The organism is Kribbella sp. NPDC055110 (genome assembly GCF_053607525.1).
Genome location: NZ_JBSGTS010000011.1, coordinates 135,932 through 193,602, shown reverse-complemented (window position 1 = coordinate 193,602; position 57,671 = coordinate 135,932). Strand labels below are relative to the sequence as shown.

The 57,671-nt window shown below is 69.0% G+C and carries 46 protein-coding genes (1 of these 46 cut by a window edge); 28 read left to right on the top strand and 18 right to left on the bottom strand.

From position 1 onward, the window contains the following. The 10 genes from ACWF0M_RS19735 to ACWF0M_RS19690 form a co-directional block, all read right to left on the bottom strand. Positions 1 to 439 carry the start of a right-handed parallel beta-helix repeat-containing protein gene (locus ACWF0M_RS19735; RefSeq protein WP_452237128.1) on the bottom strand. Its footprint begins 1,178 nt before the window's first position, so 439 of the gene's 1,617 nt are visible here — the first part of the coding sequence; its start codon is at positions 437 to 439; the stop codon falls past the left edge of the window. Beyond that, positions 436 to 1,644: a glycosyltransferase gene (locus ACWF0M_RS19730; protein ID WP_452237127.1), complete on the bottom strand. Its 1,209-nt coding sequence runs from the start codon at positions 1,642 to 1,644 to the stop codon at positions 436 to 438. Before ACWF0M_RS19730 ends, ACWF0M_RS19735 begins: the two co-directional genes overlap by 4 nt. Continuing rightward, positions 1,641 to 2,861 carry an O-antigen ligase family protein gene (locus ACWF0M_RS19725; RefSeq protein ID WP_452237126.1) on the bottom strand — a complete coding sequence of 407 codons (1,221 nt, stop codon included), beginning with the start codon at positions 2,859 to 2,861 and terminating at the stop codon, positions 1,641 to 1,643. Before ACWF0M_RS19725 ends, ACWF0M_RS19730 begins: the two co-directional genes overlap by 4 nt. Then, positions 2,858 to 4,513, bottom strand: a complete 1,656-nt coding sequence (locus ACWF0M_RS19720) for a YveK family protein (protein ID WP_452237125.1) — start codon at positions 4,511 to 4,513, stop codon at positions 2,858 to 2,860. The genes ACWF0M_RS19725 and ACWF0M_RS19720 overlap by 4 nt, the downstream gene beginning before the upstream one ends. Then, positions 4,510 to 5,760 (bottom strand): Wzz/FepE/Etk N-terminal domain-containing protein, encoded by a 1,251-nt coding sequence (locus tag ACWF0M_RS19715; protein ID WP_452237124.1) that lies wholly within the window; start codon positions 5,758 to 5,760, stop codon positions 4,510 to 4,512. The genes ACWF0M_RS19720 and ACWF0M_RS19715 overlap by 4 nt, the downstream gene beginning before the upstream one ends. A 72-nt stretch (positions 5,761 to 5,832) precedes the next feature. Continuing rightward, entirely contained in the window at positions 5,833 to 7,770 is a 1,938-nt protein-coding gene (locus tag ACWF0M_RS19710) for an alginate lyase family protein (RefSeq protein WP_452237123.1), read from the bottom strand. After that, on the bottom strand, positions 7,767 to 9,914 hold the full coding sequence (locus tag ACWF0M_RS19705) for a bi-domain-containing oxidoreductase (RefSeq protein WP_452237122.1): 2,148 nt from the start codon (positions 9,912 to 9,914) through the stop codon (positions 7,767 to 7,769). Before ACWF0M_RS19705 ends, ACWF0M_RS19710 begins: the two co-directional genes overlap by 4 nt. A 19-nt stretch (positions 9,915 to 9,933) precedes the next feature. Further along, on the bottom strand, positions 9,934 to 11,853 hold the full coding sequence (gene asnB / locus ACWF0M_RS19700; protein ID WP_452237121.1) for an asparagine synthase (glutamine-hydrolyzing): 1,920 nt from the start codon (positions 11,851 to 11,853) through the stop codon (positions 9,934 to 9,936). Positions 11,854 to 11,855: 2 nt separating this feature from the next. Continuing rightward, positions 11,856 to 13,094 (bottom strand): glycosyltransferase family 4 protein, encoded by a 1,239-nt coding sequence (locus ACWF0M_RS19695; RefSeq protein ID WP_452237120.1) that lies wholly within the window; start codon positions 13,092 to 13,094, stop codon positions 11,856 to 11,858. Beyond that, positions 13,091 to 14,413: a UDP-glucose dehydrogenase family protein gene (locus ACWF0M_RS19690; protein ID WP_452237119.1), complete on the bottom strand. Its 1,323-nt coding sequence runs from the start codon at positions 14,411 to 14,413 to the stop codon at positions 13,091 to 13,093. Before ACWF0M_RS19690 ends, ACWF0M_RS19695 begins: the two co-directional genes overlap by 4 nt. Positions 14,414 to 14,581: 168 nt before the next feature. Between ACWF0M_RS19690 and ACWF0M_RS19685 the strand changes: the two genes are divergently transcribed. The 18 genes from ACWF0M_RS19685 to ACWF0M_RS19600 all read left to right on the top strand — a co-directional run bounded on the left by ACWF0M_RS19685 (position 14,582) and on the right by ACWF0M_RS19600 (position 33,114). After that, entirely contained in the window at positions 14,582 to 14,938 is a 357-nt protein-coding gene (locus tag ACWF0M_RS19685) for a hypothetical protein (RefSeq protein WP_452237118.1), read from the top strand. Continuing rightward, on the top strand, positions 14,935 to 15,609 hold the full coding sequence (locus tag ACWF0M_RS19680) for a hypothetical protein (RefSeq protein ID WP_452237117.1): 675 nt from the start codon (positions 14,935 to 14,937) through the stop codon (positions 15,607 to 15,609). The genes ACWF0M_RS19685 and ACWF0M_RS19680 overlap by 4 nt, the downstream gene beginning before the upstream one ends. Before the next feature lie 304 nt (positions 15,610 to 15,913). Beyond that, on the top strand, positions 15,914 to 16,975 hold the full coding sequence (locus ACWF0M_RS19675) for an NAD-dependent epimerase/dehydratase family protein (RefSeq protein ID WP_452237116.1): 1,062 nt from the start codon (positions 15,914 to 15,916) through the stop codon (positions 16,973 to 16,975). Beyond that, complete coding sequence (locus ACWF0M_RS19670) at positions 16,975 to 18,207, top strand: class I SAM-dependent methyltransferase (protein WP_452237115.1); 1,233 nt, start codon at positions 16,975 to 16,977, stop codon at positions 18,205 to 18,207. Before ACWF0M_RS19675 ends, ACWF0M_RS19670 begins: the two co-directional genes overlap by 1 nt. Positions 18,208 to 18,232: 25 nt before the next feature. Further along, on the top strand, positions 18,233 to 19,087 hold the full coding sequence (locus tag ACWF0M_RS19665; protein ID WP_452237114.1) for a sugar phosphate nucleotidyltransferase: 855 nt from the start codon (positions 18,233 to 18,235) through the stop codon (positions 19,085 to 19,087). Then, positions 19,087 to 19,737, top strand: coding sequence for a PIG-L deacetylase family protein (locus ACWF0M_RS19660; RefSeq protein WP_452237113.1), 651 nt, complete (start codon positions 19,087 to 19,089; stop codon positions 19,735 to 19,737). Before ACWF0M_RS19665 ends, ACWF0M_RS19660 begins: the two co-directional genes overlap by 1 nt. Positions 19,738 to 19,751: 14 nt before the next feature. Further along, positions 19,752 to 20,873 (top strand): class I SAM-dependent methyltransferase, encoded by a 1,122-nt coding sequence (locus ACWF0M_RS19655; protein WP_452237112.1) that lies wholly within the window; start codon positions 19,752 to 19,754, stop codon positions 20,871 to 20,873. 2 nt (positions 20,874 to 20,875) lie between these two features. Beyond that, complete coding sequence (locus tag ACWF0M_RS19650) at positions 20,876 to 21,424, top strand: dTDP-4-dehydrorhamnose 3,5-epimerase family protein (protein WP_452237111.1); 549 nt, start codon at positions 20,876 to 20,878, stop codon at positions 21,422 to 21,424. Beyond that, a complete protein-coding gene (locus ACWF0M_RS19645) occupies positions 21,421 to 22,737 on the top strand; it encodes a glutamate-1-semialdehyde 2,1-aminomutase (protein ID WP_452237110.1) in 1,317 nt (438 codons plus the stop codon). The genes ACWF0M_RS19650 and ACWF0M_RS19645 overlap by 4 nt, the downstream gene beginning before the upstream one ends. A gap of 12 nt (positions 22,738 to 22,749) precedes the next feature. Continuing rightward, a complete protein-coding gene (locus ACWF0M_RS19640) occupies positions 22,750 to 23,727 on the top strand; it encodes a glycosyltransferase family 2 protein (RefSeq protein WP_452237109.1) in 978 nt (325 codons plus the stop codon). Beyond that, positions 23,724 to 24,968, top strand: coding sequence for a polysaccharide pyruvyl transferase family protein (locus tag ACWF0M_RS19635; RefSeq protein ID WP_452237108.1), 1,245 nt, complete (start codon positions 23,724 to 23,726; stop codon positions 24,966 to 24,968). Before ACWF0M_RS19640 ends, ACWF0M_RS19635 begins: the two co-directional genes overlap by 4 nt. Then, a complete protein-coding gene (locus tag ACWF0M_RS19630; RefSeq protein WP_452237107.1) occupies positions 24,965 to 26,284 on the top strand; it encodes a hypothetical protein in 1,320 nt (439 codons plus the stop codon). The genes ACWF0M_RS19635 and ACWF0M_RS19630 overlap by 4 nt, the downstream gene beginning before the upstream one ends. Further along, on the top strand, positions 26,281 to 27,483 hold the full coding sequence (locus ACWF0M_RS19625; RefSeq protein ID WP_452237106.1) for a glycosyltransferase family 4 protein: 1,203 nt from the start codon (positions 26,281 to 26,283) through the stop codon (positions 27,481 to 27,483). Before ACWF0M_RS19630 ends, ACWF0M_RS19625 begins: the two co-directional genes overlap by 4 nt. 170 nt (positions 27,484 to 27,653) lie before the next feature. Beyond that, a complete protein-coding gene (locus ACWF0M_RS19620; protein WP_452237105.1) occupies positions 27,654 to 29,141 on the top strand; it encodes a sugar transferase in 1,488 nt (495 codons plus the stop codon). Then, positions 29,142 to 30,071: a GDP-L-fucose synthase family protein gene (locus ACWF0M_RS19615; protein ID WP_452237104.1), complete on the top strand. Its 930-nt coding sequence runs from the start codon at positions 29,142 to 29,144 to the stop codon at positions 30,069 to 30,071. A gap of 8 nt (positions 30,072 to 30,079) precedes the next feature. Further along, positions 30,080 to 31,063: a GDP-mannose 4,6-dehydratase gene (gene gmd / locus ACWF0M_RS19610; RefSeq protein ID WP_452237189.1), complete on the top strand. Its 984-nt coding sequence runs from the start codon at positions 30,080 to 30,082 to the stop codon at positions 31,061 to 31,063. Continuing rightward, entirely contained in the window at positions 31,060 to 31,836 is a 777-nt protein-coding gene (locus tag ACWF0M_RS19605) for a WecB/TagA/CpsF family glycosyltransferase (RefSeq protein ID WP_452237103.1), read from the top strand. Before gmd ends, ACWF0M_RS19605 begins: the two co-directional genes overlap by 4 nt. Before the next feature lie 9 nt (positions 31,837 to 31,845). Next, positions 31,846 to 33,114, top strand: a complete 1,269-nt coding sequence (locus ACWF0M_RS19600; protein ID WP_452237102.1) for a hypothetical protein — start codon at positions 31,846 to 31,848, stop codon at positions 33,112 to 33,114. Here ACWF0M_RS19600 and ACWF0M_RS19595 read toward each other — a convergent pair. The 3 genes from ACWF0M_RS19595 to ACWF0M_RS19585 form a co-directional block, all read right to left on the bottom strand. After that, a complete protein-coding gene (locus ACWF0M_RS19595; RefSeq protein ID WP_452237101.1) occupies positions 33,101 to 34,603 on the bottom strand; it encodes a fibronectin type III domain-containing protein in 1,503 nt (500 codons plus the stop codon). The genes ACWF0M_RS19600 and ACWF0M_RS19595 overlap by 14 nt on opposite strands. A gap of 56 nt (positions 34,604 to 34,659) precedes the next feature. Next, positions 34,660 to 36,189 (bottom strand): fibronectin type III domain-containing protein, encoded by a 1,530-nt coding sequence (locus ACWF0M_RS19590; RefSeq protein WP_452237100.1) that lies wholly within the window; start codon positions 36,187 to 36,189, stop codon positions 34,660 to 34,662. A gap of 161 nt (positions 36,190 to 36,350) precedes the next feature. Continuing rightward, a complete protein-coding gene (locus tag ACWF0M_RS19585; protein WP_452237099.1) occupies positions 36,351 to 38,570 on the bottom strand; it encodes a LamG-like jellyroll fold domain-containing protein in 2,220 nt (739 codons plus the stop codon). A 196-nt stretch (positions 38,571 to 38,766) separates the two neighbouring features. Between ACWF0M_RS19585 and ACWF0M_RS19580 the strand changes: the two genes are divergently transcribed. After that, positions 38,767 to 40,392 (top strand): Wzz/FepE/Etk N-terminal domain-containing protein, encoded by a 1,626-nt coding sequence (locus tag ACWF0M_RS19580; protein ID WP_452237098.1) that lies wholly within the window; start codon positions 38,767 to 38,769, stop codon positions 40,390 to 40,392. Next, a complete protein-coding gene (locus ACWF0M_RS19575; RefSeq protein WP_452237097.1) occupies positions 40,392 to 41,669 on the top strand; it encodes an O-antigen ligase family protein in 1,278 nt (425 codons plus the stop codon). The genes ACWF0M_RS19580 and ACWF0M_RS19575 overlap by 1 nt, the downstream gene beginning before the upstream one ends. Here the strand turns inward: ACWF0M_RS19575 and ACWF0M_RS19570 are convergent. Together ACWF0M_RS19570 and uxaC are read right to left on the bottom strand one after the other, a co-directional pair. Beyond that, a complete protein-coding gene (locus ACWF0M_RS19570; RefSeq protein ID WP_452237096.1) occupies positions 41,655 to 43,172 on the bottom strand; it encodes a right-handed parallel beta-helix repeat-containing protein in 1,518 nt (505 codons plus the stop codon). The genes ACWF0M_RS19575 and ACWF0M_RS19570 overlap by 15 nt on opposite strands. 270 nt (positions 43,173 to 43,442) lie before the next feature. Further along, positions 43,443 to 44,864, bottom strand: a complete 1,422-nt coding sequence (gene uxaC / locus ACWF0M_RS19565; RefSeq protein WP_452237095.1) for a glucuronate isomerase — start codon at positions 44,862 to 44,864, stop codon at positions 43,443 to 43,445. A gap of 163 nt (positions 44,865 to 45,027) precedes the next feature. On the opposite strand from uxaC, the gene ACWF0M_RS19560 reads away from it, so the two are divergent. Next, positions 45,028 to 46,026: a LacI family DNA-binding transcriptional regulator gene (locus ACWF0M_RS19560; RefSeq protein WP_452237094.1), complete on the top strand. Its 999-nt coding sequence runs from the start codon at positions 45,028 to 45,030 to the stop codon at positions 46,024 to 46,026. Between the two features lie 34 nt (positions 46,027 to 46,060). Then, positions 46,061 to 47,437: a mannitol dehydrogenase family protein gene (locus tag ACWF0M_RS19555; protein ID WP_452237093.1), complete on the top strand. Its 1,377-nt coding sequence runs from the start codon at positions 46,061 to 46,063 to the stop codon at positions 47,435 to 47,437. Between the two features lie 685 nt (positions 47,438 to 48,122). Here the strand turns inward: ACWF0M_RS19555 and ACWF0M_RS19550 are convergent. Together ACWF0M_RS19550 and ACWF0M_RS19545 are read right to left on the bottom strand one after the other, a co-directional pair. Further along, positions 48,123 to 49,796: a right-handed parallel beta-helix repeat-containing protein gene (locus ACWF0M_RS19550; protein WP_452237092.1), complete on the bottom strand. Its 1,674-nt coding sequence runs from the start codon at positions 49,794 to 49,796 to the stop codon at positions 48,123 to 48,125. Positions 49,797 to 49,927: 131 nt separating this feature from the next. Then, positions 49,928 to 51,634, bottom strand: coding sequence for a right-handed parallel beta-helix repeat-containing protein (locus ACWF0M_RS19545; RefSeq protein ID WP_452237091.1), 1,707 nt, complete (start codon positions 51,632 to 51,634; stop codon positions 49,928 to 49,930). 60 nt (positions 51,635 to 51,694) lie between these two features. On the opposite strand from ACWF0M_RS19545, the gene ACWF0M_RS19540 reads away from it, so the two are divergent. The 6 genes from ACWF0M_RS19540 to ACWF0M_RS19515 all read left to right on the top strand — a co-directional run bounded on the left by ACWF0M_RS19540 (position 51,695) and on the right by ACWF0M_RS19515 (position 57,341). After that, positions 51,695 to 52,900, top strand: a complete 1,206-nt coding sequence (locus ACWF0M_RS19540) for a glycosyltransferase (RefSeq protein WP_452237090.1) — start codon at positions 51,695 to 51,697, stop codon at positions 52,898 to 52,900. 97 nt (positions 52,901 to 52,997) lie between these two features. Then, positions 52,998 to 53,408, top strand: coding sequence for an adenylyltransferase/cytidyltransferase family protein (locus tag ACWF0M_RS19535; protein ID WP_452237089.1), 411 nt, complete (start codon positions 52,998 to 53,000; stop codon positions 53,406 to 53,408). 20 nt (positions 53,409 to 53,428) lie between these two features. Continuing rightward, positions 53,429 to 54,160 (top strand): CDP-alcohol phosphatidyltransferase family protein, encoded by a 732-nt coding sequence (locus ACWF0M_RS19530; RefSeq protein ID WP_452237088.1) that lies wholly within the window; start codon positions 53,429 to 53,431, stop codon positions 54,158 to 54,160. Then, entirely contained in the window at positions 54,160 to 54,576 is a 417-nt protein-coding gene (locus ACWF0M_RS19525; protein WP_452237087.1) for an adenylyltransferase/cytidyltransferase family protein, read from the top strand. Before ACWF0M_RS19530 ends, ACWF0M_RS19525 begins: the two co-directional genes overlap by 1 nt. Further along, a complete protein-coding gene (locus tag ACWF0M_RS19520; RefSeq protein WP_452237086.1) occupies positions 54,576 to 55,763 on the top strand; it encodes a glycosyltransferase in 1,188 nt (395 codons plus the stop codon). Before ACWF0M_RS19525 ends, ACWF0M_RS19520 begins: the two co-directional genes overlap by 1 nt. 633 nt (positions 55,764 to 56,396) lie before the next feature. Then, positions 56,397 to 57,341: a type IV toxin-antitoxin system AbiEi family antitoxin domain-containing protein gene (locus ACWF0M_RS19515; RefSeq protein WP_452237085.1), complete on the top strand. Its 945-nt coding sequence runs from the start codon at positions 56,397 to 56,399 to the stop codon at positions 57,339 to 57,341. Positions 57,342 to 57,475: 134 nt separating this feature from the next. Here the strand turns inward: ACWF0M_RS19515 and ACWF0M_RS19510 are convergent. Next, on the bottom strand, positions 57,476 to 57,671 hold a 196-nt coding region (locus ACWF0M_RS19510), incomplete at its 5' end, for a hypothetical protein (protein ID WP_452237084.1).

Below are 57,671 nucleotides of genomic sequence, written 5' to 3'. Positions count from 1 at the left end.
ACGCGTACAGGTTCAGGTGCTGCCCGTCGATGATCGCTCCGGGCGCGCCGACGTACGTGTTGCCGGGCTTCGGCATCACCTGGTCGTACTGGCCGCTGCCCAGGGTGTGCACGCCGGGGAGGAGCCAGAATGTGGTGCCTGCGGGCTTGTCCTCGGTCAGTGTGACCAGGTTCTGCGACCGCTGCACGACGACAGCGCCCGCCGGCGGCCGCGCAGGACCGGCCGTTACGGACGGGTTGTCGCAGATGCGGGAGGGGGGAGACGCCGGCGCGGATGCGGACGGCGACGGCCCAGGGACCGCCGTGGGTGCTCCCGCGACGGCGACGCCGGCCGATGCCGGACTCCCGGAGGCACGGTCCCTGACGATCCATCCGGCGGTGACCAGGCCGGCGAGCAGCAGCACGGCACCGGAGCCGGCCAGCAGGCGCCGGGTGTTCATTGGCGTCGCACCGCAGGATGATCCACTGCGTACCGGTAGATCTCGAGCAGGTGCCCGATGTTCTGGGTCGGATGGAACCGGCTCTCGTACGTCGCCCTTGCCTGCATCCCGTACTTCTCGTAGCGCTCCGGGGACCGATCCACGTCCTGGAGCGCGGTCACCAGCTCGGAGGCGTCACCGGGCCGGAAGAGCGAGCCGTCCATACCGTCGGTGATCAGTTCGGGGAACGAACCGTGGGCCGCGGCGATCGACGGGACACCGGCAGCCATCGCCTCGACGAGCACGAGCCCGAACGTCTCCTGGACCTGCGACGGCAGCAGTACGGCGCGGGAGCGGGCGATCAGCTCGAAACACTCCTGTTTGCTGAGCATTCCGGTCACCTCGACCGACGTACGCCGCTCCGCCCAGCGCGAGACCTCCGCCTCGAGCGCTCCGCCGCCGGCGATCACCAGACGCAGCGCCTGATCGCCCGCCGTCGAGCGGTAGTCGTCCCAGGCGCGCATCAGGAACGGAAGGCCCTTGGCCTCGTCGAGGCGGCCGACGTACGCCACCTGGTGCCGGCGCGATTCGGGCCCCGACACAGGTCCGTCGTACGGCACGAGGTTCGGTTTGACGAAGACGCGCTCCGGATCGAAGTCCATCGCGGCCAGCAACGGGATCTGGGAAGCGGTCGGGAGGACGTACGCCGAGACCAGCGACCGCCACGCGTTCCGGTGCACCCGCCCGGCCACGACGACGGGTGCGGTCGCCAGCACCGAGCCGCGGTAGCAGCGGTGCCGGAGTGCGGCCGTGGAGCTGCCGTCGGCGCACTCCAGGCAGATCTTGCCTTCCCGGAAGAAGTCGCCGGTCGCGCAGACCAGCCGGTAGTTGTGCAGGGTCGCGACCACCGGTACGCCGGCGTCACGGCACGCGTACAGCACGGAGGAGCTCAGCAAGGGGAAGGTGTTGTGAACATGCACCACGTCCGGCTTGAACTGGCGGAGCACCTCACTCAGGTCCCGGTGCGAGCTGCGGCTCCAGACCACGGTCGCCGGCAGCGCAGCCTTCTGCAGCGGCGACCAGCTCTCGATGTCGTCGCTGCGCCGTTCGAAGTGTTCGACCTGGTGACCGAGAGCCTCCAGCGCCTGGCTTTCCTGGTCGACCACCCGGTTCTCCCCGCTGGGAGCCGCCGAGCGATAGCGGTTGTGCAGAACGAGGATTCTCATCGCGGGCCTCTGTTGAGGGTCGGCAGCAGCAGAGACGCGGCGAGGGCCAGCTCGAGCAAGGCGAGCGACGCGTCGCCGAGACCCGTCTCGGTGAAGCTGGAGACGATGGCGTAGCCAACCAGGTAGAGCGCGATCGCCCGGTGGACGCCGTGCGGGCGGAACGACGCGGCGACCAGCAGGAACAGCAGCATCGCGATGTTGAGCGCCACTCCGACCAGGCCGAGCTCGTAGTACGTGGAGATCCAGTTGCTGTCGATCGCCAGGCCGTTGAACGATTTGTTGGTCAGTCCAATGCCGAACAACAGCTCGAACCAGCCGCGCGGCTGGGCCAGTACCGCGTCCCAGACCACGGTGCGGCCGGTCAGGTTCGTCAGTTGCTGGGTGTCCTGGCCGCGGGCGATCCAGGTGGTCAGCACCGAGGACAGGCTGAGTGCGCCGACCGAGACGATGACCGCTCCCGTGGCGAACGCCCTGCGGACGCGGGCCCGGGTGCGGAAGAGACTGAGTCCGGCGATCAGGAGGCCGGCCGCCATCGACACCAGTGCGGTGCGGGTGTGGCTGAGCAGCAGGATCGGCATCGCGAGCGTGGCGGTGATCAGCGCCGTTCGCCGCTGGATCGTGCCGGACATCCACAGGATCGCGGTGAGTCCGATCGCGGTCGCGGCGTACCGGCCGACCTGCGTCGGGGGGATCGGCCAGATGGCGCCACCCAGCCGGCCCTCGGTGCCCATGGCGGCGCCCGGTGCGACGACGTACCCGATCAGAACGGAGCCCAGGACGATCCCGACGATGGTCAGATGCACCTTGACCAGGAACAGGTCGCGCCGGCCCCACCAGGGCGCCAGCAGCACCAGGGTCAGCAGGAACGCGATCAGGCGGCAGACCCGGTACAGGCTGCCGAAGATGAACTCGCTCCGCAGGCTGTCCATCAGGGCCACCCCGGCCATGACGGTCACCAGCAGGATGAAGGTGCTCCGGCGGATCGCTCCCCGGCGATTGATGCTCACCGCAAGGATCAGCGCGACGCCGAGGGATCCCTGGGTGATCGCCTTGCCGATGATCCCCGGGATCGGCAGCAGGTGTCCCGCGCCGGGATAGAACGGGATGACGTTGAGAACCAGCAGCCCCCAGCACAGGTAGATCCGCCGCCGGATCGTCCGCGGTCCAGCGACCGCACCGATGACCGGCCTGGCGCCCAGGAGCGGCGGAGCGGTCATGGAGCTACCATTCCGAAACTGGTTCCGGCAGCGGTCTGCCCAGACTGCCCAGAGTGCTCGGTCTCAGCTTTCTGCTCGGTCTCCGCTTCCCACTGACCGAGGCTGTCGTCGGTGCGGTCGGCCCGTAGCAGCACGGCTGTCTCGACCTCGAGTCCGGCGAGCCGGAGCATTTCGCCGGTGGCGTGCAGGGTCGTCGCGTTGGACCGGCCGGCCGTCGCCACGATTGCCACCCGGGAGGACCAGGCCCGGAGGTACTCGGCGCCCAGCGCGGGGGAGAGGGTCGCTTGGACCAGTACGACGTCTGCGGCGGCCCAGACCGTCTGCAAAGCCTTCTCGTCGTCGCTGTCTCCGCCCCAGTCCTCGTGCAGGCGAAGACCTTCGATCGCGCCAGTGCCCGATGCCGGGCGATGGACGTTCACCGGCAGGTCGGCCGACTTCACCTGGGTCTCGAACGTGCCTGGCTTCTTGACGCCGAGCGCGGCCGCGAGGTCACCGGTGTCGGTCAGGTCGGCCACCAGAACCCGTTGTCCGTGTTCGGCGAAGGACCGGGCGAGCGAGGCGACGATCTGCGCACCGTCCTTCGTCGTGTCGATGCTCACGACCGCGAGCGCCGGCGTGGTCCCGTCCTCGGCCGTGACGTTCCAGCCCAGGTGCCGGACGACCGGTCCCAGATCGAGCGCCGGTGCGCGGAGGCGGCGAAGTGTCGGCAGGCGACGGTGCCGCAGGCGTCCGATGCTCAACCGGATCGGTACGCCGAGTGCCTGGGCCATATCCTGCCGCCGCCAGAGGCGGTCGGAGAGCATTGCCCGGACGACGATGAACCCGATCCCGAGGAACAGGCCGACCATGAGTCCCGAGCCGGTGGCAACGATCTGGATGTGACGCCGGGACACCCGGATCGGCGACGCCTGGTCGAGGACGCGGCTGCTGGTCATCCGCGCGGCCGACACCTGCTGGTCGAGGAGCTGCTGCTCGATGTAGCGCTGCGTCTCCCGAGCCTGGCCGAGCCTGGCCGTCAGCGTGGTGGTGGGCGCGGACGCGTCGCTGGGATCGCCGCCCGCTGCGCGGACCGCCGCCTCGGCACGCTTCACCGCTGCAGCAGCTGCCGCGAGATCGGCCTGCAGAGGCGCCGCCTGCTCGGCGATCTGCTGGTTCCGGAACACCAGGTAGGAGCTGGCGATGGTGTCGGCCAGAGCAGTCGCCTCGGCGCTCGTCGGCGCCTTGGCATCGATCTGGAGAACGCGTTCGGTCAGCGCCGTCGCGGAGTACCGCTTCAGCAGCCCGTCCGGCGTGTCGGTGAGGCCGAGCTTTTGGATGGCTACCTGCGCCACGGCCCGCGTGGTCACAAGGCTGGCGTCGGTCGCCATCGCCGTCTCGAGGTTGTCGCCCTCGCGGTGGGTCAGGAGCAGCTTGGCCGAGGACTCGCTCGCGGGCGGCATGACGAAGGGGACCGCCGTACCGCCGGCCAGGCCGACGATCGCGACGAGGATCCACAGCCACGCGTGCCGGCGGACGGCGTCCTTCAGGAATCGGAGAGTGACGAGCCCGTCCGGTGGATAACTTTCGGTGCGTTCGTCGGCGCCGTACAGCTCGTCGTCGTCCGACCAGACGGTCTCGGGGCCTGGCTGCTCGGCCTTCCAGCGTTCGCTCATCGGGCCTTCCTCCTCGCCGCGCCGCTGAGCAGGGTCGGCAGGGCGGAGCCGGACCGCCGCATGGAGCGCGGCACCCGCCCGATGGTGCGGTCGGACGGATCGGGATCCGCCACGATGATGCCGTCGATGGTGCGATCGGCGTCGTCCGCGGCGACCGCGAGCCGGGCGAGTTCCTCGGCGGTCACGGCACCGGCCGCCACCGCGACCACGGTCGTGGTGGTGCCGACGACATCGGTCAGTTGCGGCTCGTCGCGGTCCACGACGACGACCAGGATGTCCAGCTGGGCGCGGGTGCCGGATCCGACGACGGTACCGGGCACGACGTCGGCGGCTTCGTAGTGGTTGCCGACGACCAGCGAGGTCGGGATCCCGATGGATCTCGAGTACGCGGCCAGCTGCGGCCCGAAGGGCAGCGCGGCCTCGTCCTCGGTGAACGACATCACCGTCAGCGAGGCCGAAGTGTTCTCCTTCGGGTCCAGGCCGAGGTGGTGCAGCGTCTTGCGAAGACTCCAGGCGTCGACCGCGGGCGGTGTGTAGCTGTCGAGCAGGTTGCTCCAGTCGGACGCGCCTTTCGCCCGGTACGACGAGACCGAGGCGAGCACCGGGATCCCGATCGCGTCGGCGATCTCGTCCCGCAGCCGGAGCCGCCGGTCGCTGCGGGCGATGACCAGTGCGGCGATCGCGCCGAGCAGTCCGCCGCCGACGAGACCGAGGAGTCCATAAGTAGTGAGGTGCGGGGCCAACCCTCCGCCGCTGGCCGTCGTTGCCCGCTCCAGGACTCGCGCGCCGGTCTTCTTGCCCAGGTCACCGGGCAGCTTCTGCTCCGTCGTCACGAACACCAGGTAGACGTCGGCGACCGCGTTCGCCAGGCTGGTCGCCTGCTGCTGGGTGGTGCCCTGGGACTTGATCTGGATGACGTCCTCGGTCGCCGACCCGACCTTGACGCGCTTCTTGACCTCTTCGACGCTGAGCACCGGATTGACGTTCTGACCGGCGCTCTTGAGCACCGGCTCGCTGCTCGCGATGAAGACCTGGGTGTCGATGTTCTGCGCGCTCGGCGCCGCCTGGCCCTCCGCTGCCGGCGGTGGAGGCAGTAGGACCAGCGACGAGGCCGTATACAGCGGCGGGATCAGCAGACCTGCGCCGATGCCGCCGAGCAGCCCGATCGCCGCCGCGGCACCGACTATCCGCCGATGCCGCAGGATCGCCCGAAACGCCTTCCGGACGTCGAGTTCTTGCGTGCTCACGGATCCCCCCTTCTCAACCGCAGGCGCTCTCCGTAGTAGAGAGCGGCCAGCGTCCGCCGTGATACACGAGGATCAGGCGGACAGCTGGAATCTGGTGACCATCGGGCCGGTCGGGTCCGTCCGGCCGCTGCCGAGCAGGGTCACCGAGGGGACCTTGTGGCCGAAACGGGCGGAGTACCAGCCGAGGATCGGGTTGGTTTCGCCGTGGTGGAGGGTCCACGACAGTCTGGTCGGTAGTTCGACGACAGCTGAGCCGGTGGACCACTCCAGGCGTCCGGTCGAGCCGTCCAGCTCCGCGGACACCTCGGGTCCCAGATGCCAGGCGATCCGTACGTCGGCTGCGGCGTCGATGTGGTCCTCCACGCGCAGTACGCCGTGATCCAGCACGGCGGTACGCCGGTGCGTCACGGGAGCGTACCCGTCGTGTTCGGCATCCCAGCTGTTCGCATCGTGCCGACGTACCGTGCCTGTCGCGCCGCGCAGCCAGAGGAACGGGCCGCCCCAGATGGACTGTTCGGTGCGGGCCACTTCGACGGTGTTGTGGCCGATCGTGGAGCGGAAGTAGTTCCGCCACTCCTCTTCGCCGTGGTAGCAGTACGTACCCGGGTCGGCGAGGATGTCGACGCCGTCGACGCGCAGCTCGAGTGAGAGCGCGTCCGAGTGAGCGTGGGCGGCGATGGAGAGGAAACCGTGCGGACCGGCGTCCGCACGACACCAGATCTCCGGACCAGTGTCCTGGCTCCGCAGAATGGTCAGTCCGGCGTCCCGGAAGTGGTTCGGTCGTGTGGCCGGCCGGTCTGGTTGCTGTGCATTGATCAGGGAGCCGACGATGACCGAGGTTGCTGTCGGAGGGCTGTCCGGCCACCAGGGCGCTGCACCGACCACGGCGGCGCCGAGAGACAGGTACGCCGACCAGTTGCTGATGTCTGGTGGGTCTAGGACGAGCGCCATGCCTTCGTCGTCGTCACCTTGGCGTGGCGGGCGCAGGTTCGTGTCGACGATCGCTGCGGCCACGTCGACGGTGCGGGTCAGTAGAGCCCACGTCTGCGGGCTGAGCGGGTGGCCGGCGACGTCAGCCTCCAGAGCGGCGTACAGGCCGAGCTCGGAGACGAAGCGGTGGTAGTCGGTGGCCAGCTCGCGGTTGACGCCGGACGGGAACGTGTTGGCGTCGAGTTCCTTCTCCAGCAGGGCTGCGGCGTCAGCACGCCAGCGGGCGCTCTTGGTGAACCAGGGGAACGCGCAGGCGCCGACGAGCTGGCCGGCTGCTTCTGCGATCACATGGTTGTTGGCCGACGAGCCGTGGCTGCGGAACGCGGCCAGATAGCGCTGGTGCCAGTAGATCTGTTGCAGCGCCAGTTCGTTGTGCTCGAACAGGTCGGTGATCTCGGGCCAGTCGTTCAGCAGCCGGCGGATCCAGGTCCAGCTGATCAGGCGCAGGCCGATCTCGATGCCGCTCGCCCAGTGCACACCGGACAGGAACGGGTTCGCACGCCACCAGTCGTTGAGGTGCTCGGCGACGCGTTCGGCGTACTGGTCGTCGTGGGTCAGGTACCACGCCGCAGCCAGCTGGGTGAGGTGGTGGTGGCGGGACAGCTCCCACACCTGCTTGATGTTGCCGACCGCTGCTTCGTTGCGGTGGTTCAGCTTGAAGACGTACTGCGTCGGGTCCGACCGGCGGCCCGTGGCCGGGTCGCGGAACCAGTCCGGTGCGCGGAGGTCGGTGCGCTCGACGCCGAGGACCTCGAGGTTCCCGGCCAGGATCGCGTCGGCTGTCTCGATCACGGCCTTCCGAGCGGCGTCCGGTACGGCGCAGGCTGTTTTGGGCGGAAGCGTCGTACCGAAGGTCAGATCCTTGCGCAGCGGGAGGTGGATCGCCGTGTACTGCCCGGGCCTGACCTGCTGGTAGGCCCAGGCAGTACGGCGTCCGGCATCGCGGGTGCGCCAGATGAGTTCTGTGGGGGACATCCGGCGGAGGCGGCGGACGTACCAGCCCAGAGGCTGGCGGCTCACACTTGCTCCGGTTTGCCACTTGCGAGGCTGCGGTCGACGGCGATCGTCGCGCGGGTGGTGGCGACCAGCGCGTCGAAGGGGATCGGCATCGGGCCGCCGGACCGCACCGCGGCGACGAAGCGTTCGAGTTCGGTCCGCTGGCCCTTGTCGGTACTGCGGGACTTGCGGGTGGACGGTTTGCGCCCGGTCCACAGCGAGGCGCTCTGGAAGTTGTCGAACCGGGCGTTCCGGCCGGCGCCGGTGATGTCGATCGTCTCCTTCGGGAAGCGCGAGTTGCCGCCGCCGACGTAGCTGATCGTGCCGACGGAACCGTTCGCGAATCGCAGCGTGACGACGACGTCGCCGGTGTCCGGCCCGGGTACGGCGTACACCTCGGTCGGGAGACTGTTCAGCCACCAGGTCAGCGTGTCGATGAAGTGGCCGCCTTCACCGGCGAACCGGGTGCCTTCCTTGCCGGCGTCGAGGTACCAGCTGGTTGAGTCGAGCCGGCCGGCGTTCACCAGGTAGCGGAGCGAGAAGCTGCCGCCCGGGTGGCCGAAGCGGTCCTTCAGGTCGGTCAGCAGCGGTGCGAACCGGCGGTTGAACCCGACCATCAGCCGATCGTTGCCAGTGGCATCCACCGTGGCGACGATCCGGTCCAGCTCCTCGTCGGTCAGCGCCAGCGGCTTCTCGACGAAGACGGCCTTCCCGCTCTCCAGCGCGCGGCAGGCCAGCTCCGCGTGCGAGCTGTGCCGGGTCACCACGAACACGGCATCGAGGCTCGCGTCCGCGAGTACCTCGTCCGCGCTGGTGGAAACCGCCTCGAACCCGAACCGCCGCTGGGCATTGGCCGCCGACAACGACTTGTTGGTCGCCACCCGCGCGAGCACAGCCCGCTCGTCCTTCTGCAGATGCGGCAGCAGCATGCTGGACGCGTAGTTCCCGGCCCCGATGAACCCCATCCGCACCCCGCCACTCGTGGGTGCGGCGGGACGTGCAGCGGTGGTCGTCGGCGGTGCGGTTTCCTGGGGTACGTCGGGGTACTCGAAAAGGAAGCCGACGCCCGGATACGCGCCGCTGCTGAGTTTCTGGTAGACCTCCGTGGCGTCCGCGATCGGGAAGGTGCTGGCGATCAGGGAACCGATGTCGATCTGTTCGCGGGCGATCAGGTCGACGAAGCATTCGAGGTTGCGGCGCTCGGTCCAGCGGACGTACCCGGCCGGGTAGTCGATGCCTTGGAGTTCGTAGCGGTCGTCGTACCGGCCGGGGCCGTAGGACCGCGAGAACCGGACGTCCAGCTCCTTCTCGTAGTACGCGTTCCACGGCAGGTCCAGCCTCGTCTTGCCGATGTCGACGACGCGGGCGCGGTCGCGGGCCAGACGAGCAGCCGTCTCGACCGGACCGTTCGAGTGACCGCCGGCGGTCAGCAGGATGCGGTCGGCGCCCAGACCGTTCGATGCCTCGAGCAACGCTCGCTCGAGCGACGCGACCCCTGCCTCGTCGGGCGACGAGCAGTGCAGCGCCCCGGCCTTCTCCGCCATCCGGCACCGGTCCTCGACCGTGTCGATCCCGAACACCCGGACCCCGGCGGCAACCAGCAGCCGCACGACGAGCTGTCCGACCAGCCCGAGCCCGATCACCACAGCCGTGTCACCGAGCTGTACCTCGGCCTGCCGCACCCCCTGCATCGCGATCGCACCGACCGTGGAGAAGGCGGCCTGCTCAGCCGGCACCCCGTCCGGCACCGGCACGCACAGGTTCACCGGCACCCAGTTGTACTCCGCATGCAGCGCGAACTCGTTCCCCGCCGCGGCGACCAGCTGCCCGACGCTGAACTCCTCGGCGCCGGCGCCCACCTCGACCACCACGCCACACAGTGAGTACCCGAGCGGCGTGTACGAGTCGAGCTTGTTCATCACCTTCTTGTAGGTGTTGAGCGCGCCCTGCTGGGCAACGGAGTCCAGCACCTTCCGCACCTGGTCCGGCCGGGCCTTCGCCTTGCCGACGAGGGACAGCTTCGCCTCGCCGACCTTCATCAGCTCGGTGCCGGTCGAGATCAGCGAATACAGCGAACGGATCAGCACCCCACCGGGCGCACAGGTGGGCGACGGCACGTCCAGTACAGCCAGCTCACCGGACTTGTAGTTCTGTGCAACCTGCTTCATGTCCGTCCTTGCCAAATTGTCAGAGGGAGGTAATGGTGACGCCCAGCGACCGCATGTGGCGGGTCCAGGTCTCCAAGGTCAGCAACTGCCAGATCTGCTTCGAGTAGTCCTCACGCCCGGCTCGCTCGTCGTCGACCAGCTTCTGTACGGCGGCCCGCTGCAGGAACCCGCTGCCGACGAGCTCTCCGCGCAGCAGCGTGTCGTCGACCAGTTCGCGCAGGTCGTTCCGGATCCACGCCCGCAGCGGCGCGCTGAACGACGCCTTCGGGCGGTAGATGATCTCCTTCGGCAACCACGCCTCGGCCGCCTTCTTCAGCGCGAGCTTGCTGACCCGGCGGTGGATCTTCTCGCTGCCCGGGATCGAGAACGCTGCCTGCGCGACGATCGGGTCCACGAACGGCGTCCGTACCTCGGTCGACGCCGCCATGCTGGAGCGGTCCGTGTACGCGAGGTTCAGGCCCGGCAGGAACATCCGGGAGTCCGCCAGGCACATCCTGTTCACGTGATCGTCGAGCGTGGTGTCGTGGTAGATGTCGCTGTGCTCGGCGAGCAGCTTCCCGACGTACGGCTCGAGGTCCGGACTCAACAGGCCGGCCAACTGGTCCTCGTCGTACATCGTGTAGCTGCGCCGGAACGCTTCTTCCTCCGGCAGGTTCGAGAACGTCTCGAACCGCTTGGCCCAGCGCGCGTACCGCAGGCCGCGACCGTTCACGGTCACCGGCAACCGTCGTACGGCGGGCCCGATCAGACCGTTCCGCAGTACGCCGGGAAGCCGCTGGTACTGCGCGCCCATCACGCACGCGAGGTGCTTGCGGTACCCGCCGAACAGCTCGTCGGCGCCCATCCCGGACAGCAGGACCTTCACGCCCGCGTCGCGTGCGGTGTCGCACATCAGCAGCGTGTTGATCGCGGCCGGGTCGCCGATCGGCTCGTCCAGAATGTCGACGATCCGCGGCAGCAACTCGACGACATCGGGCGCGATCTCGATCTCGTGCAGGTCGATGCCGAACTGCTGCGCCACCTTGCGCGCGTAGATCGCGTCGTCCGGCATCGCCTCGAGCTTCTGGTCCTGGGCCCGGAAGGTGATCGTGTACGAGTCGACACTCGGGTCCATGCGCTTGGCCAGCACGGTCACCAGGCTGGAATCCAGACCGCCGCTGAGGAAAGTGGAGACCGGGACGTCGGCGACCATGTGCGCGGCGACCGACTCCTCGATGATCTGATGCAGGTCGGCGCGCGGACCGGCCGCGGCCTCGGTGGCGACGTCGGTCACCCGCCAGTACGTCTCGTGCCGGCTGCTGCCGTCCGGCCGGAACTCCGCCCACGAACCCGGCGGCAGCTTCTCGACGCCGTCGATCGCGCAGCGCTGTTCGGGCAGCCAGTAATAGAGCATCGACGCGATCAGCGCGCCCGGTTCGGTGCGCAGCTCGGAGCCGACTGCGGTGACGATGGCCTTCAGCTCGGACGCGAAGATCACGCCGCCTGCACGGCGCAGGAAGTACAGCGGCTTGATGCCGAGCGGGTCGCGGGCGAGGTAGATGCTGCCGCTGTCCTCGTCCAGCATCGCGAACGCGAACATGCCCCGGAAACGCTTGAGCGCGTCCGGGCCCCAGCGGCGCCAGGCCTCCAGAACGACCTCGGTGTCGCTGTTGGTCCGGAACGGTACGCCCGATTTGGACAGCTCGGCCCGGAGCTCCTTGTAGTTGTAGAGCTCGCCGTTGTAGCAGATCGTCAGACCGCGCTTGCTGAACGGCTGGTCCGCGGCCGCCGACAGGTCGATGATCGACAACCGGCGGTGCGCCAGATAGGCGCGGACGTCACCCTCGTCGAACGCGTACACCTGGTCGGCGTCCGGGCCGCGATGGGCGATCCGGTCGCTCATCGCCTCCGCGAGCGCGAAGCCGTCACGCTGCTGATAGCAACCGGCGATGCCGCACACAGTCAGGACCCCGTCGCGTTGTGGATGCCGGCCACTGTGCCGAGGTGGCTGACGTGCCCGGTGAGCTGGTCGTACACCTCGAGGTACGCCCTCTGCTGGTGTTTCCACGCCAGCACCTGCTCGACGCGTTCGCGGCCGAGTTTCCCCATCCGGCGCCGGCGTACCTGGTCGTCGAGCAGTTCGACGATCGCGTCGCCGTACTGCGCCACGTCGTTCGGCTCGACGTACACCGCGGCGTCCGCGGCCGAGACCTTGGTCTCGACCAGGTCGAAGGCGACGACGGGGAGCTCGAACGCCATGTACTCCATGGTCTTGTTCATCGTCGACACGTCGTTGAGCGGATTCTTCGGGTCGGGGGACAGGCCGACGTCGGCGGTCGACATCACCGCGCGCACCGTCTCGTCGGGCACCCGGCCGGTGAACTCGACGTACTCCGTGAGACCGAGCTCGTCGCGCAACGCGACCACCTCGTCGAACGAGTCGCCGCCACCCATCAGCGTGAACGCGATGTCGGTCCGGCCGAGCTTGTTGACGATGTGATCCGCGGCGCGGACGACGATGTCGACACCGTCCTGCGGACCCATCACGCCGATGTAGGTGACGAGATGGCGGTGACCGCGGCGGAGCGACTCGTCCGCTCCGCCGCGGAGCAACTTGTCCGGGTCCGGCCCGGTGCGGACCACGGTGACGTCGTGATTCGCCTTGCCACTGCGCGTGATCGCGATCCGGCGGTACGAGTCGTTCGTCGAGATGACGTGGTTTGCTCTACGGTGCGTCATCCGCTCCAGGAAGCGCAAGCCCTTGTACGGGAGGCTCGCCGTACCGCCGAAGCGGGACTGGAACAGTTCCGGGCAGAGGTCGTGGTGGTCGAACACGAACCGGGTGCCGTCGAGGCGGCGCAGCAGCATCGCGATCGGCCAGAAGATGTCCGGCGGGTTGCACGCCTGCAGCACCTTGAACCGGCCGGCCTTGCGCGCCCGGAACACCAGGCGGAGCGTGGCCAGGAACGAGTATGCGTACTCCCAGACGAAGCTGACCTTGCTGCCGCCCGGCGCGTACGCCTTGTACTTGTGCACGGTCACCCCGTCGATGACCTCGTACGACGGATCGCCGGGACCCTTCGGGCAGACGACTGTGACGTCGTACCCTGCCGCGACCAGCGCCTGGCACTCCAGCCAGACACGGCGGTCGAACGGCACCCAGAGGTTCTGGATGATGATCAGGACGCGCGGACCGCTCACCAGCCCACTCCTTCGTATCCGGGCAACGCCTCGACGTCGGCGCCCAGCCGGCCGCTCAGGTCGATCGTTCGGGCCGGTGGTGTTCTGAGCAGCGCCTCGACGGCGGGCTTGTCGGTCGCCGCGACGATCGCCAGGTCGGCGCCGGCCAGCGCCTCGTTCGGGTCGTCGGTGAGGACCCGCTGGAGGTGCGGCAGCTTGGACGTGACGTGTCTGAGGTTCGCCCCGACCAGGCGGCCCGGGTTCACGATCGCGTCGTAGATCCGCAGGTTGTAGCCCTTGCCGATCAGCCGTTCGGCGAGCTCCACGTTCGGGCTCTCGCGGAGGTCGTCGGTGGCGTGCTTGAAGCTCAGACCGAGCAGCGCGATCTCGCGGCCGGGGCCGGCGATCACGCGGTCGACGACGTCGCGGACACTCCGCTCGTTGGTGGCCAGCGTGCCGGCCAGCAGCGGCAGCTCGGTGTCGTTGATCCGCGCCAGGTGCAGGACGCTGCGCAGGTCCTTCGGCAGGCAGGAGCCGCCGAACGCGAAACCGGGCTTCAGGTAGTACGGCGAGATGTTCAGGCTGGTGTCCTGCACGAAGATCTTCATCACCTCGCGCGAGTCCACGGCGAAGTGCCGGAAGATCCGGCCCATCTCGTTCGCGAACGAGACCTTGGTGGCATGGAACGCGTTACAGGCGTACTTGAGCGCTTCCGCCGTACGGACGTCGACCACCTGGACGTCCTTGCCGAGGAACGCGAACAGGTCGGTCAGAGCGGTACCGACCTTCGGGTCACGGGTGCCGACCACCACGAACGGCGGCTCGTAGAAGTCCGCGAGACCGGATCCCTCGCGCAGGAACTCCGGGCACATCGCCGTACCGAACCGCAGACCCTCCGGCGGCGGTACGTCGGCCAGCACCTGGGCGACCACCTCGTCGACGGTGCCCGGCGGAACCGTGCTGCGAATGACGATGCTGTGAAAACCCGACTCCGGCCGGACCACGACCCGCGCGGCCTCCGCGATGTCACGCACCGCGCGCTTGATGTAGGTGAGATCGGTACTGCCCGCCTGCGTCGACGGCGTGCCGACACAGATCAGCGAGACATCGGCCCGCTCGAGCGCGACCCGCGGATCGGTGGTCGCGTGCAACCGCCCCGACGTGGCCCCCGCCGCGACCAGATCGTCCAGCCCCGGCTCGACGACCGGACTGTGACCCTGCGCGATCGGCTCGACCTTCGCCGTGTCGACATCCACCCCCCAGACCTCATGCCCAGCAGCAGCCAAACAAGCCGCCGTCACCGACCCCACGTACCCCAAGCCGAACACGGCAACCTTCATAACGCCCCCCACAGGCTCATGACGCGGCATCCCCCACGTCCCACAGCGCCCATTGAGAGCGCCCGCCCCGCCGCCCTGATACACCCTGTGGAAATCTCCCCCGAGAAATTAGCCCCAGAACCTATCCTGAATCACGGAACGTGTGCACGCCCACGATCAGGAGTACTCATGGAAACGCCTTTCAGCCTTCCGAACGGCCTCACCATCCGCGTCGTGGACACGGCCACCGCGGGCCGCGCCCTCGGGAACGCGGTCCAGTCGTGGCACGAGGGCGCGACCGAGCCGCTCTTCTACGGCTCCGAGGGGCGCCCAGAAGGTGTCGTGATCTCCTTCGACCAGTGGGCCGAGTACGAAACTCTGAAGGAAGACGCGGAGGATGACCGCCGTCGGTACGAGGGTGTCCGCCAACGACTCGCCAACACCCACCCTGACGACTACGTGTCGTACGAAGACGCGGCCCGCGAAGGCGGCTGGAACCTCGACGTCCCACCCGGGCCTGCCGACCGTCCCGATAGCCGTGCATGACGACCTACCACCTCATCTTCGATGAGGAACTCCGGCAGGAGATCAACCGGCTGAGTGCGGAGTACAAGCGCGACCCCGACAGCACCGCCGGTCGGGAGTACGTCGGCGTGATCAACGCGATCAAGGCGCTGCAGTCGGGGCGTGAGGACGCCTACGAGGGCAAACAACTCGGTTACGGGCCGCAGTCCCATGACCTGCGGGACTGCGCAGAACTAAAGGTTCCGGTAGTAGACGAATTCACGCCTGGCGGATATCGACGTGGCCCGTCGCACCGGTTGATCTACCGGGAGTTCGACCCGCTCCCGACAGTGCAGGACGGACGCGTCGTGCAGGACCCCGACGCCAAGCCGTACCGCCATGTCATCTCCTTCGGTCACCGCTCCGACGACCCGGCGGCGACCGCGGGGCAACGATTGGGGCGGAGCCGCGGAGAACGTGACCGCGACCTCTACGGGCTCACCGGGGGAGGGCGGCCGGCAGTCGGCCCGGACCGGCGGGAGGGCGTGCAGACGACGCCACACCGAACCCCGGTGCCGTCGGACCTGCTGCACGCCGCGCGCCTGCTCAGCGGCAGCCCACCACCCGGCACCGCGCCGAAGCCGACCGCCGCCCCAGAGGCGAACGTCAACCGCCCCGCACCCCCCGCCCCCTCAAAGTCAAAGGACCGCTGACCGCCGGCCTGGCCGCCCTCAGCTGCATCGACCCACACTCCAACAGAAGAGTGGTTATCCCCTCGTGTTGGGGGTTCTCTGCTGGTGTGCGAGGGGAGAACCCACAACACCAGGGGTTATCCGGTCCTGTGCGCAGGCGACCGGCCGCCACGTGACTCCCAACTCAACCCAATCGACCCACGCATCCGTCACAAGTGCGGCAGGGCTTGGGTACTGAGGGTTATCGGGAAACTGGCTGTATCAAGTGGGGTTCCCGGTGATCTGTATTGGGCGACAGGGGATGTCTGGGGTGGGGGGAAGTCGGATGAGGGTTCTGGTCAGTGGGGACCGGGGTTATATCGGGGCGGTGATGGTGCCGTTCCTGCGGGCTGCTGGGCATCAGGTGGACGGGCTGGACACCGGACTGTACGAGGGGTGCGACCTCTTGGGTGGGCCGGAGCCGATCGGGCGGCGCGTGCCGCGTGACATGCGGGACGTGACGGCGGGGGAGTTGACGGGGTACGACGCGGTGGTCTGTCTGGCCGCGTTGTCGAACGACCCGCTCGGGCACCTCAACCGCGACGCCACGTACTCGGTCAACCTCGAAGGGACACTGAACCTCGCGCGCGCGGCGAAGGACGCTGGTGTCGGGCGGTTCCTGTTCGCGTCATCGTGCAGCCTGTACGGCGCGGCGGGGTCGGAGGCGGTCGCCGAGGACGCCGAGATGTTCCCGGTCACGCCGTACGGCGAGACGAAGGCGCTGGCGGAGCAGGAGCTGTCCAAGCTCGCCGATGACGCGTTCAGTCCGACGTACCTGCGGAATGCGACCGCGTACGGCGCCTCGACGCGACTGCGGCTCGACATCGTCGTCAACAACCTGACCGCGATCGCGCTGACGTCCGGCCAGGTCCGCCTGGAGAGCGACGGCACCCCGTGGCGGCCGCTGGTGCACATCGAGGACATCAGCCGCGCGTTCCTGAGGGTGCTCGAGTCGCCGCGGGAGACGATCCACGACGAGGCGTTCAACGTCGGCCGCTCCGAGGACGTGGTCCAGGTCCGCGACATCGCGGAGATGGTCCGCGAGGCGGTACCGGGGTCGACCCTGTCGATCGCCGACGGCGCCGGCCCGGACCTGCGCAACTACAAGGTCGACTTCAGCAAGCTCAACGACACGTTCCCGGACCTGCGGCTCGAGTGGACGGTCCGCAAGGGCGTCGACGAGCTGTACGACGCCTACCGGCGCCACGGCCTCACGCTCGACGACTTCAACTCCGCGCAGTTCGTCCGGCTGCGCCGCATCCAGCAACTGCTCGGTGCCGGCCTGGTCGACGACCAGCTGCGCCGCCAGACCGACGAGCCGTTCCCCGGGCCGAAGGAGTTCAACTGATGACGGATTCAGTCGCCTGCCGTCTCTGCGGCGAACCATTGACCCGGACGTTCGTCGACCTGGGCATGTCGCCGCCGTGCGAGAGCTATCTGCGCGCCGACCAGATCGACAGCGGTGAGACGTTCTACCCGCTGAACGTGCGGATCTGCGACAACTGTCTGCTGGTCCAGCTCCCGGCGTACGTCGCCGCGGACGACGTCTTCAGCGACTACCTGTACTTCTCGTCGTACTCGACCAGCTGGGTGGAGCACGCGCGCCGCTTCGTCGTCGATATGCAGGAGCGGCTGAATCTCGACGAGAACAGCCTGATCATCGAGGCCGCGAGCAACGACGGCTATCTGCTGCAGCACGCCGTCGCCGAAGGCATCCCGGTGCTGGGTATCGAGCCGGCCGCGAACATCGCGAAGATCGCGAACGAGAAGGGCATCCGCACCGAGAGCTACTTCCTCGGCGAGGAGACCGGCACCGACGCGGCGGCGCGGTACGGCAAGGCGGACCTTGTCGTCGGCAACAACGTGTTCGCACACGTCCCGGACATCATCGACTTCGCCAAGGGCCTGCGTGCGCTGGTGAAGGACGACGGCCTGGTGTCGCTGGAGTTCCCGCACCTGCTCCGGCTGATCGAGAACCGCCAGTACGACACGATCTACCACGAGCACTACTCGTACCTGAGCCTCAAGACCGCGGCCGACGCACTCGACCGAGCGGGCCTGACGGTGGTCGACGTTCAGGAGCTGCAGAGCCACGGCGGCTCGCTCCGGGTCTTCAGCACGCCGACCGAGACGGCAGGTGAGCCCACCGAGCTCGTCGGCAAGGTGCTACAGGACGAGAAGGACGCCGGCCTGCACAGCGTCGAGGGTCACCTGGGCTTCGCGGACGAGGTGTTCACGATCAAGTCCGACCTGCTGGAGTTCCTGATCCAGGCCCGCCGCGACGGCAAGTCCGTCGCCGGGTACGGCGCTCCCGGCAAGGGCAACACGCTGCTCAACCACTGCGGCATCCGCGAGGACCTGCTGCCGTACACGGTCGACCGCAGCCCGCACAAGCACGGGATGTTCCTGCCCGGCACGCACATCCCGATCTTCGCCCCGGAGCGCCTGGCCGAGACGCGCCCCGACTACATCCTGATCCTGCCGTGGAACCTGCGCGCGGAGATCGTCCACCAGCTCGGCTACGCACGGGAGTGGGGCGCGCGGTTCGTCGTACCCATCCCGCGCCTCGAAGTGCTCTGAAGGCGTTGGGGGGAAGGGGATTCAGATGAAGGTCGTGATCTTCTGCGGGGGGTTCGGGCTGCGGATGCGCAGCGGCGTGGACTCCGCACCGAAACCGATGATGACGATCGGTGACCGGCCGGTCCTGTGGCACGTGATGCGGTACTACGCGCACTTCGGCCACACCGAGTTCATCCTCTGCCTGGGCTTCGGGGGCTCCGCGGTCAAGGAGTACTTCCTGCGCTACGAGGAGACGGTCTCCAACGACTTCGTCATGACGAAAGGCGGGCAGCGCATCGAGCTGCTCGACTCCGACATCAGCGAGTGGAAGATCACCTTCGTCGACACCGGGATCGACACCAGCATCGGTGAGCGGCTGCGCCGGGTCCGCCCGTACCTGGAGGACGACGACGCGTTCCTGGCGAACTACGGCGACGTGCTGACCGACGCGCCGATGGACAAGATCGTCGACCACGTGATGACCAGCGACATCACCGCCAGCCTGCTCGCGGTGCCGCCGCAGGCGTCGTTCCACGTCGTCGAGTTCGACAACGATTCGCGGATCACGGGGCTGCGCTCGGCCGCCGACCTGAACGTCTGGATCAACGGCGGGTACTTCGTGATCAAGAAGGAGATCTTCGACGTCCTGCACGAGGACGAGGACCTGGTCGGCGACGCGTTCCCGCGGCTGTCCGCGATGCGCAAGCTGGAGGCGATCCCGCACCACGGGTTCTGGGCGCCGATGGACACGCTCAAGGAACGCAGCCAGCTCGAGGAGCTGTACCGGTCCGGCAAGAAGCCGTGGGCGTTGTGGAGCCACGAGTCCCGCGAGCAGAACAGCCGGATCCTCGACAAGGCACCGGAAGCGTCGGCCGACGGGCCGGTAGTGGTGGCGATCTGATGCTGCCGTTCCAGCTCGGCCTGATCGACGGGCCGGTCCATCTGGTTGCCCTCGGCGCCCATCCGGACGACATCGAGATCGGCTGCGGCGGCACGCTGCTCAAGCTGGCCGAGTCGGTGCCGGAGCTGACCGCCGAGTTCGTGATCGCGACCGGTACGTCGGTGCGCCTCGAGGAGGCTCGCCGCGCGGCGGAGCTGTTCCTGCCGGACTGCGCGGTGACCGTGACGTCGGCCGAGCTGCCGGACGGACGCTTGCCGGCGTACTGGAATGAGACCAAGGAGTTGTTGGAGGCAACGGCTCGGGGGAGCCGGCGCCCCGACCTGGTGCTTGCCCCGAGCAAGCATGACGCGCACCAGGACCACCGGCTGATCGCCGAGCTGGCGCCGACGGTATGGCGTAACCATCTGGTGCTGCACTACGAGATCCCCAAGTGGGACGGCGATCTCGGCCGGCCGTGGCTGTACGTCGAGCTCACCGAGGAGCAGATGCGGGACAAGGTGGCGCTGCTGCGCAAGGCGTACCCGTCCCAGGTCCCGCACGACTGGTTCGACGAAGAGGTGTTCGCCGGGTTGGCCCGGCTGCGCGGGATGGAGTGCCGGGCGCCGTACGCCGAGGCGTTCACGACAGGCAAAGCCACGCTGACATGGTGAACGAGGGGGATGCAGTGAGCTTCAAGTGTCGTGGGTGCGCGGCGGAGAACGTCGTACCCGTGGTCGATCTGGGACCGCAGCCGTGTGCCGACTACTTCCCGCCCGCGGACACACCGGGGCCGGATCCGCGCTGGCCGCTCGAGCTCTGGCTGTGCCGGGCCTGCACGCTGGTCCAGCTCGGTCCGGTCGAGGCGCAACTGCCGGAGGAGCCGCTGGCGGTGGAGTCCGCGACGAGCATCGCGCATGCCGAGAAGTCGGTGAAGGAGCTGCTCACCGAGTACCCCGAGCTGCACAACAGTGTCGTCTTCGAGTTCGCCAGCCACCACGGGGGTTCCTGGCTCGAGCACTTGCGCGCCGCGGGCTCGCGGCTGGCCGGTGAGGGCGAGAAGGCCGATCTGGTCATCGACGTGCACGGCATCGTCCACGAGCCGCAGTACGGCGAGATGCTGAAGCTGCGGGCGGAGCGGCTCGCGCCGGGCGGCCTGCTGGTGATGGAGTTCCACCACCTGTTGCCGTTGTTCGTCGGGAACCAGTTCGACACCATTCGCCACGGGCACTGGGCGTACGTCTCGCTGCGCGCGCTGCGGAATCTCGCCGCCGTACACGGTCTGGCGGTCGAGTCGGTGAAGCAGGTCGACATGTTCGGCGGCAGCCTGATGGTGATGCTCCGGCACGCGGCCGAGGCGGAGCCGGACGCGTCGGTCGACGTGGTGCTGGAGGATGAGGACGCCGCGGGCATCGCCGACGAGGTACAGCTCGGTAGCCTGCAGGAGGCCGCATGGCACGCGGCCGGCGCACTGCACGACGAGTTGGCCCGTCACAAGGCGGCCGGACGCACAGTCCTCGGGTACGGCGCTCCTTCCAAGGCGCCGGTGCTCCTCGACCTCAGCAAGGTGACGACGGAACTGCTGCCGTTCACCGTCGATCTTGCCCCCGGCAAGCACGGCCGGCGCGTACCAGGTGGCTGCATGGTGCCGATCCGTCCGATCGAGGACCTGAAGGCCGCGCGGCCGGACATCGTCCTCGTCCTCACCTGGGACATCGCCGACGAGATCATCGCCCAACTGGAGGCCGACGGCGGCTGGGGTACGACGTACCTGGTCCCGCTCCCGGAACCGCACGAGAGGGGGCGCTGACCATGGAGATCGTCGAGGTCCCCGGCATCGCCGGCGTCCTGCTGTTCCGTCCGGCGCCGCACCGCGACGAGCGCGGGTTCTTCTCGCGAACGTTCGACCGGGACGTGATCGCGAAGGCCGGTCTGGACCCGGACGGCTTCGTCCAGGACAGCATCTCCCGTTCGCGCAAGGGCGTCGTCCGCGGCATGCACACCCGCTCCGGACGGGGTGAGGCCAAGCTGGTGCGCTGCTCGTACGGCGCGGTGTTCGACGTCGTCGTCGACCTGCGTCCCGGCTCGCCGACGTACCGGAACCGGGAGACGTTCGACCTGACCGGCGACAACCAGGTGACCGTGTACGTGCCCGCCGGTTGCGCGCACGGCTTCCAGGCCCTCACCGAACCCGCCGACGTCTCGTACCGCATCGATCGCGCCCACGACCCGTCCGAGGACGTGGCGATCCGCTTCGACGATCCCGACCTGGACATCCCGTGGCCGCTGCCGGTGACGCTGATGTCCGACCGGGACCGTGCCGCCGCATCACTCGAACTCGCCACTGCGAGGCTCTCATGAACAACTCCTTCGAGAAGTCCGTTGCCGCGAACAAGCGGTTGCACGACCTGATCCCCGGTGGCGCGCACACCTACGCCAAGGGCGAGGACCAGTTCCCCGAGCACATGGCGCCGGTGATCGATCGCGGCGACGGCGCGCACGTCTGGGACGTCGACGGCAACGAGTACATCGAGTACGGCTCCGGCCTGCGCGCGGTCAGCCTCGGCCACCGGCATCCGAAGGTGCTCGAAGCGGTACGCCGCGAGCTCGACCGCGGCAGCAACTTCGTCCGCCCGAGCATCATCGAGCTCGAGGCCGCCGAACGCTTCCTGGCCACGGTCCCGACCGCCGAGATGGTGAAGTTCGCCAAGAACGGCTCGGACGCCACCACCGCCGCGGTCAAGCTGGCGCGCGCGGTCACCGGCCGCCCGCTGGTCGCGCTCTGCGGCGATCAGGCCTTCTTCTCGATCGACGACTGGTTCATCACCCGAACCCCGATGTCGGCCGGCATCCCCACCGAGATCGGCGAGCTCACCGTCGCTTTCCCGTACGGCGACCTGGCCGCCACCGAGGAACTGTTCCGGCAGCACGAGGGCGAGATCGCCTGCCTGATCCTGGAGGCCGCGACGCAGCAAGACCCGCCGGCCGGCTACCTGGAGGGTCTGCGCGACCTGGTCCACCGGCACGGCGCACTGCTGATCTTCGACGAGATGATCACCGGTTTCCGGCTGTCCGCCGCCGGTGCCCAGGGCCTGTTCGGCGTGACGCCCGACCTCTCGACGTTCGGCAAGGCGCTCGGCAACGGCTTCGCGGTGTCGGCTCTGGCCGGCAAGCGCGAGTACCTGGAGCGCGGGGGACTGCGCGACAGCCACGAGCGCGTCTTCCTGCTGTCGACCACACACGGCGCCGAGACGCACGCCCTCGCGGCAGCTGTCGCGGTGATGGACGTGTACGCCGAGGAAGACATCCCGGCCCGCCTGCACGAGCGCGGCGAGCGACTCACCCGAGGCGTCCGCGAGGTCGCCGCGGCGGCCGGCGTACAGGACCACGTTGTCGTCCGCGGCCGGCCGGGCAACCTGGTCTTCGCCACTCTCGACGAGCAGCTGCAGCCGTCCCAGGTGTACCGCACGCTCTTCCTCCGCGAGCTCATCTCGGGCGGCGTCATCGGCCCGTCCTTCGTCGTCAGCAGTGCGCTCACCGACGCCGACATCGACCGCACCGTCGAGGTCGTGGCCGGTGCCTGCGCGGTCTACCGCCAGGCCCTCGACGCCCAGGACGCCGGGGTGTTCATCGGCGGTCGTCCCGTCAAGCCGGTCTTCCGCCGGTTCGTCTAGGAAGGAAAGACCATGGCTTCAGCTCTTCCCAGGCTCAGCGTCGGACTGCCCGTCTACAACGGTGAGGAGTACCTGCGGCAGGCACTCGACGCCGTTGTGGGGCAGACGTTCGAGGACTTCGAGCTGGTCATCTCGAGCAACGCCTCGACCGACGCGACCGACGAGATCTGCCGGGAGTACCAGGCTCGGGACCCGCGGATCCGCATCTTCCGCCAGGAGAAGAACATCGGCGCAGCACCCAACCACCAGTTCGTCTTCGATCAGAGCCGTGGCGAACTCTTCAAGTGGGTCGCGGCCGACGACCTCTACGCACGCGACCTCTTCGAGCGTTGCGTCGCCCTGCTCGACGAGCATCCCGACGCGGTCCTCGCGCACTCGTGGGGCGCGGCGATCGACGGCGACGGCGAGGTCATCCAGGCGCTCGAGTACCCGCTCACGACGGACTCCCCGGAAGCACCGGAGCGGTTCCGCAGCATGTTGTTCGGCGTGGATCTGCCCGGGGCACTGGCCGCGGACGACTTCTACGGGGTGATTCGCTCCGACGTACTGCGCAAGATCAAGCCGCACGGCAGCTTCTACCACGCGGACTACACCTACACCGCCGAGCTCTCGCTGCACGGCCCGTTCGTGCAGGTGCCCGAGTGGCTCTACTTCCGTCGCCAGCACGACGACCGGGTTTCGCTCGCGTCGGCCGGCACCGTGGCCGCGCGACTCGACCCGAGCCGGGCCGGCCGATTCCGCAGCTTCACAGCGCGGCTGTACGCGGAGTACCTCTGGAGCTGGTTCGCGGCCGTCCGGCGCGCCCCGGTCACCGGTGCGGAGCGCCGCGCGTGCTACCGGCACATCTTCTCGTGGGCCGCCAACCGTGCCGCTCGCCAGCTGCCGGGACGCTCCGGGCAGCCGGAACCGGCACCGGAGAGCTTCGGTGAGATCGGCCCGCGAGTGCTGGCCAGCCGGGCGCTCGTCGCCGGAGCGGACGGTCGTCCGTGAGCAACCCGGTGAGCAACATGGAACGAGCCCGGCGAGTCGGCCTGTTCGGCCGCCTCGGCTCCGGCAACCTCGGCAACGACGCGACGCTCGAGGCGGTGCTCGCGTTCCTGCGCGCGGAGTACCCCGATGCGGTTCTGGACAGTATGTGCTCGGGACCCGAGGTGGTGGCCGCGCGCTACGGGATGCCGGCGGTGCAACTGCACTGGCTGCACGACAAGCAGGCGCCACGATCCCGGATGGGACGTCTCGTCCTGACTGTGCCGCGCATTGCCCTCGGCGCCCTCGTCGACGGTTGGCGCACGGTCGCGTGGACGAGGCGTCACGACATCGTCATCGTCCCCGGCATGGGGGTGCTGGAGTCGAACGTGCCGCAGCGGCCGTGGCAACTGCCGTTTTCGCTGGCTGTGCTGTCGGTCGCCGGACGGGTCTTCGGTACGAAGGTCGCGTTCGTCAGCGTCGGCGCGACCGTGGTCCGGCAACGCGCCACGCGTCTGCTGCTGAGAATCGGCGCGCGGCTGGCGCACTACCGGTCCTTCCGGGACGACCAGTCGCTCGACGCCGCCCGACGTACGGGCCTGGCGTCCGCGCGCGATCGCGTCTACCCGGACCTGGTCTTCGCCCTTCCGACCCCGGAGGCGCACGCCGGCCCGACCGGAGTGGTCGGCGTCGGAGTGATGGCGTACTACGGCAGCGCGGACGACCGGGCACGGTCCGACGAACTGCACACGTCGTATCTGGAGAAGATGCGGCGATTCGTCCGTGAGTTGACGGCGCGTGGGTACCAGGTCCAGCTGTTCGTCGGCGACGAGGCCGACGAACCGGTCGTCCCGATCTTGCTGGCGGAGGCGGACGGCGCGGCCCGCTTCGACCGCACCGACAGGTTCGACGAGCTGATGGATCAGGTGTCCGGGGTGGACGTCATGGTCGGCACCCGGTTCCACAACGTGATCGCCGCGCTGAAGTGCGGGCGGCCGACGATCGCGATCGGGTACGGCACCAAGCACGTCGCCCTGATGCGGGCGATGGGGCAGGGGGAGTACGTCCACGACATCCGCGACTTCGACGTCGACGTGCTGATCGAGCAGTTCACCCTGCTGACGCACGACCGCGAACGGGTCACGAAGGAACTTGCCGAACGCAACGATGCGCTGCAGCGCGGACTGGACGAGCAGTTCGGTGCGCTGTCCGCCGAGGTGTTCGCGAATCCGCCGGTGCGGCGGGCTGGGAGCGTCCCGGCATGAAGCGGCTGGCGCCCTGGCGGCAGAAGATCGCGGGACGGCTCGGGTGGGCTGTTGCCGATCAAGGGGTGTCGAGTCTGGAGAACTTCCTGCTCGGCGTCTTCGTGGCCAAGATGCTCGGCGCCGAGGGGCTGGGCGCCCTCGGGCTCGCCTTCGTCGCCTACTCGATCGCACTCAGCTGTTCGCGGGCACTTGCGACCGACGCCCTGATGATCAGGTTCTCCGGGGCGTCCGAACAGGTCTGGCGGACCGCGGCGTCCGCAGCGACCGGCGTCGCGCTGCTCATCGGTACGGCCAGCGGTGCCATCTCTGTCGGCGTGGGCCTGATCCTGAGGGCCGCAGAGCCGGCGTCGGGAGCAGGTACCGCGTTCCTGGCGATCGGTATCGCGATGCCGGCGCTGACCCTGCAGGACAGCTGGCGATGTGTCTTCTTCGCGGCCGAGCGCGGCGCGAAGGCGTTCCTGATCGACGTGGTGTGGACGGTGTTGTTCCTCAGCCTGCTGCTGATCGCTCAGGTCACGGGGACCAAGAGTCTGACCCTGTTGCTGGTCGGGTTCGGTGTCACGGCCCTGGTGGCGGCGGTGGTGGGAATGATCAACGCGCGGACGATGCCGCGGGTCTTCGCCGCCCGCAGCTGGCTGCGACAGCATCGCGACCTCGGCAGCCGTTTCCTCGTGGAGAACGTGGTGATGGGGGCCGGCGGACAGATTCGCGCGCCGGTCGTCGCGGCTGCGGTCGGGCTGGCTGCGGTCGGCGCCATCCGGGCCGCCGAGATGCTGGTCGGTCCGGTCGCAGCGTTGCTGATGGGCATCTCACAGGTTTCCGTCCCGGAGGCCGCGCGGGCGCTGCGCAAGGGGTCCGGCTCACTCCTGCGACTCTGCCTGGGCCTCAGCGGAGGCCTCGCCTCGGTGGGGTTCGCCTGGGGCCTGGTGGTCATCGTCATCTTCCCGCTCGGGATCGGCGAGGCGCTGCTCGGAACGGTCTGGCCGGGGGCTCATCGGGTGGTTCTCGGCGTGGTCGTGAGCGCCGCCGCCGGCTGCATGATGATCGGCCCCTCGGCGGGGCTTCGGGCCCTCGGGCGTGCCGATCGGACGATGCGCTGCCAGCTGGTCGTGTCGGCCCTGTCCATCCTGCTCGGCAGCGCCGGAGCTGTCGTCGGCGGTGCCCTCGGAGCCGTGTGGGGGACCGCGATCGCATCGACCGCCGGGTCGGCGATCTGGTGGTGGCAGTTCCTCCGTGCTCGGCGGGAGCACTTCCAAGGAGCCGACGAGTTGGTCCGGCCTGACCCGCAGGTGAACACGACAGGAGCGCCCGCATGACGAACGCGACTGCGGTGCCGTCGCGCCGCCCGGACCGGCTCGAGACCGAGATCGTGATGGCGATGCTGATGCGCCGCAACGGCGGATCCGGCGTCCAGACCCATGTGCGCACGGTCCGGCAGTATCTCGACGACGCGGCGCGGCCGGCCAGTGTGGTCAACCCGTTCTCCTCGAGGGATCCGTTGCTCCCGCCGGTCTTCGGGGCCAGGTTCGCCATCCGGCTGTTCAGTCCGCAGGCCGGTGTGTGGTGGTACCGGCACTGGCACGCCTACTACCTGGAGCGCGCGCTGTCCCACCACCTGTCGGATGCCGGACCGGCGGTCCTGTACGCGCAGTGTCCGGTCTCGGCGGCGGTCGCCCTGCGGGTGCGGACGACGCAGCCCGTCGTGATGGCGGCGCATTTCAACGTCTCGCAGGCCGACGAGTGGGCCGGCAAGGGCGAGATCGCCCGGTTCGGGACGATGTTCGGGGCGATCCGGTCGTTCGAGGAGCAGGTACTGACCGAACTGGACGGGATCGTCTACGTGTCCGAGTTCGCGCGCTCGGTGCTCGAGGACCGGATGCCCGCGATCCGGAACGTGCCCGGCATCGTGATCCCGAATCCGGTGAACATCCCGCCGCTGGGCGCGGTGTCACCGCACAGCGCGGACCTGATCACCGTCGGGGCGCTCGAGCCGCGGAAGAACCACAGCTACCTTCTCGAGGTGCTGGGCGCCGCCGCGCGCCGGGGCAACAGGTACACGCTGTCAGTCGTCGGCGACGGTCCGGACCGGCGCGCACTGCAGGCGCAGGCCAAAGCCCTCGGACTCAGCGACCAGGTGCGGTTCCTGGGATATCAGGCCGATCCGCCGTCGCTGATGGCCGGACACCGCCTCTACTGCCACACCGCGACGATGGAGAATCTGCCGATCGCGCTGCTCGAGGCGATGGCCGGCGGACTGCCGATCGTCGCCGGGGCCGTCGGTGGCATCCCCGAGATCGTGCGGCCGGGTCAGGAGGGACAGTTCTGGCCGCTGGACGATCCGGAAGCGGCTGCCGCCGTCCTGATCGAGGTCATGGAGGACCCGGCGCGGCTGCGGACGATGGCGGCTGCGGCCACGGTCCGGGCGCAGACCGAGTTCTCGTCGGAGGTGGTCGGGAAACGCCTGGTCAGCTTCCTCGAGAACACCAAGATCCGGAGGAGAAAGCTGACGGATTAGCCACAATGAAAGATCTCCACAAGTAGTTGGTGCCTCTCGTCGCCTGGGGCCTGCGCGCGTAGTAATGTTCGGTGACTCGACGCCGACGCGCGGGTTAACAAGGACACACTGCAGACTGCGGCGGACACTGTAAGTGACCGCGCCGTTGCGGGAGGGAACGAGAGGCCGCTGTGAGCGGAGCAGAAGCGCCGGACGCTGTGGACAGCCGTCGGCCGCTCTGGGTCGTCCCGCACGAGGTTCCGGCGATCGTTCCGCTGCCGTCGCGCTCGACCGAGCCGCGCTGGGTCGGTGTGTACCGGTGGGCGGCGGTCGGTGGCGATCTGCTCGCCGCGATGCTCGGTGTCTCGATCGCGCTGCTGACCCGGTTCGGGTACCACGTCGGCTCCAGCTACCTCGTGGTGAGCAGCGTGCTGCCACTCGCGTGGGTGGCCGCGGTCGCGTTGTCGAAGGGGTACGACTCGCGGTTCTACGGGGCCGGGCCGGACGAGTTCCGGTCGCTGTTCCGCGCGGGCGTCGGACTCACCGCGGCGGTAGCGATGACGTCGTACGTGACGAAGGCCGAGATCGCCCGTGGCTTCGTGGTGCTGGCGATCCCGGTGATGGTGGTGGCCGCGCTGCTGCTGCGGTACGCGTTGCGGAAGGACCTGCACCGGCACCGGGTCAGAGGTCGCTGCATGCACAGGGTTCTCGTGGTCGGGCGCAATGGCCCGGCCGCGACGCTGTGTGAGCACCTCGAGAGCCGTCCGACCGACGGGTTCCGGGTGGTCGCGACGTGCCGCCCGCGCGGCGACAGCAACGGCGGCCCGCTGCAGCCCGAGGAATTCGACGAGCCGGACATTCTGGCCGCCGCCGACCGGCACGCGGTCGAGGTCGTGGCGATCGCGACCGACCCGGAGCTGGCCGGCCAGTCGCTGCGCCGGCTGTCCTGGGCGCTGGAGCAGCGCGGCATCGAGCTGATCGTCTCCCCGGGCATCATCGAGGTGGCCGGCCCGCGAATCTCGGTCCGCCCGGTCGCCGGCCTGTCCCTGCTGCACCTGGAGCGGCCGTCGGTCAGCGGCGGACCGCACCTGATGAAGGCGGTCTTCGACCGGGTCGTTGCCCTCGGCATCGTCGCCGTACTCGCACCGCTGCTGATCGGCCTGGCGCTGGCGGTGAAGCTGTCCAGTTCCGGTCCGGTCCTGTTCCGGCAGCAGCGGGTCGGCCGCGCGGGCACCGAGTTCACGATGCTCAAGTTCCGCAGCATGTACGTCGACGCCGAGCAGCGACTCAGCGACCTGTACGCGTTGAGCGACGGCAACGGCGTGATCTTCAAGATGCGCAACGACCCGCGGATGACGCCGCTCGGCCGCTGGACCCGCCGGTTCTCGCTCGACGAGCTGCCGCAGCTGTTCAACGTGCTGCGCGGCGACATGTCGCTCGTCGGTCCGCGGCCGCCGCTGGCCGAGGAGGTCGCGCTGTACGCCGCCGACGACTCGCGGCGGATGCTGGTGAAGCCCGGCATGACGGGCCTGTGGCAGGTCAGCGGCCGCAGCGACCTGTCCTGGGACGAGTCGGTCCGCCTCGACCTGCGGTACGTCGACAACTGGTCGATGACCCTGGATCTGCTGATTCTCTGGAAGACCGTGCGCGCGGTGTTCTACGGCGCGGGAGCTTACTGAATGGATCTCAATGGACCGGTGTACATCGCAGGCCATCGCGGCCTCGTCGGCTCGGCACTCTGGCGTCGACTCGAAGCCGCCGGGTACACGCACCTGATCGGCGCCTCGTCGTCGGAACTGGATCTGCGGGACCGGGCCGCGACTCTCGAGTTCTTCCGCGAGCACCGGCCCGCGGTCGTGATCGATGCCGCGGCGCGGGTCGGCGGGATCCTCGCGAACCGCGACCACCCGACCGAGTTCCTCAGCGACAACCTGCGCATCCAGGTGAACCTGATGGACGCAGGCCTCGAGGTGCGCACGCCGCGGCTGCTGTTCCTCGGGTCGTCGTGCATCTACCCGAAGTACGCCGAGCAGCCGATCCGCGAGTCGAGTCTGCTGACCGGTGAACTGGAGCCGACCAACGACGCGTACGCGATCGCGAAGATCGCGGGCATCATGCAGGTCCAGGCGGTACGCCGGCAGTACGGGCTGCGCTGGATCTCCGCGATGCCGACGAACCTGTACGGTCCGCACGACAACTTCGATCCGACGTCGTCGCATGTCCTGCCCGCGTTGATCCGCCGGTTCCATGAGGCGCGTGAGGCCGGCGCGCCCGAGGTGGTGCTGTGGGGGAGCGGTACGCCGCGGCGCGAGTTCCTGCACGTCGATGACCTCGCCGACGCGTGCCTGCACCTGCTGGAGCACTACGACGCACCGGAGCCGATCAACGTCGGCGTCGGCGCGGACGTGACGATCCGCGAGCTGGCCGAACTGGTCGCCCGGACGGTCGGCTACACCGGTGCCTTGAGCAACGATCTGTCCAAGCCGGACGGCACTCCGCGCAAGCTGCTCGACGTGAGCAGGTTGCTGGCGCTCGGCTGGAAGCCCTCCATTTCCCTCGAAGACGGTGTGGCCGCCACCTACGCCTGGTACCAGGAGCACCAGGAGTGAGTGAGAGCATGAAAGCGTTCATCACAGGCATCACCGGCCAGGACGGTTCGTACCTGGCCGAGCTGCTGCTGTCCAAGGGGTACGAGGTGCACGGCCTGATCCGTCGCGCCAGCACCTTCAACACCAAGCGCATCGACCACCTGTACGAGGACCCGCACGCGCGCGACAAGCGGCTGTTCCTGCACTACGGCGACCTGACCGACGGTTCGCGACTGGTCACGCTGCTCGCGTCGATCCAGCCGTCCGAGGTGTATCACCTGGCCGCGCAATCGCATGTGCGGGTGAGCTTCGACGAGCCGGAGTACACCGGGGACACCACCGGGATGGGTACGACGCGACTGCTCGAGGCGATCCGGATGATCGGGCTGGACTGCCGGTTCTACCAGGCGTCGTCGTCGGAGATGTTCGGCGCGACCCCGCCCCCGCAGAACGAGGACACCGCGTTCCACCCGCGTTCGCCGTACGGCGCTGCGAAGCTCTACGCCTACTGGATGACCCGCAACTACCGCGAGGCGTACGACATGTTCGCGGTGAACGGCATCCTGTTCAACCACGAGTCCCCGCGGCGCGGCGAGACGTTCGTAACGCGGAAGATCACCCGCGCGGTCGCGGCGATCAAGGCGGGTCGCCAGGACCGCTTGTACTTGGGCAATCTGGACGCATGCCGTGACTGGGGCTACGCGCCGGAGTACGTCGAGGGCATGTGGCGGATGCTGCAGCACGACATCCCCGCGGACTACGTGATCGCGACCGGGACGTCGTACTCCGTCCGCGACTTCGTCTCGCTGGCGTTCGACCATGTCGGGCTGGACTGGGAGAAGTACGTCGACTACGACCAGCGCTATGTCCGTCCCACCGAGGTGGACTCGCTGATCGGAGACGCGTCGAAGGCGGCCACCGACCTCGGCTGGAAGGCCCAGGTACATGTTCCCGAGCTGGTCCGGATCATGGTCGACGCCGACCTCGGCGCGCTGAAGGGGGAGGACCGATGACCGACCTCCAGGCAGAACCCACCACTGCCGACCGTGTCGATGTGCTCGGCATCCACGTCAGTGTGACGAACCTCGACCACACGGTCGGCGCCTTCGCCGGCTGGATCGAACGCGGCGAACGGCAGCTGGTCTGTGTCACCGACATGAACGCGTTGCTGCACGCGCGCGCCGACGTGCGGCTGACCGAGGTCTACAACACGTCCGGTCTGACCGTTCCGGACGGGATGCCGCTGGTGTGGGCCGGTCATCGCGCCGGGTTCGAGGAGATGGACCGGGTCGCCGGACCGGATCTGCTCGAGCGGGTGCTGGTCGAGGCGGCGGATCGCGGCTGGACGCAGTACTTCTACGGCGGGGCCGAAGGCGTGGCGGCGGAGCTGCGCGAACGGTTCCAGGAGCGGCACCCGGCGTTGAAGGTCGTGGGCGTCGAATGCCCGCCGTACCGTGCCTTGACGGACGCCGAGGACGCGGAGACGGTCACCCGCATGAACGAGGCGCGGCCGGACATCGTATGGGTCGGGCTCGGTGCGCCGAAGCAGGAGCGCTGGATGGCCGACCACCGCGACCGGCTGAACGCGACGATCCTGATCGGGGTCGGCGCGGCGTTCGACTTCCACACCGGCCGGCTGGACCGCGCGCCGTACTGGATGCAGCGCGCCGGGCTGGAGTGGAGCTACCGGCTGTACAAGGAGCCGCGCCGGCTCTGGAAGCGCTACGTTCTCGGCATCCCGCGATTCCTCCTCGGCATCCTCCGGAATCCCCCGCGCCCCGTCTAGGGTGAGGCGGTGAAGTTCCGGCGGCCGAAACTACGTCGGCTGGCCGGACCGGCTGGTCGCGCGAGTTGGGGTCTGGCCGATCAGGGCCTGTCGAGCCTCAGCAACCTCGCCGTCGGGGTCGTCGTCGCGCGGTCCAGTACCGTCGCCGATTTCGGCGTGTACGCGCTCGCGTTCGGCGGTTACACGATCGCGCTGAATGTGTCGCGGGCGATCTCCACCGAGCCACTCGCCGTACGGCATTCCGGTGCTCGCACCCCCGAGTGGCAACGGGCAGTCCGGGCCAGTACGGCGACTGCGCTCTTCACTGGGGTCCTCGCGATGTTGCTCGGTCTTGCGATCGCGGCTGTCCCGGCCGTGCCGTCTCGTGGCGTGCTGCTCGCCTTCGCGTTGACCATGCCGGGCCTGCTCCTGCAGGACGCGTGGCGCTGGGCGTTCTTCGTCGTCGGCGAGGGGCAGAAGGCGTTCGTCAACGACCTCATCTGGCTGCTAGCGATGCTAGCGATCTTCGGCGGCCTCTATCTGACCGGTACGACGTCCGCGTTCACGCTCACGTTCGGATGGGGACTCGGCGCGGTGATCGCCGCGATCGCCGGCCGCTTCCAGGCGGGCGTGGCGCCGCGCCGGCAGCTGATCCGTGAATGGGTGCAGCGGAACTGGGACGTGAGCCCGAAGTACGTGGGGGAGATGCTCGCGGTCTCCGGCACTATCCAGCTCTACATGCTCGGCATCACCGCGGCCGCCGGCCTTGTCGCGACCGCGGGCATCCGCGGAGCACAGGTACTGCTCGGGCCAGTCAACGTTCTGAACCAGGGCATCCGGATGATCTCCGTCCCGGAGGCGGCCCGGGCCTTGCGGCACTCGTACCGGCGCCTGTGGCTCGTCGGTCTGGCCATCTCGCTCGGCGTCGGCGCAGGCGCGCTCGCATGGGGCGCGATCTTCCTGCTGCTACCCCCGGTCGTCGGCCGCGAACTGCTCGGCCCCGGCGTCTGGAACCAGGCCCACAGCGTCCTGGTCCCCGTCATCCTGCTCCAGGCACTGGGCGCCTCGAACGCCGGCGCCTTCGCCATCCTCCGCGCCCTCACCGCCGCCACCCGCGGGCTCCGCGTCCGCCTGATCTCGTCAGTCGTCCTGATCACCTGCGGCGTAGGCGGCGCCTTCCTCTGGGGCCCCAAAGGTGCAGCATGGGGCCTGGCCGGCGCCTCCTTCGCCACCCTCCTCCTCTGGTGGAACGAGGCCCACCGAGCCATCGCCGCCCACCGCCGGGTCAGCGGACCGTGACGGTGGAGTAGCCGCCTCGTACGGCGTGACGCCCGTCGGAAACCTCGATGCGGTAGCTCTGGGTCGTTCTGGACGGCGCTGTGGCGTCTGTGAGCGTGACGGTGGGGCGGTACCAGAACGCAGAGCTGGCGGTCGTGGCGGCGACGACGGTGTTGGTCGCTCCGCGGAGCAGACGATAGGTGAGACGGACGTCGTCGTTGTCCAGCGAGGCCCGGACGGTGGCCTTCACCTGACCGGCCGCCGGACTGGAGAGCGTCGGCGACGCCGGGCCGAGCGGGGCTGCGCCGAGGCCGAGATTGGTGAACCGGGTCAGGCCCTGCTGCCCGGCGCCGTTCACCTTGGTGAAGTCACCGCCGACCCACAGATCGCTGCCACCACTTGCCGACACGAGGGGACCGACCGCGGTCGGCGGCCCGCCGTTCGTGTTCGGGAACCAGGGTCCCAGGGACCCGTTCGCCGGGTTCTGCAGCAGCAGGAAGTGTGTGCCGCTGCCGTCCGAGAACGTACCGGGACAGCTGTGCGCGTGCGACCCCTTGAACAGCCACCCGTTCACCATGGTGATTGCCTCGGTCGCGCCCAGGCAGGTGCTCTTCCAGACCAGGTGGCCGGTGGCAACGTCAGCCGCCCACGTCCCGTCGAAGCACCCCCAGCCGTCTCCGGCGTTGGCGAAGTACACCCGGCTCCCGGACGTCTCGATGTCCTTCACCCGCGACGTGCACCCACTCGACGGCAGCGGTACGGCGGACGCCGCGGCGAACGGCAGCAGTGCGCCGGTCGAGTTGTTGACACTGGCAACCGCCCAGCGACTCGCCCCGCCGACCTCGGCGAACGTCCCGCCCAGATAGACCTTCGAGTTGTCGTCGGCCGCGTCGATCGCGTAGACGTCGTCGTCCGCGTTCGGGTTCCACGGCAGCAGCGCGCCGGTGACCGTGCTGATCGCGGCCGCCCGGTTCCGGGTCACCCCGTTCACGAGCCCGAAGGACCCACCGAAGTACAGGCTGGATCCGCCGATCGCGAGCGCCTTCACCCGGTACGACACCCGCGGCGCGATGGTCGCGACCAGTGCGCCGGTCGCGGTGTCGAAGGCGGCGATCCGGTTCCGGACCTGGCCGTCGACGCGGGTGAAGTCCCCACCGACGTACACCCTGGACCCGTCGGCCGACGCGACAACCGCCCAGACGAACCCGTTCAGGAGATGGTTCATCCCGGCGTCGAGGGCGCCGGTGCTCTGGTTGAACGCGGCCAGATACGTCCGGCTGATCTCGTGGGTCCCGGCCGCCGCGCCCGGCGGACGCACGGTCAGGAAGCGGCCCCCGACGTACGCCTTGCCCTTGGCAACGGCCAGGCCGAGCACACTCGCGTCGGTCTGCCACGTCGATGCTGCAACGGCGGTCAGGCCGGCCCCGGTGCCGAGCGCGGGTCGTGCCGGCACCACCCCCAGCAGCACGAGTCCGCTGATGCCCAACGCAACAAAGAGTCGTCTCCCCATGATCGATCCCCCCAGTCACCAAGCTACGACTGAGGGTGCCGATCCGGAAGGGACAGTTACGGGATCTTCACCGTCGCGCTCGCGCCCTTCATGATGTTGCGGCCGTCGTGGACTTCTACGTGGTACGTGTACGACGAGCCGCGGGCGAGGCCGCGATCGACCACCTGGTAGGTCTTGCGGGGCTGCCAGAAGTACGTCGTGTACTTGTTCGAGCCGACGTTCAGCGAGCCACGGAAAATGTTGTACGTGAGCGTCAGGTTGTCCAGGTCGTACGAGTCCGTGTAGCTCGCGTACACGCGCCCGGACGACGTCGCGCTCAGCGTCGGAGCCTTCGGTACGGCGGGGGCCGCGCCGCCCGGCGTGTTCGTGAACCGGGTGATTCCTACCTGGAGCGTGCCGTTCACGTGCAGGAAGTCACCGCCGACCCACAGGTCGGTGTCGGTGCCGGCCATCGCCAGCGGGCCGACCTGCGTGGTGCTCTTCGGGTTCGCGTCGGTGTTCGGGAACCACGGCCCGAGGTTGCCGTTGACCGTGCTCTCGACCAGCAGGTAGTGCGTGCCGGTGCCGTCCGGGAAACCGTTCGGCGACGACGAGCAGTTGTGGGCGTGCGAGCCCTTGTAGAGCCAGCTGCCGATCGCCTTGATCGCCTCGGTCGCGCCCAGACACTTGTTCTGCCACAGCAGTTTGCCGGTCGACACCTGTGCGGCCAGTACGCCGTCGTAGCAGCCGCTGCCGTCGCCGCCGTTGGAGACGTACACGTTGTCGCCGAGGGTGTCGATGTCCTTGACCCGCGTAGTGCAGGTCGCTGTCGGCTTCGGGATCGCGGCCGCCGCCGGGAACGCGAACGCCGCGCCGGTGGTGTTGTTGAGCATCGCCAGCGAGTAGTGGTCCTTGCCGTTGATCGTGCTGAACGGGCCGCCGGCGAACACCCGGGTGCCGTTGTCGGACACGTCGACGGCGTACACATCGTTGTTCGCGTCCGGGTTCCACGGCAGCAGGTCGCCCTGGATCAGCCGGACCGCGCCGAGCCGGTTGCGGGTCGTGCCGTCGATCGCGCGGAACGCGCCGCCGATGAACACGCTGTTGCCGTAGATCGCGAGCGCCTTCACCCGGGCCGCCACGACCGGGTCCCAGGCCGAGACCAGCTTGCCGGTGGCCACCGAGAACATCGCGATCTTGCTGCGCCGGATGCCGTTGACGGTGGTGAAGTCACCGCCGATCACGACCCACTTGCCGTCGGGGCTGGTGGCGATGGCATAGACCGGACCGTTCAGCGTCGGCGCGAACGCGGTCGGCTTCCCGGTGGTGCGGTCGAACGCGGCGACGTACGAGCGGAGGGTCTCCGGCGCTTGGCCGGACGCCTTACCCGGCTGCCGGAGCCTGGTGAACAGGCCACCGGCGAACACGGTGTTCCCGGCGATCGCCAGCGCGTTCACGCTGTTGTTGGTCTGCCACGAGGTCTGCTTGATCGCGGACACCGCGGAAGCGAAGCCCGGCGTCGCCGCCTGCACCGGAGGTCCGGAGGGAATCAACGCGGCGGCGAGCACAGCCGCACCCGTGATCAGGGCGAGCACTAACTTCTTCATTTATGTCCTTACACAGGCGGGGGCGTAACAGTGCGTGCCTCATCACGCACCAGCGGCGGACATTACCGCTGTGGGAGGCCCACCGGAAGCGGACCTCCCACCCGCGTTATGACTTTGTTCCAGAACTTGCAGAAAGAAGCCTTTTCGCCTTAAAACACAGCTCACCTTGCTGCGTAGTGGGATTGGACCTGCAGCGAGGTGAGTGCGTACGGGTACACGGCCGCCTCGTCGATACCCATTCCGGTCTGGGTCGCTCCGCCACCGGGCCACGAGTTGGTCAGGTCATAGCCGACCCGCCACCAGCCGTAGTACACCGACGCCGATCCCACGAGGGTGCTTCCGCTGAGTACGCCGTCGACGTACAGCTTCATCATCCCGTTGTCGTAGGTGCCGACCACGTGATGCCAGAGGCCGTCGTTCTTGCCGGACGGGCTGGTCAGTGTGCGCTGCGTGCCGTCGTTCACGCCGAAGACGATCGAGCCGTTGGTCCGCAGGTACAGCATCCGGTCGCCGCCACCGCCGCTGTTCCCGGTCTTCGAGTTGCCGAAGCCGATGATCCTGCCGCCGCGACCGACGCCGCTCTGCTTCACCCATGCCTCGACCGTGAACTGCTGCGGGAAGCTGTACGCCTTCTCGCCGACCATCCGCCCGGCGCTCGAGGTGGTCGTCATCGCGGTGTTTCCCGCAATCGCTCCGGCGCCGCCCAGCGTCACGCCGGTGAACGTGCCGTTGTTGCTCTGCCCCGAGGCGTCGACCGAGGTCGTCGCACCGGCCGGCTCGCCGAGTCGCCAGTACGCCTGCGGCCCGTCCGCGTTGACGATCTGGTCGTACGCCGTGGACGCCGCCGAGGCGACCGTGACCTGGTCGGAGTAGTTGCCGCGGATCGTCGTACTGCCGTCGGTGACCTCGACGCGGTAGTTGGTGACCTCACCTGGAGCCGAGGAGGTGTCGGTGCAGCTCAGCCACGGCCGGTCCCACGGCGTGGACTTCGCGGTCCAGGTCGCGATCGTGGTGTTGCTGAAGCCCTTGAGCAGCCGGTAGGTCAACGTGCTGTCGTCGTTGTCGACGACGGTCGGGAAGTGGATCTGGACGACGCCGGGCTGGACGCTGTACGGCAGCAGCTTGGCCGGTTTGGCCGGTGCCGCGCCCGGGGTGGCGTTGGTGAAGTGGGTCAGGCCCTGCTGGCCGGTGCCGTTCACGTTCAGGAAGTCGCCGCCGACCCACAGGTCGTCGCCGCCGGTCGCGAACGCCAGCGGGCCGACGTTGGTCACGCTGTTCGGGTCGGCGTCGGTGTTCGGGAACCACGGCCCGAGGGTGCCGTCGGTCAGCTTCTCGCTCAGCAGGAAGTGGTACCCGAAGCCCTGCGGGAAGCCGCTGGCGCCCTGGTTGGCGCAGTCGTGCGCGTGCGAACCCTTGTACAGCCAGCCGTTGACGACCTTGACCGCCTCCGTCGCACCCAGGCACTGGTTCTTCCACTTCAGCGCGTTGGTCGCGATGTCGACTGCCCAGGTGCCGTCGAAGCACCCGCCGCCGTCACCGCCGTTGCCGAAGTAGACGGTGTCGCCGCTGGCGTCGATCGTCTTCACCCGCGTCGTGCAGGACCCGTTCGGCGGCGGTACGGCGGATGCGCCGGGGAACGGCAGTACGGCGCCGCTGACCGGATCGAGGCTCGTCACGGTGTTCTGGTTGGTCCCGTTGACGGTGCTGAACTGACCACCGGCGTACACCTTGGACGCGTCATCGGCGGCGTCCACCGCGTACACGTCGCCGTTCGTCGCGGGGGCCCACGGCAACAACGTGCCGGTGTCCGTGGTGACGGCCGCGAGGCGCAGGCGGTCCACGCCGTTGACGAGACCGAACGAGCCGCCGAAGTACACCGTCGTACCGGAGACCGCGATGGTCTTGACGCGATACGAAACGGACGGTTTCCAGTTCGCCACCAGGGCACCGGTGGCGGTGTCGAAGGCGGCGATCCGGTTCCGGGTCTGGCCGTTGACCGTGGTGAAGTCACCGCCGACGAAGATGCGGGAGCCGTCCGCGGAGGCCGCGACCGCGTAGACCTGCCCGTTCAGGACGGGGTTGAACGAGCTGACCAGTGCGCCGGTGCCCGCGTCGAACGCCGCCAGGTACGCCTGGGCGACCTCGCCGGTCCCGGGTGCGGCGGCAGGCGGGCGGACGCTCGTGAAGCGTCCTCCGGCGTACGCCTTGCCGGCGGCGACCGCTAGGCCCTGGACGCTGGCATTGGTCTGCCAGGTCGAGCTGTTGGTTGCCGCGAGCGACGCCTCGACGCTGTGCGCGGCCGGCGCGAGCGTCACCACCAGAGCCCCGGCGAGCAGAGTGCCCACGATCCCCAGTCGCGTGAACAGCCTTGTCTTCGTCATACAGCGATGTCCCCCCTTGGACACGTAGACCGGCGCCGCCTCACGGCGCCGTACCCCTGGAGCAACTCAAGCCCGAGAAACAGGCCTGAGAAACTCCCCCGGGAAGAGAGTAGGGCACAGGACGAGATCGCGTGAGCACCTCGTCCCTACCTGTGGATATCCTGGGTCGCTGGCGCCGAACGGAGTGAGGTACTGCATGGAACCGGGCACTGTGGTCTGGCGGGAGACCGCTCAGTCACTGCTGCGGCAGAAATGGCTGATCATGGGCTGCATCCTGCTCGGGCTGCTCGGCGCCTCCGTGTTCGCGCTCTCCCAGACCGAGCGCTGGACCGCCTCGAGCCAGCTGGTGATCGGCCCGGCGGTGCCGCCGGCGCTCGTCGGCAAGCTGTCCACGTCCGCGGACAAGAGCGGCCCGCTGGGCATGGACCTGCCGGCCGAGACCCAGGCCCGGGTGATGGCGAGCCCGACGCTGCTCAAGGCCGTCGTCAAGTCGCTGGGGATGCCCGACAACGACCAGACCATCCAGGACCTGGCCGCGGTGACGCGGGTGAAGGCAGTCACCGACAACGCCTACCTGGTGACCACCGACGGCCCGACCGCGCAGAAGGCGGTCGACCGGGCGAACGCGATCTCCGCGATCTACCTGGCGCAGCGCAACACCGAGGCCAAGGCGCTGCTGACCAACCTGGCCGAGCAGGCCCAGGCCCGGTCGAAGACGGCGACGACCCAGTCCCGCAGCCTGGTCAGTCAGATCGACGAGGCAGTCGGTCGCGGCGACAACCAGACCGCCGCGGCTCTGCGCGACCAGCGCGTCGGCCTGGCGACCGAGGCACGGCAGGCTGCGGACGACGCGGCCGCGATGCTGAAGGCGCTGTCGACCGTCGGCTCCGGGAGTCAGCTGGTCACACCGGCGACTACCGACACCGCGAGCTCGTCGCCGATGGTTGCCCGCGACATCCTCGTCGGCGGGATCCTCGGTCTGGTCCTCGGCTTCGGTCTCGCGCTGCTGCGGTCGCACCTGACGCCGTACATCCTGACCCGCGACCAGGCGGCGCGGGCATCGTCCGCGCCGGTCATTGCGGCGTCCGAGGGGCATCGGCGCCGGGTGTGGCAGCGGTCCGCTCCGGAGCTCCCGCAGTACGAGATCACCGCGCTCGGCGCCGAGGCGAGCGGCGCGTTGGCGCGCCGCGAACTGAACCCGCGCGCGTTCGCCGCCGGCGCCCCGGGCGCGCTCCTGGTCGTGTCGACGTCCCCGACCCCGAACTCGGCGGGCATCGCACTGGCCATGGCGGAGGCGAACGCTCGCGACGGCCGCGAGACGCTGCTGGTCCTGGCCGACATCGAAGGTACGCCGGTGCTCCCGCATCTCACCGGGCACGAAGGACTCACCGACCTGGTGAACGAACCGGCCGCGACCCGCGCGATCCGGGCCCGGAAGCTGTTCCGGCCGGGGACCGTCGCGGACCTGTACGTGCTGCCGCCCGGGCTGAACCACGAGGAAACCGCTGAAGCAGTCGGCCCGTCGCTGGTTCCGGGGATCGTAGCGGACCTGCCACCCGGGTACTCCGTGGTGATCCACGGCCCGGCCTCGGTCGGGCGGCACGGCATCACGCCGCTCGCCGCGGCGGTCGACGCGTCGGTGCTGGTGGTGCAGGTCGGCCTCGACAAGGAGATGGACGTCGCGCGGCTGACGGGCGCCCTGCAGTTCGCCGGCGCCCCGGTGCTGGGCGTCGTACTGATCGGCACCTCGCCGCAGGACGAGACGCTCGGGATCCCGCTGAACTACAAGCCGCTGGACGCGGGTACGCCGACGATGCGCTGATGTCTGCGATGCGATTGGCCCCGGCTGTCCCGGGCACGGTCGCCGGCGAGAGCGAGCGGCCGGCCTGGTTCTGGCTGATGCTGTGGTGCCTGTTCGTGCTCGGCGTGCAGCCGTGGTCGTCGCGGGTGGCGGCGCCGCAGGGGACGACCGGATCCACGAACAGTGTCGCGAAGGGGCTGCTGCTCGGAGCGGTCTTCTTGGTCGCGCTGGCGGCGACCAAGCCCGGGTTCCGGACCCGGGTGAATCCGGCCAGCTGGCTGTACGTCATGTACGTGCTGTTCGCGTGCGCGACGGCGTTCCTGCTGGCGGAGCCGATGGGGCCGCTGACCCGGTTGGCCCGCTTCCTGATCGGCCTGGTGCTGCTCTTCCTGCTGTGGGGGCCGTTGGTGCAGGTGCCGGAGCGGCTGGTCCGCGCGCATCTGTGGGCCCACTTGTTGCTGGCGGCAACCGTCGTACTGAGTCTGGCCGTCTACCCCTCGCAGGCGTGGCGGCCGCTGCGCTCCCTCGGCGCCGGGTACCGGCTGCAGGGCGTCATCATCCCGATGCTGCCGCCCCGCGTCGGCGAGGTCGGCGCGATCCTGCTCGGGCTGGCGCTGATCGGCCTTGTCTGCCGGAAGCTGTCCACGCTGCCCGCGGTGACGCTGATCGGTCTCGGCGGCGTCCTGATCGCGGCCAGCCGGACCCGTACGTCGGCAGCGGCGGTCGCGTTCGGGCTCGTAATCGGATTGATCATCACCCGGAAGACGTGGCCGGGCCGGATCGCGTGCCTCGTCGTACCGGGGTTGCTCGGCCTCGCGTTCCTGACCATCGGGTCGTTGCACACGTGGCTGTTGCGCGGGCAGGGCACGCAGCAGATCACCTCGCTGAGCGGCCGTACGACGAGTTGGCAGGCGGTCCTGGACGAGAAGGTGTCGATCCAGACCGCGATCATCGGCCACGGACTCGGCAACAAGCGCGTGCTGCTGACCCGCGGTGAAGGCGACGTCGACGTGATGGCGATCGACAACAGCTGGCTCGGGCTCTACTGGGAGACCGGTCTGCTGGCCGTGGCGATCGTCGCGGTGGCGCTGATCGCTGCGTGGGTGTCGGTCCTCCGCGCGCCGACGCCGTACATCCGGGCCTCTGGTGCCTTGCTGCTCGGGTACGTCACAGCCGCGTCGCTCAACGAGAGCGGCCTGTCCGACCTGTCCTCGATGACGGTGCACCTGCTGGTGGCCGCCGCGATCTGCGACGGCGACCGGCTGCGGCAGCGAAGACGAATGTCAGCTGCTCACTGAGTCCTGGTCGAAGCCGGACTGCTGCCACTCGGACCAGGTCATCGTCTTGCCGCGGTAGGCGAAGCGATCGGCGCCCTGGTAGCTGTTGCGGCGGAACGTGATCGCGCCAGGTTGCGCGGGGGAGCGCTTGTTCTCCACCACGCCGAGGGACGCGGCGGCGTCGGTCATCACGACCAGATTGCCCTCGACGAGGACGTTGCGCAGGACGTACGTACCGCGCGGACCGTCGCCGCGGGTCCGGGACTGGATGGACAGCGCGTTCCGGTTGTCCTGGATCAGGTTGCCACGGACCTGTACGTCGGACGACGTGTTGACGTTGATGCCGCCGCCGTCCCAGAGCGTGCCGCCGGAGCCGCGGCCGGTGCCGAAACCGTTGTGCTGAACGACGTTCTGGTCGATGACACCGGCGTAGCTGATCTCGTACCGGATCCCGTCCGCGGCGTTGTCGCGGATCCGGTTCCCGGTGATCCGGCGGTCGTACTCCGCGATGTCGCTCCACATCCCGATGCCGCGGTTCGCGACGATGTCGTTGCCGCTGACCTCACCGGACGACCTCGTGGACTTGATCCCGCCGGACTCCCAGTCCGCGATCCAGAAGCCGTCGGTGTTATTGCGCGTGACCAGGTTCGCGGCGATCCGGACGCCCGCGGACTTGTACTGGCCGATGCCGAGCTGCCCGTTGTCGGCGACCGTGTTCCGGCTGACCTCGGCGTTGTCGCCCTCGATCACCATGATGCCGACAGCGTGGTTCCAACGGACCTCGTTGGCGGTCACCTTCCAGCTCTTGCCAGCCTGCAGTGCGCCTGCCTGCGGGCGGCTCGCGAAGTGTTCGATCGTCAGGCCGGTCACAGTCACCTTGTCGGCCGACTTGTCGATCGCGGTCTGCGTGCGCGACATCTCGGTGACGTGCCCGGTGGGGTCGTCGCCGAGGTAGACCGTGTTGGCGCGGTAGTCGCCGTAGAACGTGCCCGGCCTGAGCTGACCGGGGCTCATCACGCGGGTGAGGTGGCTGCCGTCGACGAACAGTTGCTCGCCTGGTTGGCATGGTTTGGTCTTGTCGTCCTCGCATTGACCCTTGAGCGCGTACGCCGCGGGCAGCACGCCCTGCACTGTCCAGACGTTCCCGGTCCGCTTCCATCCGGTCAGTCGGACGGCGCCGCTCAGCACCGCGCCGGGCTCACCCGCGAGCGTGTCGCCCGTGCGCGGCTGGATCGCCCGCGTGATGCGGTGGACGCCCTTCGCGAAACAGAACGTGGTGCCTTCGGGCGCGGCATCGATGATCGGCTGCGGGTCCACGCCGACCGCGACAGCAGTTCCGTTGCAGGGTTTCGCCGTACCCGGGCCTGTCGGTCCGAGTACGGCGGCGGCCGCGGCCGGGGGAGCGGTGGGGACCGTCACCGTGACAGTTGCTGCGGGCTTGGAGGGCTCAGGAGCGCCTCCTTTGTCCGTGCAGCCCGACAACAACAGCAGCGCGGCAGCAGCCGCGACAACCCCACGCCTCATCCGCATTCCTTCTCACCAGCGCCCCGAACAGATCTGCTGGAGACTACCCGCCCACAAGGGCGAGCCGAACCCGAAGCCCGCGCCGTTCGTGCCCCCCAAACCGATTTGGGGAGCCGTGCCTACCCGAATCGGCCGGCAATCCTCCCCGAACGCGGGGGTAGCCCGCGCCGCTCGTGCCCCCAAACCGATTTGGGGAGCCGTGCCTACCCGAATCGGCCGGTAATCCTCCCCGAACGCGGGGGATCGGGGGCGGGTGGCGCGTGGGATCAGTTAGCTGAGGTAGGTGTCGCGGGCGAGGTCGTACGCGAGCGCCTTCGCGACCTGCATCGCGTCGTCCTCGTCCAGCCGATGCTGTACGACGAGATCGGCCAGGTAACCGGCGTCGATCCGGCGAGCCAGGTCGTGCCGCGCCGGAATCGACAGGTACGCGCGGGTGTCGTCGACGAAGCCCGACATGTTGTAGAAACCGGCCGTCTCGGTCACGAGCTCACGGAACCGGCGCATGCCGTCGGGGCTGTCCAGGAACCACCACGGCGCACCGAGCCGCACCGCCGGGTAGACGCCCGCTAGCGGTGCTAGCTCCCGCGAGTAGGCGGTCTCGTCGACGGTGAACAGCACCAGCCGGAAGCCCTCGACGTGCCCGAACCGCTCGAGCACCGGCCGCAGCGAGCGCGTGAACTCGGTCGTCACCGGGATGTCGTGCCCCTGGTCCGGCCCGTACGTCGCGAAGATCGCCGGATCGTGGTCCCGCAGTACGCCGGGATGCAGCTGCATCACCAGTCCGTCCTCGGCCGACATCACCGCCGACTGGTACAGCATGTGCCCCGCGAACGCCGCCGCGTCCTCAGCCGTCACGTCACCCTTCAACGCACCGGCGAAGATCCGCCCGGCCTCCGCATCGGTCAGCGGTACGGCGGCCGCGCTCAGGTGACCGTGATCGGTGGCGCGCGCACCTGCCGCGATGAACGCCTGCCGACGTTGCCGGATCGCCTGCAGGAACCCGTCGTACGTCGAGGTGTCGACGTCGGCCAGGGCTCCGAGCTGTGCGATCAGTGCGGGCCAGCCGTCGCGGTCGACGTGGGCAACTGCGTCCGGGCGGAAGGTGGGGACCACCCGGCCGGGCAGGTCAGCGGCGAGCTGCGCGTGCTGGGCGAGGTCGTCGGTCGCCGCGTCCGTGGTGGAGATCAGCTCGATGTTGAACCGATCCAGCAGTGCCCGCGGCCGGAACTCGGGCTCCGCGATGCGCTGGGAGATCTGGTCGTAGAGCTCGTCGGCGGTCTCCGCGGACGGGTGCACGGTGAGGCCAAGGACCTCCGCGAACTCGTGCTCCAGCCAGTAGCGGCTCGGCGTGCCGAGGAACAGGTGCCAGTTGGCGCAGAACGCCCGCCAGATCTCGCGCGGCTGTGCTGATCCTTCTTGGTCGGTCTGCTTGCCGTCGCGGCGGGGGAGTCCGAGCTTGTCGGGGGAGACGCCCTGGGAGATCAGCATCCGGGTCACGTAGTGGTCCGGCACGACCAGCAGCTCGGCCGGGTTGCCGAACGGCGCGTCGGTGGCGAACAGCCCGATGTCGACGTGGCCGTGCAGGCAGAGCAGCGGCAGGTCCTTCGTCGAGGCGTGGATCCGGCGGGCGAGGTCCCGCGCGCCGCCGGCCGGCAGGGCGCGGTCCGGGTGAGGCTGCAGGGCCTTCGGCATGAGTCCTCCGAGCTGTGCTGGTCTGAAATGGGGCGGTCTGAAACAGGCACTGCAAAGGATTGCAGTCGGCTCTTGTCAGCACAAGGTGCAGTCCATGGGACGGCGTCTTGACACAAGTTGCAACCGATTGCAGACTCGTCCGCGACCCCTTGAGGAGATGACCGTGGCGGCGACGATCCGGGATGTGGCGCGACTGGCCGGCGTATCGCCGTCCACCGTGTCGCGCGCGCTCTCGCTGCCCGGGATGGTCAACGCAGCCACCAGGTCGCGCGTCGCCGCGGCTGTCGAGCAGTTGGGCTACGCGCCCAACCGGGCGGCCCGCGGCCTGATCACCGGCCGCACCGGGACCATCGGCCTGGTTGTGCCCGACCTGGCCAACCCGTTCTTCGCCAGCGTCGCCAAGGGCGTGCAGGCGCGCGCCCGCCATCACGACGTCGCCGTGTTCGTCGCGGACACCGACGAGGACCCGGCCGCGGAGGCCGGGCTGGTGCGGGCGCTGTCCAAGCAGGTCGACGGTGTCGTGCTGTGCTCGCCGCGGGCGAGTGACGAGGAGCTGGCGGCGATCGCCCAGGACACCGCCGTCGTACTCGTCAACCGCACCGCCATCGGTTTGCCGGGCGTTGCCTACGACAACGAGGACGGGATGCGGCAGGCCGTCGCCCACCTCGTTGCCCTCGGCCACCGCCGGATCGCCTGGGTCAGTGGACCGGCGACGTCGTGGTCGACGCAACACCGCGGTCTCGGCCTGCGCAACGCGGTCGAGAAACTGCGCGCGAAGGTCGCCCCGGTGGGCAATTTCGCCCCGACGTACGAGGGCGGTATGGCGGCCGCGGACCAGGTCGTCGCCACCGGCGCGACCGCGGTCGTCGCGTACAACGACCTGGTCGCGATCGGCCTGCTGGCCCGCCTGCACAGCCGCGGCATCTCGGTGCCCGGCGACCTGAGCGTGGTCGGGGTCGACGACATCGCGATGTCTGGGATGGCCCGGCCGGCGTTGACCACGGTCCGGCTGCCCAAACAGGAGGCCGGCCGGATCGCCGTCGAACTGCTGCTCGCGATGCTCGACGACCCGGACAGCTCGGCCGCCGCGGCCGGCACCCACCGGGAACTGCACGGGGAACTGATCGTCCGCGACAGCACTGGACCAGCACCTCGAACCTAGAAGCTGTGTTTGCCGAGAAGAAAGGTCTTGTCGCTTGAACAGGCTGAGCCTCACCAACCTCCCAGTCGCCCCCGCCGTCGACCCGAAGGCGTTGTCGGTCGGCATCGTCCACCTCGGGATCGGCGCGTTCCATCGCGCCCATCAGGCCGTCGTCACCGAACGGGCCGCGGTTGAAACGGGCGAGACCCGGTGGGGGATCGCCGGCGTGAGCCAGCGCTCCAGCACGGTCCGGGACCAGCTGGCTCCGCAGGACGGTCTGTACTCCGTTCTCGAGCGCGGGCTCGGTGAGCCGTTGGTCCAGGTGATCGGCAGCGTCCGCGAGGTACTGACCGCGCCCGAGGACCCGGAGGCGGTCGTCGCGCGGATCGCGGACCCGGCGGTGTCGGTCGTGACGCTGACAGTCACCGAGAAGGGGTACCGGGCCGCCGGCGCCGGGCTGAACCTGGACGATCCGGAGATCCAGGCCGACCTTACCGGCTGCCCTCCGCGCACGGTCGTCGGCCAACTGGCGGCCGCGATCGCCCGTCGCGAAGAGCCGTTGACGATCGTCTCCTGCGACAACCTGGTTGCCAACGGCCCCTTCCTGCGCACGCTGGTGACCGAGTATTTCGATGCGCTCGGCAAGTTCCCCGCGACGTTCGAGGCGACGCGGTTCCCGGCCAGCATGGTCGACCGGATCGTGCCGGCGACCACCGACGCGGACCGCGACGAGGCCGCCCGGCTGCTCGGCGTACGGGACGAGGCCGTGGTAGTCGCGGAACCCTTCCTGCAATGGGTGATCGAAGACGACTTCGCCGGTCCACGCCCCGCCTGGGAACGCGGTGGCGCCGTACTCACCAGCGACGTCGCGCCGTGGGAGCAGGCCAAGCTGCGGATGCTCAACGCCACGCACTCGATGCTCGCGTACCTCGGCGCACTGCGCGGCTACGAGACGATCGCGGAGGCGGTCCGCGACGAGGAGCTCGAGGGGCTCGCGCGGCAGTTGATGACCGATGACGTCGTACCGACTCTCACGCCACCCGACGGGCTGGACCTGGCGGCGTACGGCGCATCCGTGCTGGAACGGTTCGAGAACCCGGCCCTGAAACACCGCACCCGCCAGGTCGCGATGGACGGCTCGGTCAAGCTCCCCGTCCGAATGCTAGGCACAGTCCGAGACCGCCTGAAAGCCGGCGCCGAACCCCGAACGATCTCGCTAGCAGTAGCCGCCTGGATGGTCTACGTCCAACGCACTCCCGACCTGGACGACCCCCAAGCCACCCGCCTGAAGTCCGCCGCAGCAGGCGCCACCACCCCCACCGACCTGGTCGACGCCCTACTAGCCGTAGACACAATCTTCCCCCCCGACCTCCAAGCTTCCCCCCTCTTCCACACCCTCCTAACCGACCACATCACCACCCTCACCCACTAACCCCACCGCGCCATCCCACCGCGCGATCCCACCGTCCCGATCACCGTCCCGATCACCGCCCGAGCCACCGCGCCGAGCCACCGCCCCGAGCCACCGCCCCGAGCCACCGCCCCGACCGACCGCGCCCGAGTGGAGGCCTGAGCGGTTCATGGGGCACTTTGTGCATCAGATCCGCGTCGTCGCGTGCTGGGACTACGGATCTGGTGCACAAAGTGACCACGCGCGGGTCGGGGCGGGGTTATCCCCCCGAGGTGGTGGGTTGGTCCGGCGGCTGGCGGGGTGGTGTCGCGCGAGGTGAGGGGTTGGCGCCTGAGGTGGTGGGTTGGTGTGGCAAGCCTCGCGCTGGTGGGGTGGGCGCGGTGGACAGGTGGTGTTGGGTGGTGGGGTAGTGCACCTGAGCGTGGTGGGGCTGGATGTGTACGGTGTCTCGGGGTGCTCTACCTGTCGAGAGTGCACATCGTGGGTGCCAGGTGCCAGGTGCCAGGTGCCAGGTGCCAGGTGCCAGGTGCCAGGTGCCCGGTGCGGGGGGCTGGCGGTGGGGAATTCTGCTGGTTGGTTCAGGTGTGTGGGGTTCCCCGGTCTGCTGGCCGATCCCGCCGCGCGGGCCCAGCGAGGTCGGCCCGCCCGGCGCGCGCCCGACGAGGTCGGCCCGCCCGGTGTGGCGCGGCGGGCGGGCGGGGGTGGGTTAGTTCGGGGTGGGGAGGAAGGTTAGGAGGCCGGTGGCGTCTAGGACTGCTTTGCCGATGGTGAAGACGCTGGTGGTGTCTTGGCCGGTGGTGCGCCATTGTTTGGCGGTGTACCACTGGCCGGTTTTCTGGAAGCGTTCGGCGGCGAGGCTGTCGAGGATGTAGACGTTGTCGTTGAGGGTGACTTCGCCGTCGGGGATTGCCGCGCCGGAGTTCTGCACCATGCCGGTGGCGGTGGTGCCGCCGCGCATCGTGACCTGGTTGCCGGAGACAACGATGTCGCGGAGGACGTTGGGGCCCCACGGGCCGGAGCCTCGGGTTCGGGACTGGATGGCGATGCCGTTGACGTTGTTCGCCACCACGTTGTCGCGGACCTGGATGTTCGACGAGGTGTTGACGTTGATGCCGCCGCCGTCCCACAGCGACGTACCCGATCCGCGGCCGGTGCCGAAGCCGTTGCCGCCCACAACGTTGTCCTCGATGATGCCGTTGCGGCCGATCTCGTAGCGGATCCCGTCCGCTGCGTTGTCGAGGATCTGGTTGCTGCTGAACGTCCGGTTGTCGTCGTACGCGTCGCTCCACAGCCCGACCCCGCGGTTGTACTGGATCAGGTTGCCGCTCACCCATCCGCCACTGGACCAGGTGGTCTTGATCCCGCCGGACTCCCAGTCCGCGACCCAGAAACCGTCGGTGTTGTTGTAGCTGACCTCGTTGGAGGTAATGGCTCCCTTCAACGTGCTGTACTGGCCGATGCCGAGCTGCCCGTTCGAGTGGATGTGGTTGTCCTCGAGTACGGCGCCGTCCGCGTTGATCAGCATCGCGCCGACCCCGTGGTTCCAGCGGATATCGTTGGCGATCACCTTCCAGCCCAGGCCGAGTACGACGGCACCGCCCTGCGGCGGGGTGGCGAAGTGCTCGATCGTCAGCCCGCGGACGGTCACACCGGTCGCGCTGGACTCGATCGCGGTCTGCGTCTTCGACATCTCGATCGAGTGCCTGGCCGGGTCGCTGCCGAGGTAGATCGCGTTCGCCGCGTAGTCGGCGTAGAAGGTGCCGGGGGCAACTTTATCGCGCGTTGCGACCCGGGTCAGGTGCTTGCTGTCCAGGAAGAGTTGCTCGCCCAGGTAGCAGATGTTCGCCGTGTTGTCCTCACACTGCCCGGTCTGCGGGTACGCCGGTGGCAGAGCTCCTGTGGTGACCCAGTCGCCGTTGTTCGCGGCCCAGTTGGTCAGCCTGATCGATCCGGTGAGTACGGCGCCGGTGTTGCCGGCGAGCACCTGGTCCGCCTTCGGGTGGATCGTCTCGGTGATCCGGTGCCAGCCGGACGTGAAGCAGAACGTCGTACCGGTCGGGGCCTCGTCGACGATCTTGGCGGCGTTGTCGGTGGTCCGGATCGGCACACCGCTGCAGGCGGGCGCGAGCGCCGGCCCGGTCCGGAAGGTCCCATCAGCCGGCGGAACCGCAGCAGGCGGCGCAGCATCCGACGGCACCGCATCCGACGGCACGGCCTCTGACGGCAGAGCAGTAGGCGGCGTGCCGTCAGGTGGTACGGCGGACGGCGTGGCGGCCGGTGGCGTGGTGGCTGGTGGTACTTCGGCGCCCCGGGCAGGCAGGGGGCCGACGGCAACCAGGCTGGTGCCGACTGCAACGACTGCAACGACTGCTGTCCTCATATGCGGAGCCTCCGGTGGCACAGGTAGCCCTGAGCGCACCCCCCATGGCGCGGCTTCCCTACGCACGTTACCCCTACGTCAGGTAGTCATGGCAATACGTAGCGCACAAATATGTTGCGATGGGCAAGCGATCAGTTCGCGAGGAAGCTACCGACCGTGTCCAGGCCGGCGTCTTGCCAGCCGGCCGCGGTGAGCTTGGTGCCGAACCGGGCGAACCGCTGGGTGCCGAGGTCGTCGAGGACGTACTTGTTGCCGCTGAACACCACTTCGCCGGCCGGTACGGCGGCGCCGGCGTTCTGGACCATGCCGGTGGCCTGCGTGCCGCCGGTCATCTCGATGGTGTTCCCGCTGACCTGGACGTCGCGCAGCAGGTAGGTGCCCCACGGGCCGCTGCCACGGGTCCGGGACTGGATCGTGACGCCGTTGACGTTGCCCGAGACCCGGTTGCCCTTGATCGTGACCCCGGTCGAGGTGTTGACGTTGATCCCGCCGCCGTCCCACAGCGACGTACCGGATCCGCGGCCGGTGCCGAAGCCGTTGCCGGTCACCGTGTTGCCTTCGATGGTGCCGTTGCGGCTGATCTCGTACCGGATGCCGTCCGCGGCGTTGCCGACGATCTGGTTGCCTGTGATCACCCGGCCGTCGTCGGCGACGTCGGCCCACATCCCGATGCCCTTGTTGGACTTGATCACGTTGCCGCTGACGGTGCCGGAGGAGCGGGTGGACTTGATGCCGCCGGACTCCCAGTCGGCGATCCAGAAACCGTCGGTGTTGTTCGAGCTGATCACGTTCCGGGTGACGGCGGCCGCGGCCGAGCTGTACTGCCCGAGGCCGAGCTGCCCGTTGTGGTGGATCAGGTTCTTGTCGACCTTGGTGCTGTTCGCCTTCACCAGCATCACGCCGACCGCGTGGTTCCAGCGGATGTCGTTCGCAGTGACCTTCCAGCTCGGCCCGGAGCCCAGCGCTCCGGCCTGCGGTGCGCTGGCGAAGTGCTCGATGGTGAGGCCGCGGACGACCACGCCGCTCGCGCCGGATTCGATCGCGGTCGCGGTCTTCGACATCTCGACCTCATGGCCGGTCGGGTTGCTGCCGAGGTAGATCGCGTTCGCCGCGTAGTCGGCGTAGAACCTGCCGGCCTGGACCGCCGCGACGCTCGCGACCCGCGTCAGGTGCGTGTCGTCGAGGAACAACTGCTCCCGCAGGTAGCAGATGTTCGCCTTGTTGTCCTCGCACTCGCCGCTCTTGCCGTACGCCGATGGCAGCGCGCCCCGCACTACCCAGACGGACCCGGAGCGGGCCCACCCGGTCAGCGGAATCGACCCGGTGAGTACGGCGCGCTGCGCGCTGGCCAGCACCTGGTTCGCCTTCGGGCGGATGGTGGCGCTGATCCGGTGCAGGCCGGCCGCGAAGCAGAACGTCGTACCGGCCGGCTTGGAGTTCACGATCGACTGCGCGTTCTGGCCGGGCTTGATCACCGTGCCGACGCACGGACCGGCGACGGCGGGACCGGCCTCGTCGGAGTCGACTCCAGGCGGCTTGGGGAGCTTGGGCTCAACCGGCTTGGCCGGAGTCGTCGCTGTCGGCTTCTTGGTGGGGTGTGTGGTCGTCGCCGGGTTCCTGGTCGGTCCAGTCGTGGCGGTGGCCTTCGGCTGGGGTTTGCCGGGAGTCGCGGTGGTCTTGCCTGGGCGGTGCGAGGGCAGCGCCCGGGACGCGGCCTGCTCGGCGTCCTGGGACTTCGCCGCGGTCGTCGCCTTGTTCTCTCCTGCGATGACGGGCACCGCGACCGTGACGACGGCCGCCGCCGCAGCGATCAGCGCTGCGAACCACAACTTCCTCAATGCACTCTCCTGGGAGCGGGCGAGACCAGGCGTAGTTATGACGGGACTTAAGGTAGTGCCATGCGGGTCGCCATGTTGCACAACCGTTACCGGACCGGTCAACCCAGCGGCGAGAACACGGTTGTCGCGCAAACGATTGATTTGTTGCGTAACTCAGGACATGAAATCGATCTGTACGCCCGGAACAGCGACGACATCGCCGAGATGGGCCGAAAAGATCGCGCACTGTTACCGTTTCGCTCCGTTTGGTCATTTTCGGCGGAACGCGATTTAACACAGCTATTGCAAGCGCAGCGGCCCGATGTCGTGCATGTGCACAACACTTTTCCGCTGTTCAGTCCCTCCGTACTGCGGGCGGCGTACCGGCTGGACCTGCCCGTCGTGGCGACGTTGCACAACTTCCGGCTGCTCTGCGCGAACGCCGTTCTGCAGCGCGACGGCAGGCCGTGCGAGTCCTGCATCGGCAAGGTCCCGCTGGCGGCCGTGAAGCACAGTTGCTACCGCGACTCGCGGGTGCAGACGTTGCCGCTGGCCACGAGCATCGGCGTACACAACGCCTTGCACACCTGGCAGCGGTACGTCGGTACGTTCGTCGTACCGTCCGAGTTCGTGCGGGACCGGTACGTCGCGGCCGGGTTCGACCCGGAGCGGTTCGTGGTGAAGCCGCACGCCGTACCGCATTCGGGGGCGGTGCGCAGTGGTGCGGGGGATGCTGTGGTGTTCCTCGGGCGATTGAGCGAGGACAAGGGGTTCGCGGATCTCCTGCAGGCCTGGGATTCGTCGCTCGGCCGATTGGTCGTGGTGGGCGACGGTCCGCTGCGCATGGCGGCCGAGGAGCGCGCCCGGAAAGACCTGTCGATTCAGGTGCTTGGTCAACTGCCGTGGGCGGACGGCATGGAACAGCTGCGGTCCGCGCGCGCCGCCGTCGTACCGGCGCGTTCGTATGAGAGCTTCGGACTTGTGGTGGTGGAGGCTTTCGCGCACGGGGTGCCTGTGGTCGCGTCCCGGCTCGGGGCGCTCGCGGAGCTCGTCGACGACGGGGAATCCGGTGCGCTGACCGCGCCCGGCGACCCGGAGGGATTGCGGAAGGCGATCGGGTTGGTGGCTGATCCCGAGACTTCGATAGCCTTCGGCGAACGAGCCCGTCAGGTCTACCTGGAACGCTTCACACCGGAGCGTGACGTGGTGGCCACGGAAAGGATCTATACCGATGCGATCGCCCGGCACACCGCCAACGGCCGGGCGCGCACGGAACGACGGGTATAAAGTCGCGGGCGACGCGGGGGGCAGCGTCGGGCCGGACGGAATTCAGGAGTTTGCGTTGGGGGTTGGCAGGGTGGGCAGTGTGCCCCGGGTTGGATGCGTGGCTGGGGTCTTCGACCTGTTTCACGTAGGGCACGTCGACGTGCTCGAGCGAGCGCGGCGGCACTGCGACCGGCTCGCGGTGGCGGTGCTGTCCGACGACTGGGCGCTGGACGCGTGGGGCGGGCGGCCGTTCGTGCCGCTGCTCGAGCGGGCGCAGATCGTCGAGCACCTGCGGTGCGTCGACGAGGTGGTAGTCGTTGACGACGTACGGCCCGAGTGGCTGACCGGCGTACTGGGGGTGCAGACCGTGTTCGCTGCCAGTGCCACCGACGGCGTGCTGGGGGTGGACGAGCTCGACGGGCTTCCGGCCGGGCTGATCACCGTCCTGCCCGCCGGCCGCGGCTCGCGCAGCCCGATCCTGCGTGCCGCGATCGACCAGCGGCAGTCCCGCAGTTCGAACGTCGCATGAGCGAGCGTAGCGAGCGAACAATGAGCAGAGCTGGGTTGCGGGAGACCGTCGCGCAGCTGTCCCGGGCGCAGAAGCCGTCGGCCGGTACGCCGGCGTACTCCAGGTTCGTGAACCGGCGGATCGGGCGGGTGTTCGCGGCGACGGCGTACCTCGGGAAGCGGACGCCGAACCAGGTCAGCCTGGCGAGCGGGTTCTGCTCGCTGGTCGGGATCGTGCTGCTGGCCTGCGTACGGCCGTCACCCGGGCTGGCGCTTGTGGTGACGTTGCTGCTCGTGCTCGGGTACGGGCTGGACTCCGCGGACGGTCAGCTGGCCCGGCTGCGCGGCGGCGGATCGCCGCTGGGGGAGTGGCTCGACCACATGATCGACGCGGTCAAGATCGTGCTGCTGCACAGCGCCGTACTGATCTCGTTCTACCGTTTCGATGCCTTTGACAACGATCTGGTGCTGCTGATCCCGCTCGCGTACGTGTGCGTGTCGTCGGTGCTGTTCTTCGGGCTGATCCTGATCGACCAGCTCCGGCGGCGGCACGGCGCCGCGTCGACGCCCAACGAGCGCGGCGATTCCGTGGTCAAGTCGTTGCTCATCGCACCGACCGACTATGGCGTGCTGTGCCTGGTCTTCCTCGCCTTCGGTACGCCGTCGCTGTTCGTCGTGCTGTACGGCGCTCTGCTGGCGCTGAACCTGCTGTTCCTGGCGGCCGCGATCGGGAAGTGGTACCGGGAGATGGGCGCGCTGGGGGTGCGCGCCTGATGGCGGTCGTCGGCTACGCGCCCGGGGTGTACGACATGTTCCACATCGGGCACCTGAACATCCTGCGCCGCGCCCGCGAGCACTGCGACCACCTGATCGCAGGCGTCGTCGAGGACGACGTGGTGACCCGGATCAAGGGCCGGCCGCCGGTGGTGCCGCACGAGGAACGGATGGACGTCGTCCGCGCGCTCGACCTCGTCGACGAGGTGGTCAGCGACTGGTCCAGCGACAAGTTCGAGATGTGGCAGCAGCTGCGGTACGACGTTCTCTTCAAAGGCGATGACTGGAAGGGAACGGAAAAGGGGACCAGACTGGAACGGCTGCTGGGTGAGGTCGGCGCACAGGTGCATTATTTCCCGTACACCGCCTCCACCTCGAGCACCGATCTGCGCAGGCTCCTGGAGGGGATGAGCTGATGTACGGCCGGCCGAAGGTACTGCTCAGCGCGTACGCCTGCCGGCCGACGGGCGGGTCCGAGCCGGGCGCCGGGTGGGCCTGGGCGAAGGCCGCGGCGCGGGACCACGACGTCTGGCTTCTGACCCGGGGCAAGTTCGTGCAGGAGATCTTCGACGAACTCGAGGCGCGGCCGGTGCCCGGGCTGACCGTCGTACCGCTGGAACTGCCGCGGTGGATTCTCCGGCTGCGGCGGCGGCCGTCCGACGTTTACTGGTACTACCCGTTGTGGCAAGGCTTGGCCGGGCGTACGGCGCGGCAGCTGCATGCGGAGCAGTCGTTCGACGTGATTCATCATTTGACCTTCGCGGTCGACTGGATGGGCGCCGGCGTGGTCGAACCGTCGTCGGCGAAGGTGATCTGGGGACCGGTCGGCGGGTCGACGAAGGCGCCGCTGTCGATGGCGCACTGGCTTGGCGCGCGGGGTGTGGTGGGGGAGTTGGTACGTCGTGCGTACACCGGGGTCCGGCGCCGCGCGACCGGGCGGCGGATGGCGCAGATCGCGGACCTGATGGTTGCCCAGAACAACGATGTAGCGGAGGCGTTCGCGCCGTACGCCCGGGAGATCGTGGTGCAGCCGAACGTGGCGATCCGGCGATTCACGGCGTCCGGTCCTTATGAACCGTTCGGTGCGGCCGGTGTGAAGACCGCGCTGTTCGTCGGGCGACTGATCCCGTGGAAGGGCGTCCTGCTCGCGATCAGTGCGCTGGCCCGACCCGAGGCGGCCAACTGGGAGCTCCGCATCATCGGCGACGGGCCCGACTGGGGACGCGCCGAGAGCCTGGCCTGGCAGCTCGGTGTTCGCGACCGCGTCGAGTTCATGGGCGCTTTGCCCCGCGAGGAGGTCCTGGCCGCGATGTTCCGCGCCGACGCCCTCCTCGCCCCCGCGTTCCGCGAAGCCGCCGGCTGGGCCGTCACCGAAGCCCTCGCCTCCGGCTGCCCCGTCGTCTGCGTAGACCGCGGCGGCCCCGCCGTCATCGTCGGCCCCGACGAAGGCATCACCGTCCCCTGGCAAGGCGACGTAGTAGGCGAACTCGCCCGCGGCCTAGCCTCCCTGCGCGGCCGAATCACCCCAGTAGACCGCTGGGGCCCCGACCGCCTCCCCGACCTCCTAGCCACCTGGTACACCCCCGCCCGCGTCTCCAGCTAACCCGCCCACCCCCGCACCGCACCGCGCCGCGCCTCGCGCACCGCGCCGCGCCTCGCGCACCGCGCCGCGCCTCGCGCACCGCGCCGCGCGCGGGCTTCCGCCCCGTCGCACACGAGGGGATATCCCATCCTCTTGGGGGTTCTCCGGTGGTGTTAGAGGGGAGAACCAACAACACCAGGGGATATCCGATCTTCTGTTGGGTGGGTGTTGTGGTGCCGGCTGGCGGGTTATGTGTCCGATGGCGGGAAGTAGCAGGCCAGCGGTGACATAACCCGCCAGTGGCGACCCGCCGACGAGCCGGCATTGGGCCGGCATGAGGCTGCAGCACCGGGTGGCAGGCGGGTGATCGGGTTGGTGGCGGGACGGCTGCTCGCGGCGGGGTGATGTGCACGCTCGACAGGTAGTGCACCGGCGAGACGCTGTACGCACGGGCGCGTTCACGCTCAGGTGCACTACCTGTTCACTCGACATGTCCTGTCGAGCGTGCACATCACACCAAGCCCGGCACCGCCCTGGAACCCGTCGACCACCCACACCTCAGTCACAAGATCCGGATATCCCCTCGTGACGGAGTTGTCCACAGATGTGCCGAACTGGCACCCGGACGGCGGCTGATCGGTGGATGCTTGGTGGGTGAACGAACGGCTCAGACTGATCGCAGCGCAGCAGGGAGGTGTGTTCAGCCGTCGGCAGGCGCTCGCCGGCGGATGTACGCACGAGCAGATCGTCCGCTGCCTGCGCGACGGCAGCTGGGAACAGATCCGGCGCGGCCAGTACGCCGAGAAGCTCGATCTGACCGTTCTGCCGCCGTGGGAACGCGCCCGCTTCGTGCATCTGCGCCAGGTGCACGCAGCGATGAACGCGATGCGCCCGAACTCCGTTGCCGTCAGCCACCAGTCGGCGTTGGTCCTGCACGGCATGCCGATCTGGGGCCTCGACCTCAGCCGCGTACACGTGACTCGGATGGACGGACAGTCCGGTGGCCTCGTTGCCGGCGTACAGCATCACCTCGGTGTGCTGACCGCTGCCGACCTGACCGTCGTCGACGGCCGACTTGTGACCAACGTGGCGCGCGCAGCCCTCGAATCCGCGTGTACGACGTCGTTCGAGGTGGGTGTGGTGGGCTTTGACGCTGCCCTTCGCGGCGGCCACCTCGGCGAGGACGACGTACTGCGCTTGCGGTCCGCGAGCACGTTCTGGCCCGGATCAGCCACGGCCCGGCAGGCACTGCGGTTCGGCAACGGACTGGCCGAGTCGGTCGGTGAGTCTCGTCTTCGGGTCCTCATGCACGAGCACGGGCTGCCGGAGCCCAGACTGCAAACCGAGTTCCACGATCGCCACGGACTCATCGGGCGGGTCGACTTCGACTTCGACGGATACAACCTCGTCGTCGAGTTCGACGGAGCGCTGAAGTACGGCGGCGGATCGCCCGAGGTACTGATCCAGGAGAAGCGCCGCGAGGACCGCCTCCGCGCCCTCGGCCTCACCGTCGTCCGCACCAACTGGTCCGACTTCGACCACCCCGCGCTCCTAGCCGCCAGCCTCCTCCAATCCCTCCACCACCGCCGCCCCGCCTAACCCCCACACCACTCCAACTCCCGCGCCAGCCCCCACACCTCTCCAGCCCTCGCGCCGCGCCAGCTCCCGCGCCACTCCAACTCCCGCACCACTCCAGCCCTCGCGCCGCGCCAGCTCCCGCTCCCGCGCCACGCCTACCCCGTGCCGCGCCAGCTCCCGCGCCCGCGCCTGCACCCGCACCCGCGCCAGCTCCGCACCAGCACCCCCGCCAGGTCGCGCGCCGCGCCTACCCCGTGCCGCGCCAGCTCCCGCGCCACTCCAACTCCCGCACCACTCCAGCCCTCGCGCCGCGCCAGCTCCCGCTCCCGCGCCACGCCTACCCCGTGCCGC

Bases quoted from the DNA above. Each gene is read 5' to 3' on its own strand.
- ACWF0M_RS19730 (WP_452237127.1), bottom strand. From the start codon at position 1,644: ATGAGAATCCTCGTTCTGCACAACCGCTATCGCTCGGCGGCTCCCAGC.
- ACWF0M_RS19725 (WP_452237126.1), bottom strand. From the start codon at position 2,861: ATGACCGCTCCGCCGCTCCTGGGCGCCAGGCCGGTCATCGGTGCGGTC.
- ACWF0M_RS19720 (WP_452237125.1), bottom strand. From the start codon at position 4,513: ATGAGCGAACGCTGGAAGGCCGAGCAGCCAGGCCCCGAGACCGTCTGG.
- ACWF0M_RS19705 (WP_452237122.1), bottom strand. From the start codon at position 9,914: ATGAAGCAGGTTGCACAGAACTACAAGTCCGGTGAGCTGGCTGTACTG.
- ACWF0M_RS19690 (WP_452237119.1), bottom strand. From the start codon at position 14,413: ATGAAGGTTGCCGTGTTCGGCTTGGGGTACGTGGGGTCGGTGACGGCG.
- ACWF0M_RS19685 (WP_452237118.1), top strand. From the start codon at position 14,582: ATGGAAACGCCTTTCAGCCTTCCGAACGGCCTCACCATCCGCGTCGTG.
- ACWF0M_RS19680 (WP_452237117.1), top strand. From the start codon at position 14,935: ATGACGACCTACCACCTCATCTTCGATGAGGAACTCCGGCAGGAGATC.
- ACWF0M_RS19675 (WP_452237116.1), top strand. From the start codon at position 15,914: ATGAGGGTTCTGGTCAGTGGGGACCGGGGTTATATCGGGGCGGTGATG.
- ACWF0M_RS19670 (WP_452237115.1), top strand. From the start codon at position 16,975: ATGACGGATTCAGTCGCCTGCCGTCTCTGCGGCGAACCATTGACCCGG.
- ACWF0M_RS19665 (WP_452237114.1), top strand. From the start codon at position 18,233: ATGAAGGTCGTGATCTTCTGCGGGGGGTTCGGGCTGCGGATGCGCAGC.
- ACWF0M_RS19660 (WP_452237113.1), top strand. From the start codon at position 19,087: ATGCTGCCGTTCCAGCTCGGCCTGATCGACGGGCCGGTCCATCTGGTT.
- ACWF0M_RS19650 (WP_452237111.1), top strand. From the start codon at position 20,876: ATGGAGATCGTCGAGGTCCCCGGCATCGCCGGCGTCCTGCTGTTCCGT.
- ACWF0M_RS19645 (WP_452237110.1), top strand. From the start codon at position 21,421: ATGAACAACTCCTTCGAGAAGTCCGTTGCCGCGAACAAGCGGTTGCAC.
- ACWF0M_RS19640 (WP_452237109.1), top strand. From the start codon at position 22,750: ATGGCTTCAGCTCTTCCCAGGCTCAGCGTCGGACTGCCCGTCTACAAC.
- ACWF0M_RS19630 (WP_452237107.1), top strand. From the start codon at position 24,965: ATGAAGCGGCTGGCGCCCTGGCGGCAGAAGATCGCGGGACGGCTCGGG.
- ACWF0M_RS19625 (WP_452237106.1), top strand. From the start codon at position 26,281: ATGACGAACGCGACTGCGGTGCCGTCGCGCCGCCCGGACCGGCTCGAG.
- ACWF0M_RS19615 (WP_452237104.1), top strand. From the start codon at position 29,142: ATGGATCTCAATGGACCGGTGTACATCGCAGGCCATCGCGGCCTCGTC.
- gmd (WP_452237189.1), top strand. From the start codon at position 30,080: ATGAAAGCGTTCATCACAGGCATCACCGGCCAGGACGGTTCGTACCTG.
- ACWF0M_RS19605 (WP_452237103.1), top strand. From the start codon at position 31,060: ATGACCGACCTCCAGGCAGAACCCACCACTGCCGACCGTGTCGATGTG.
- ACWF0M_RS19595 (WP_452237101.1), bottom strand. From the start codon at position 34,603: ATGGGGAGACGACTCTTTGTTGCGTTGGGCATCAGCGGACTCGTGCTG.
- ACWF0M_RS19590 (WP_452237100.1), bottom strand. From the start codon at position 36,189: ATGAAGAAGTTAGTGCTCGCCCTGATCACGGGTGCGGCTGTGCTCGCC.
- ACWF0M_RS19585 (WP_452237099.1), bottom strand. From the start codon at position 38,570: ATGACGAAGACAAGGCTGTTCACGCGACTGGGGATCGTGGGCACTCTG.
- ACWF0M_RS19580 (WP_452237098.1), top strand. From the start codon at position 38,767: ATGGAACCGGGCACTGTGGTCTGGCGGGAGACCGCTCAGTCACTGCTG.
- ACWF0M_RS19575 (WP_452237097.1), top strand. From the start codon at position 40,392: ATGTCTGCGATGCGATTGGCCCCGGCTGTCCCGGGCACGGTCGCCGGC.
- ACWF0M_RS19570 (WP_452237096.1), bottom strand. From the start codon at position 43,172: ATGAGGCGTGGGGTTGTCGCGGCTGCTGCCGCGCTGCTGTTGTTGTCG.
- uxaC (WP_452237095.1), bottom strand. From the start codon at position 44,864: ATGCCGAAGGCCCTGCAGCCTCACCCGGACCGCGCCCTGCCGGCCGGC.
- ACWF0M_RS19550 (WP_452237092.1), bottom strand. From the start codon at position 49,796: ATGAGGACAGCAGTCGTTGCAGTCGTTGCAGTCGGCACCAGCCTGGTT.
- ACWF0M_RS19540 (WP_452237090.1), top strand. From the start codon at position 51,695: ATGCGGGTCGCCATGTTGCACAACCGTTACCGGACCGGTCAACCCAGC.
- ACWF0M_RS19530 (WP_452237088.1), top strand. From the start codon at position 53,429: ATGAGCAGAGCTGGGTTGCGGGAGACCGTCGCGCAGCTGTCCCGGGCG.
- ACWF0M_RS19525 (WP_452237087.1), top strand. From the start codon at position 54,160: ATGGCGGTCGTCGGCTACGCGCCCGGGGTGTACGACATGTTCCACATC.
- ACWF0M_RS19520 (WP_452237086.1), top strand. From the start codon at position 54,576: ATGTACGGCCGGCCGAAGGTACTGCTCAGCGCGTACGCCTGCCGGCCG.